Here is a 46,794-nt window from a genome sequence, read left to right on the forward strand (position 1 = left end):
TTCAGCGGGTGTAAACATGAACTTGCTATGGGGACAAAGTCGCGCCGGCCAGGAAAGCTGACCCGCAACACGCTAGTTACGTAATACCGAACTTAATCTATTGATTGGAAAACAGCAGGCGTTTGCGCGACTGCGGTTTCTGATTGAGACGGCATTCATTCGCCTGGATTTCAAGTGTGCGTTCTACCCCGGCGAATGAACGAAGCGAAGTAGGAGATAATAATGACAAGTCCGAATGCCTCAATTGAGGATATACCGCTCAATAACTTTCACCGATTGCTCACGGCCCGTTCGGGCGGTGGTTCATTCGTCGATGGTTATGTATTAAGCATTATCGGCATCGCGATGATGCAGGTGACCGGCGCCCTGGCGCTGACCGAGTTCTGGCAAGGACTGATTGCCGCGTCTGCCTTGATCGGCGTGTTCTTCGGCGGTTTTATCGGCGGCTGGTTGACCGATAAGTTGGGGCGCAAGAAAGTTTATTTCATTGGCCCTTCGTTATTTATTGTGTGTTCCCTGGCGCAGTTCTGGGTTGAATCGGCCTGGGCGTTGTTCTTGTTCCGTTTCATTATCGGTTTGGCCGTGGGCATTGAATACCCGGTGGCCACTTCCTTGTTGGTGGAGTTCCTGCCCAAGAAACAACGGGGCCCACGGCTCGCGGCGTTGACCATCCTGTGGTTTGCCGGTGCGGCGTTTGCCTATGTGGTCGGCAACGCCATCATCAACACCGGCGCCGATAACGCCTGGCGCTATGCGCTGGCCAGCGCTTCGGTGATCGGGCTGGTGCTGTTCGTGCTGCGCCTGGGCACTCCGGAATCCGCGCGCTGGCTGCTCAGCAAGGGGCGTGACGCCGAAGCCGAGCAGGTGATCAAGCGTATCTACGGGCTGCACTATTCGCTGCGTGACCTGCCCGAGCAACCTGACGAGTGCAAGATGACCTTCCGCGACCTGCTGCGTTCGGGTTACGGCAAGCGGCTGTTCTTTGTCTCGGTGTTCTGGTCCTGCTCGATCATCCCGGTGTTCGCCGTTTACGCCTTTGCCCCCAAGGTGTTGCAAGCCTTGAACCTGAAAGGGGAGTGGGCCTCCTACGGCTCGATGTTCATCACCCTGCTGTTCGTGGTGGGTTGCGTCCTCGCTACACGGCTGATCAACACCATCGGCCGACGCAGCATGCTGATCCACAGTTTCCTGTGGTCGGGCCTTGCCCTGCTGTTGCTGGCGGCATTCTCCAACAGCCATGAGCTGCTGGTGCTGTGCCTGTTCGGCGCCTACGCCGTGTTCATCGGCGGCGCGCAAGTGCTGCAGCTGGTTTACCCCAACGAATTGTTCCCCACCGAAATCCGCGCCTTTGCCGTCGGCATCGGCACCTCGCTGTCGCGGGTCGGCGCCGCCGTGGGCACCTACCTGGTGCCGCTGTCGCTGGCCTCGATCGGCATCGGCAACACCATGTACGTCGCCGCCGGCGTGACCTTCGTCGGCCTCGCGGCCGCCTGGGCCATGGCCCCGGAAACACGCGCGTTGAACTTGCGCGACGCAGCGGCTTTAAGCAGTTGAGCGAAAAAAAACCTCATATTCACAGTTGGAGAGACACCCATGAAATTTGAAGGCATCTACACCCCGGCAATCACCCCGTTGACCGCCACTGGCCAGATCGACAGCGCAGCCTTCGCAGACGTGCTGGAATACCTGATTGAGTCCAAGGTGCACGGCATCATTATCGGTGGCTCCACCGGCGAGTACTACGCGCACACCGCCCAGGAGCGCATCGATCTGGCGGCCCACGCCAAGGAAGTCATCGGCAACCGTGTCGCGCTGATCGTCGGCACCGGCGCCATCCGCACCGAAGACTCGGTGGAATACGCCAAGGCTGCCCGCGCCATCAAGGCCGATGCGATCCTCGTCGGTTCGCCGCCGTACGCGTTGCCCACCGAACAGGAAAACGCCATCCACGCCTTGGCCGTGGACCAGGCCGCGGGCTTGCCGATCATGCTCTACAACTACCCGGGCCGCATGAGCGTGAGCATGGGCGACGAGTACTTCAAGGCCGTGTCCGCCTCGAAAAACGTCGTGGCCATCAAGGAAAGCTCGGGCGACATGGGCCAGGTCCATCGCCTGGCCACCCAATACCCGAACATCGCGCTGTCCTGCGGCTGGGATGACCAGGCCCTGGAGTTCTTCGCCTGGGGCGCCCGCAGCTGGGTGTGTGCCGGCTCCAACTTCGTGCCCCGTGAACACATCGCGCTGTACGAGGCGTGTGTGGTCGAAAAAGACTTCGACAAAGGCCGCAGGATCATGAGCGCGTTCATGCCGCTGATGGACTTCCTCGAAGGCGGCAAATTCGTCCAGGCGATCAAGGCCGGGTGTGCGTTCAACGGCCTTCGCACCGGCAGCGTGCGTGCGCCGCTGCAACCGCTGTTCGAAAACGAGAGACACGCGCTGGAGACCGTCATTACCGACCTCAAGCGTAACGTCGCACACATCGTTGGAGGTGCATGATGACCCATCTGCTCAGCGCCGCCGAATACGCGGCCATTGCCCAGGACATCCGGTTCCCGACCACGTCCTTCATCAACGGTGCGGCCCATACCTCGGGTTCGGGCAAGACGTTCACCACCACCAACCCGGCAACCGGTGACGTGCTGGCTGAAATCACCGCGTGCAACAGCGACGACGTGGACTACGCCGTGGCCTCGGCCAAGCAGGCGTTTGACGATGGTCGCTGGCACACCCTCAGCCCGGGCACGCGCAAGAAAGTCCTGCTGCGTTTTGCCGACCTGCTGGAGCAGCATTCCCACGAACTGTCCGTGCTCGAAAGCCTGGACAGCGGCAAGCCGGTGCGAGAGTGCCAGCTGACCGACGTGCCGGAAACCATCCACATGATCCGTTGGCACGCCGAGCTGATCGACAAGATCTACGACAACACCGCCCCGGTGGGCAACGACGCGCTGACCCTGGTGGTGCGCGAAGCCATCGGCGTGGTCGGCCTGGTGCTGCCGTGGAACTTCCCACTGTTGATGCTGGCCTGGAAAATCGCGCCGTCCCTGGCAGCCGGTTGCTCCATCGTGGTCAAGCCGGCCAAGGAAACCACCCTGACGGCGCTGCGCGTGGCCGAGCTGGCGTCCCAGGCCGGCATCCCGGACGGCGTGTTCAACGTGGTTTCCGGTGGTGGCCGTGAAGTGGGCGAGCCACTGGGGCGTCACATGGACGTCACCATGGTCAGCTTCACCGGCTCCACCGACACTGGCCGTCTGTTCCTGCAATACGCGGCCGAATCCAACCTCAAGCGCATCGTGCTGGAGCTGGGGGGCAAGAACCCCGCCGTGGTCATGAACGACGTGGCCGACCTCGACCTGGTGGCGGGGCACATCGTCAACGGCTCGTTCTGGAACATGGGCGAGAACTGCTCGGCTTCGTCACGCCTGATCGTCCACGCCGATATCAAGGATGAGTTGCTCAAGCGTATTGGCGTGCAGTTGCAAGGCTGGAAGATGGGCAGCCCGCTGGACCCGGACAACCGCCTGGGCTCGATGGTCAGCCGGGCGCATTTCGACAAGGTCAGCTCGTACCTGGTGCAGGCCGGCAACGAGAACCTGCAGGTGGTCTTCGGCGGCAAGACTGAAGATGACATCTACGTGCAACCCACTGTGGTCGACGGGGTTGGCGCAGACAGCGTGCTGTTCAAGGAGGAGATCTTCGGCCCGGTGCTGACCGTCACCACCTTCACCACGCTGGAAGAGGCCATCGCCCTGGCCAACGACACCATCTACGGCCTGGCCGCATCGGTGTACACCGACAACCTGCGCAACGCGATCAAGCTGTCCCGCGCGATCCGTGCCGGCATCGTCACGGTCAACTGCTTTGGCGAAGGCGATGCCTCGACACCGTTTGGTGGCTACAAGCAGTCCGGGTTCGGCGGGCGTGACAAGTCCATCTGGGCCCACGACCAGTACACCGAACTCAAGACCATCTGGATCGATGTGTCCGAAGGTTAAAAAACAGGCGCCTCTCTACAAAGCTCCACGCAAGCGGCGAGAGGGGCGCCTTCCTTTCAACCGGGTCAACAATAAGAAGTCCACGGCCCTGCTCGTTTTCTCGAAGCCCTTTCATGACTGCCTATCGTACTGCCCTGACTTCTGCCCATGTCACTGCCATTCTGTTTGGCCTGACCGGTATTTTTGGCGCGCTGATCCATGCCAGCGCCAGCGTCATCACCTTTGGTCGCGCGGCCTTTGCCATGCTGGCTCTGGGGCTGTTTGCGCGCTTGCAAGGCCGTGCGCTGCTGCGCGGCCTGACCCTCAGGAAACTCTTGGTCTACGGCCTTTCGGGGCTGATGCTGGCCGCGCACTGGGTGACGTTTTTCATCGCGATCAAAGTGGGCGGCGTTGCCGTCGCCACCTTGAGTTTTGCCAGCTTCCCGGCGTTCATCGCCTTGCTCGACATGGCGGTATTTCGTGATCGACCGCACCTGGCCGAAGCGCTGTTGCTGCTGCTGGTGACCTTCGGCCTGGTGCTGGTGACTCCCTCGTTCGAGGTGGCCAACCAGGGCACCGTCGGGCTGTTGTGGGGCATCGCCTCCGGACTCTCGTTTGCCCTGCTGGCGATCACCAACCGGCGTGCCACTGATGGCCGCAACGGTGTCCAGGTGGTGTTCTGGCAAAACACGATCGTGGCCGTGGTCATGGCCCCGTTTGCCCTCGCCGACCTGCCGGGCATCGGCTCGCTCGACTGGCTCAACCTCGCCATCCTGGGCGTGCTGTGCACGGCGCTGTCCCAGGCGTTGTTCGTCAAGAGCCTCAAAGGCCTCAACGCACGCAGCGCCGGCATGATCATCTCGCTGGAGCCGGTCTACGCCATTGCCTGTGCCTGGTGGTTGTTCCATGAAGCGCCATCTTCGCGGATGCTGGCCGGCGCCGCGCTGATAGTGCTGGCAATAGTGCTATCCGCCCAGGCCGAAAAGCCCCACCCAACCCCCAACTTGTAGTGAGCGGGCTTGCCCCGCGCCGCGATGTACCTGACGCCCAAGGTTTACCTGACACACCGCCGCGCGGGGCAAGCCCGCTCACCACAAGCCTTCGGGGTTGGCATCCTGTTGCTGTAGCGCATCGGCCAGGAAGTCGAGGAACACCCGTACCCGTGGCGGCAGGTGGCGGCGGCTGGGGAATACGGCGTTGAGAAACAGGTAGTCGTTGGCATAAGGCTCCAGCAGGGCGATCAGGCGACCGTCGCGCAGGTCGTCCTGAATATCCCACAACGCCTTGAGCACAATACCGCTGCCGCCTACTGCCCAATCATGGATCACCTCAGCGTTGTTGCTGAGCAGCGTGCCCTTGATCTGCATCTCCAGCCCATGGCCGTTTTCCTGAAAGGTCCAGCGATCAAAGATGCGCCGGCCACGCACCAGCCGCAGGCAGTCGTGGTGCAGCAGGTCCTGGGGCGTCTGCGGCGTGCCGTGCTGCGCCAGATAGTCAGGTGACGCACACACCACGCGGCGGCTGGACAGCAAGCGGCGGCTGACCATGCCGGTGTCGCTGGGGTTGTCGGTCAGCAAACCCACGTCCAGGTCGTCACCTGCCACGTCGGCGGGCGAATCGGAGAGCAACAGTTCCACGGTGATGCGCGGGTAGCGCCTGGAAAACTCGGCAATCAGCGGTGCAATCCGCCGTCGGCCGATTTCCAGCGGCGCGCCTACGCGGATATGCCCGTGGGGCGTCTCCAGCCGTGTGCCCACTTCGGCGACCGCCGCGTCCAGCTCGTCGAGAATGAACAGCCCGCGCTCGTGCAGCAGCGCACCTTCCTCCGTCAGGCTGAAATGCCGCGACCCCCGGTTGATCAACCGTACCCCCAGGCGGCTTTCCAGCCCCGCCAGGCGCCGGCTCACCACGGGCAGCGAGCTGTGCAGGCGCCGCGCCGCCTCCGACAGGCTGCCCGCCGCCACGATGCGCACGAACAACCGCAGGTCACTGATCTCGTCCGCCATACCTTCCTTCCCGTTTTTGCAAGGATGCCTTGATTTTTTAACGGCTACTCAGCCGCTCGCGTGCTTATCAGACTGCCACTAACGCCGCTCCTGGCAAAGCCTTGAGCCCGAATCCGTCAAATTAGCGAGCATCACCGTGAGCCATCTCAATTCTCACCCTGAAGACGTCTCTGTTTCCACTGGGCGCAAACAATTGGTTCGACCAGCGCTGTTTCTGGTCGGCTTTGTGATCATCGCCCTGGTGCTGCTTCAAGGGTTTCATTACTGGCGCGATGGGCGCTTTATCGAAAGCACCGACGACGCCTACCTCAAAGCCGATTCCACCGTGATCGCGCCCAAGGTCGGCGGTTACATCAACGCGCTGCTGGTCAACGACAACCAGCCGGTCAAGGCTGGCCAATTGCTGGCGACCATTGACGACCGTGACCTGCGCAACGCCCTCGACGACGCCCGTGCCAACGTCGCGGCGGCAACGGCGGCCGTTGCGCAACTGGACGCCCAGGTCATCGCGCAGGCTTCGCTGATTCGCCAGGCCGATGCTCGCGTGGCTGCCGCCTCGGCGACGTTGAGCCTGTCGCGGCGCAACGACACGCGGCGCCAGGCAATGGCGCGGGTCGGCTTTGGGTCCAACGAGCAGGCCGATAACGCCACCACCGACGCCAAGGCGCAGAGCGCCAATCTGGAGGGGTTGCAAGCTGCTGCGCTGAGCGCCCGCCAGCACGTGGATGTTCTTGCCCGTCAGCGAGAACGTGCAGTGGCGCGCCGAGACGCTGCCCAAGCCCAGCGTAACCAGGCCGAACTAAACCTGAGCTACACCCGCGTGGTGGCGCCGGTGGACGGCACCGTCGCGGCACGCAGCGTGCGCAGCGGGCAGTTGGTGCAACCGGGCACACAGTTGATGGCGCTGGTGCCGCTGGCACAGGTGTATGTGGTCGCCAACTTCAAGGAAACCCAACTGCTCAATGTGCACCCCGGTGAGTCGGTGCGGGTCAGCGTCGACACCTTTCCCGACCACGACCTGAGCGCCACCGTCGACACCCTGGCCCCGGCCAGCGGCGCGGAATTCAGCTTGCTGCCACCGGACAACGCCACGGGTAATTTCACCAAGATCGTGCAGCGCATCCCGGTGAAGATCGTTTTCAGCGACGCGGGTGAACTGGCCGGGCGCCTGCGCCCGGGCATGTCCGTGACCGCCGCCATCGATACCCGGGCGCCACGCCATGAACCATGATCCTGTGAGCCTGCGCACCTGGGTGGCGGTGGTCGGCGCCGCGCTCGGCGCGTTCCTGGCGATCCTCAACATCCAGATCGTCAGCTCGTCCTTGAGCGATATCCAGGGCGCCATCGGTGCCGGCTCCGATGAAGGCGGCTGGATCACCACCGCCTACCTGGTCGCGGAAATCATCGTGATCCCCATGAGCGGCTGGCTGGCGCGGGTCTTCTCGACGCGCACGTACTTGCTGACCAACACCGTGCTGTTTTTGATCCTCACGGTGGCCTGCGCCTTTGCCAAGAACCTGGGGCAGATGATCGTGGTGCGCGCCATGCAGGGCTTCGCCGGCGGCGTGCTGATTCCCTTGGCGTTCTCCATCATCATGACGCGCCTGCCACCGTCCAAACATGCGATCGGCCTGTCGATCTATTCGGTCTCGGCGATCTTCGCCCCCTCCATCGGGCCGGTGATCGGCGGCTACTTCAACCAGACCTTCGGCTGGCAGTCGATCTTCTACGTCAACCTGCTGCCCGGCTCGATCATGCTCGGCCTGTTGTGGTTTGCCCTAGACGCCGAACCGCGCCAGTTGCATCTGCTGCGCACGGGTGATTGGTGGGGCATTCTCAGCATTGCGATTGGCCTGGGTTGCCTGGAAACGGTGCTGGAAGAAGGTGAGAAGGATGACTGGTTCGGCTCGCCCTTCATCGTGCGCCTCAGCCTGATCGCGGCGATGGCCCTGGGCGTGTTTGTGTGCGTGCAACTGCGCCGGCGCAATCCGCTGCTGCAATTGCGCCTACTGGCGCGGCGCAACTTCGGCCTGGGTACCTTGGCCAACTTCTTCTTTGGCCTGTCGATGTACACCTGGGTGTACATCATTCCCCTGTATTTGGCGCGTATCCATGGCTACAACTCCGAGCAGGTCGGCTATGTATTGATCTGGATCGGCATCCCGCAATTGCTCATGCTGCCGCTGGTGCCCGCGCTGATGCGGCGCTTCGACCCACGCAAGCTGGTGGCGGTGGGGTATTTGATCCTGATCGCGGGCAGCTTGCTGGCCACGAACCTGTCGATGAGTTTTGCCGGCCCGCAGTTCATCGCCTCCAGCCTGATCCGCGCCCTGGGCCAGGTGCTGGTGATGACGCCGCTGTCGGCCATCGCCGTGGCGGGGATCGAGCGCGAACACGCAGGCTCCGCCGCCGCACTGTTCAACATGACCCGCAACCTCGGCGGAGCCATCGGCATTGCGGTGTTGCAGACTTTCATGAGCAACAGCGGCAAGTACCACTCCGACGTGATCACCCCGCAGGTGTCGTTGCTCAATGACGCCACCCGACAACGGCTCGATGCGTTGACCCAGTGGTTTCTTGCGCGCGGCATCAGCGACCCGGAGCTGGCCCGCCATCAGGCCATCGTCGACGTCGGCCGGTTGATCCGCCGCGAGGCGTCGATCCTCGCGTTCAGCGACACCATCATTTTGCAGAGTGCATTGCTGGGGCTTGCCTTCCTCGCCGTGCTTTTGCTGAAAAAAACCAGAACCGGCAACACCGGTGAGGCGCACTGACATGAATACTTCCTTCACCCTGATGCTGATAAGCCTGGCGCTGGCCGGCTGCACGGTCGGCCCGGATTACTCGGCGCCCCAGCCACCCGAAGAGCAACGTTACCTCGCCGACTCGCGCCAGGAGGTGCAACTCAACAGCGGCCAGGTGCTGCGTGAAGACTGGTGGACCTTGCTGGGTTCCCCCGACCTCAACCGCACCGTCGACCGCGCCCTGGCGCAGAACGGCTCGCTGGTGATCGCCCGCGCCAACCTGGCCAAAGCCCGGGAAGGTGTGGCGATGGCCGACGGCGCGCGATTACCGCAGATCGATGCCGGCGCCAGCGCGGGCCGGACCAAGGTCGGCGCCACGGCGTTCGGGCCACAGGCCGAGGACTTTCCGTTGTTCTCCGCCTACGGCGGCGGGCTGAGCACCACCTATGACCTCGACCTGTTTGGCGGCGAGCGGCGCCAGGTAGAAATGGCCTCGGCCGATGTGCAGGTGGAGCAACAGGCACTGAATGCGGCACGCCTGGAAGTCGCCGGCAACAGCGTGGGCGCCGCGCTGCACATGGCCGTGCTGAATGGGCAGATCCAGGCCATCACCTCGGTGATCGAGGCCGATCGGCAAACCCTCGACCGCGTGCAGCAGGCGGCAAGGGCCGGCGTGGCTTCAACCCTGGATGTGAGTTTGGCGCAAAGCCAGCTCGACCGAGACCGCGCACGCCTGCCGGTGCTGGCCCAGGCGTTGGCGGTCAATCGCGGCATGTTGACCACACTGGTTGGCGCCACCGAAACGCGCTGGACCGCACCGGACTTCGAATTGGCCTCCCTCCAACTGCCCGAGCATGTCCCGGTGGCCGTCCCTTCCGAGCTGGTGCGCTTGCGCCCGGATATCCGTGCTGCCGAGGCTCGGTTGCGGGCGGCCAACGCCTGGGTCGGGGTGACCACGGCAGACCTGTACCCGCACCTGACCCTGAGCGCCAGCCTGAGTGACGACGCCTTGTTTTCCGGCCCCGCCAGCTCTGCCTGGAACCTGCTCGGCGGGCTGGCCGGCCCGGTGTTCCATGGCGGCACGTTATCGGCGCGCCAACGGGCGGCCGAAGATGCCTACCAGGGCGCATTCGCGGCCTATCAGCAGACGGTATTGCGCGCGTTCCAGCAGGTCGCCGTCAGCCTGCACGGCCTGCAAAACGCCGCCGATGAAGCGCGTGCCGAGCAACAGGCCCTCGACTCGGCCACTGCTGCGCTGCGCCTGACCCAACAGGCGTATCAAGTAGGCAGCGCTGGCCTGCTGCAAGTGGTGCAGGCCCAGCGCACCCAACAACTGGCGCAGGTGCAATGGGTGCAAGCCCGTGGCAAGCGGTACCAGGAGACCGTCAATCTGTTCCTGGCGATGGGCGGTGGGCAGGAAGCCACACCGTCACACACAACCCCCGCTGCGCCCCCTCATCGCTGAACCCCAACGTCACCCGCGCCCCGGTGCGGTCGGCGATAGCCTTGGCGATCGACAAACCCAGCCCCGAGCCCGCTTCGTCGGTACCCAGGCTGCGGTAGAACGGGTCGAACACGCGGGCCTGCTCCTCTTCGGAAATGCCGGGCCCCGAGTCCTTGACCTGCAGTTGCACGGCGCCCGAAACCTCGGCCACCGACAGGTCGATACAGCCGCCCGGCGGGGTGTAGCGAATGGCGTTATCCACCAGGTTCTTCACCAGCGTGAACAAATCCATGGGGTTGAACAGCACCTGCACGTCCTGAAGGCTGACCACGCCAATGTCGATCTGCTTGCGCTCGGCCAACGGCAGCAGGTCTTCCAGCACCTGGCGATAAACCTCATGCACCGACAGACGGGATTGAGGACGCTGCGCTGCCGACTGAGCGGTGGCCAGGCTGAGCAATTGGTCGATCAATGCACGGCTACGCTCAATGCCGCGGGACAGGGGTAAAAAGCGCTCGCGGGTGGCGGCAGACATGGCGGTGGCCGCCAACCGGTCGGCCTGCAGGGCCAGGGCGGTCATGGGTGAGCGCAGTTCGTGGGCGGCATCGGCGACAAAGCGGCGCTGGCTGTCCATGGACTGCTCGACGCGCGCCAGCAAGCGGTTGATCGCCACCACAAACGGGCGGACTTCGGTGGGCAGGTGGTGCTCATCAATCGGGTGCAGCGCCTGTTCGGCACGTCCGTCGATTTCCGCCGCCAGCACGCCGATCGGGCGGAACAGCTTGCGCACCAGGTCGCCGACCACCAGCAACAGCACCGGGAACAGGATCAGGAACGGCAACAAACTGCGCCACGCGCTTTCGCGGGCGTCCTTGTCTCGGGCGTCCTGCTCCTGGGCTACGGCAATCCGCTTGCCTTGCGTGGTGGTGTGCACCAACACGCGGAACGCTTCACCTGCGACGGTCACTGTGGACAGGCCATCGGCAAGCGTGGTCGGAAAGGGCAGGGGCAGCGCTTCATCGGTGGTGCCCGTGGCGTGTTGACCATCGCCCAGGTATTGAATGATCACCCGCGACTCTTCGTCGTCGCCCTTGATGGCGGTGCCGGGGTGGGGGTATTGCAGGCTCATCTGCTGGCGGTCAAACAGCAGGGCCACTTGGCGCAAGGTGTCGTCCTGCTGTTCATGGGTTTCTTCAAAGGCCGAGACAAACGCAAACACACTGGCCAGCAACGCCACCAACAGAATCGCCAGGGACAGCGTCACCGACAGCCGTAGTTGTACCGATTCACTCAAGCGTTTTTTGAAACCATCCATCCCATGCCCCTGACGTTCTTGATCACATGGCTGCCCAACTTGCGCCGCAAGGCGTGAATCAGGAACTCGATTGCATTGCTTTCCACTTCGTTGCCCCAGCCATACAGACGGTCTTCCAGTTCACTGCGCGAGAGGATCGCGCCGGGGCGTATCAGCAAGGCCTGCAGCAGGGCAAATTCCCGGCTCGACAGCGCCACGCCGCGCTGCTCTTCGGTGCTCGCCTGTTTGGTCAGCAGGTCCAGGGACACCACGCCATTGCCCAGCAACGACAACGCGCTGCCGCCTTTGCGCCGCAGCACCGCACGGATGCGCGCGAGCAGTTCCGCGATGTCGAAGGGCTTGAGCAGGAAGTCATCGGCACCGGCGTCGAGGCCGCGCAGGCGGTCATCGAGGCTGTCGCGGGCGGTGATGATCAGCAGCGGAACCGGGTTGTTGCGCGAGCGGATAGTGTCGAGTACTTCCAGGCCGTCCTTGCCGGGCAGGCCCAGGTCCAGCAGCACCAGGTCGTAGGGGTGGGTGTCGAGGGCGGCCAGGCCCGTGAGGCCGTTCTTGACCCAGTCGGCGGCGTAGCTCGCATCGCTGAGCGCGCGCTGGATCGCATCGCCAATCATCGGGTCGTCTTCGACCAGCAGTATCCGCATATCGCACTCCGCAGAAATTGCACACGCGGCGAGGTGATCGCCGCGTGTGTATTGAAGCACCTGTACCGGCAAGCGTCAGCCTTTCATCTGGTCGAAAGCCTTGAGCAAGTCATCCATTGCGGCCTTGCAGTCGGCCTGGATCGGGTTGCCGTCACGCAGCGCCGAGAGTGCGCGGTCGATGGCTTTGTCCAGCACATGCCAGTCGCTGGCGGCACGCGGCTTGATGCCGGCTTCGGCGGCGTCCCAGGTGGTTTCCAGGTCCTTGATACGGGTCTTGGCTTCTGCCAGGTCATTCCTGGCGACGAGGACCGAGACATCCACGGCGATGTTGCGGAACGCCGACAGGTCGCCCAGTTGGGATGCCTGGCTTTGGCTGGTGGTCGGGTCGGTGCCGGCCTTCGGTTTGTCGGCGGGTTTGGAGCAGCCGGTGGCGATGCCCAGCATCAGAATGGCGGAGGCGATGGCAACGCGGCGAATCAGGTTGTGAAAAGGGCGCATGAGAGTTTCCTTGGGGTGAGTATTCAGTGGGAAAGGGTTTTGCGGTTGCCGACGCTGACCTGTGCGACGGCCACCAACAGCACGATGACGCAGAGGAACAGCGCGCTGGTCCAGTTGGCGCCCATGCCCAGGCCGCCGTAGGTCTTGGCTTGGGTGAGCAGGTCGCCGAGGGACGCGCCCAGGGGCCGGGTGAGGATGTAAGCCACCCAGAAGGTCAGCACGCTGTTGACGCCCAGGCGCCAAGCCACCAGCGTGGCGGCGATCAAACCGGCGAAGATCACCGCGCCGAGGGTGAAACCCAGGCCCAGTGCTTCGGTGGCCAGGTCTCCGGCGGCGGTGCCCAGGGCAAAGGTGCAGAGCACCGTCGTCCAATAGAACCACTCGCGGCGCGGCGTGACGATGTCGCGGATCGACAGGCTGCGTTCGGTGCGGTACCAGACGCTGAAGTTGAGTGCGAGCAACACCGAGAATATCGCCGTGCTGGCGTACAGGCTGACGTCGAGTTTGTCGGTGAGGATGTCGGTGATCTGCGTGCCGACGATGCTCACCAACACCACAGTCAGCCAGTAGATCCACGGGGTGTAGGCCTTGGTGCGCAGTTGCCCGAACAACGCGATGGCGAGCAGTGCAGCCATTCCGAGGCTGGTGGGGCCGGCGCCGAAGCCGGCATCGACGGCGAGGTAATCCGCGCCGGTTTCGCCCACGGTGGTGGACAAAATCTTGATCACCCAGAAGGACAGCGTCACCTCGGGTACTTTGTTCAGCCAACGGGCTGCTGTGGCATTCATCGGGTTATCTCTCCTGGACGGCGCGGCGGTCGGCGCAGGAGAGAAGGTAAGCCCCGAAACTTAGCTGGGACTGAGGGCCGGCGTTTTTTTCAACACATGGGCCATGCCCACGGTGGTGATGTGCACCACGCTCCCCATGGGTGGCGCCTGCAGGCCGGAGCTGCGTACCAAAATCGCATGGTCATGCCCGTGCAGCTCGACGGTCAGCGTGCAGGTATTGCCGCCGAACTCACGTTCGGTCACCACGCCTCGGCAGCCAGCGCCATCGGTGGTGCTCAACAGCAGTTGTTCCGGGCGCAGCATGATCCGCGTGGTGGCGTGGTTGAGCTTGCTGTCCACGGCCACACGTCCCAGGTCGCAGTGAGCCCAGCCGTCTTCAACCCGGGCGGGCAGGATCACGGCGTCGCCAAGAAACAACGCGGTCTGCTCATCCACAGGGTATTGGTACAGGTCCATCGGATGCCCCGATTGCACCAGCCGGCCCTGGCGCATCACCGCCAACTGGTCGGCAAATGACAGTGCTTCACTTTGATCGTGGGTCACCAGAATCGTGGTGATGCCAGCCTCGCTCAGCAACCGCGCGACCATCTTGCGCATCGCCGAGCGCAGCCCGGTGTCCAGTGCGGAGAAGGGCTCATCCAGCAGCATCAGGCGCGGTTGCTGCGCGAGTGCCCGGGCCAGCGCCACACGCTGTTGCTGGCCACCGGAGAGTTCGTGGGGCCAGCGCCGCGCCATGGCGGCGTCGAGGGCCACGCTGTCCATCAGTTCGGCGATACGTTCGGTGCGTGATGAATGGTTGGCGGGCAGGCCGAAGCCGATATTGTCGGCCACGGTCATGTGCGGAAACAGCGCGCCATCCTGGGGTACATAGCCGATCTGGCGCTGGTGGGCCGGCACGGCGTGGGTGGCGTCCACCAGCACCTGGCCGTTAAGCGTGAGGCTGCCGCTGTCGGGAAATTCAAAGCCGGCAATCATCCGCAGCAAGGTGGTCTTGCCTGAACCGGAGGGCCCGACGATCACCGTGCGGCTGCCGGTGGGCACCGACAGGCTGACATCCGCCAGGGCGCGTTGAGTACCGAAGGATTTGCAGAGTGCGTTCAGTTCGAGGGCGTTCATCGGCCGGCCGTGCGTTTGGATTGGTGATAGAGAAGGCCGGTCAACGGCAGTGACAGCAGGATCATGATCAGCGCATAGGGCGCGGCCGCTGCGTAATCGATCTCGCTGGTCATTGCCCAGAAACCGGTGGCCAGGGTGCGCGTGCCGTTGGGGGCCAACAACAGGGTGGCCGTCAGTTCATTGGTGATGGCCAGGAAGACCAGCGCCGCGCCTGCAGCCGCAGACGGTGCGGCCAGGCGCATGGTGATCAGCCACAGCGCCCGGCCCGGCGAGCGGCCCAGGCTGCGCGCCATGTTCTCCAGCTCCACTGGCGCCTGGGCGATGCCGGCGCGCAGGCTCACCAGCGCCCGTGGCAGGAACATCAGCAGGTAGGCGAGCAACACGGTGATCGTGGTCTGGTAGATCGGCCGCGCAAAATGGATGGTCACCGTGACCAACGCCAGGGCCACCACGATGCCGGGCAACGAGCTGGTGATGTAGTTGCAGCCTTCCAGGATGCGCTGCAGGCGCCCCGGTGCGCGGATCGACAGCCAGGCAATCGGCACCGCCGCGCAGGTGGTCAACAGTGCGCCGGCCAGCCCCAACAGTACCGTTTGTTCCAGCGCCGGCAGCAATTCGCCGAGTTGCCAGACCTCGCGGCCACCGGCGATCAGCCATTGGCCCAGGGTGACCAGCGGCACGCCCAGGGCCAGCGCGCAGGTCGCCCCTTGCAGGGCAAGGGAGAGCAGGGTGGTGCGGGTATCCAGCCGCACAATGCGCTGTTCGCGGGCACTGCCGGAGCCCACCCGTGCATAGCGGGCATGGCCGCGTGCGGCGGACTCAACGGTGAGCATCGCCAGGCAACACAGCGCCAGCACCGCCGCCAGCATATTCGCTGCCGGCCCGTTAAACGTGGACTTGAACTGATCGAAGATCGCGGTGGTGAAGGTGTCAAAGCGGATCATCGCGTACAGGCCGTATTCGGCCAGCAGGTGAAGACCCACCAGCAGCGCACCGCCGCAAATCGCCAGGCGCAACTGGGGCAGCACCACGCGAAAAAACACCGCCCACGGTTTGAGGCCCAGGGACTCGGCCACGTCTTCAATCGCGGGATCAAGCCGGCGCAAAGTCGCCGCCACCGGCAAGTACAAAAACGGGAAATAGGCAATCACCGACACCAGCACGCCGGCAGGCAGACCGTGGATCGACGGCACCAGGCTGACCCAGGCGTAACTGTGCACGAACGCCGGCACCGCCAACGGCGCCACTGCCAGCAATGACCAGAAGCGCCGGCCTGGCAGGTCCGTGCGTTCGGTCAACCACGCCAGCGCGACGCCCAGCACAATGCACAACGGCAGGGTGAAGAGCACCAGCAGCACAGTATTCGCCAGCAGTTCGCCGACCCGAGGCCGCCACACCAGCGCTTCGATCTGCGCCCAGCCGATCTGCCACGACACGCCGATCACAAACGCGATCGGCAGCAACGCCAGCAGCGACACCAGCACCGACAAACCGGTAACCCACGTGCCCCCACGGCTTTTGAATAAACCGTGGGTACGTTTGCGTGGCGCTGCCTGTGCAACGCCGGGGAGGGACGATTCAGGCAGCAATCAGAGCAGTCCGGCCTGGGTCATCAATTCCACCGCTTTCTTGCTGTTGAGCTTGGACGCGTCGACCTTCGGCGCATCCAGCTGCGACAGCGGGGTCAGCTTGGGGTTGGACTGGGCGTTCTGGCCCACGGCGTATTCGAACGAGTTGCCGTCCTTGAGGATCGCCTGGCCGTCTTTGCCGGTGATCCACTTGACGAAGGCCTGGGCCTCTTCCTGGTGTTTGCTCGACGCCAGCACGCCGGCACCGGAGGTGCTCACGAAGGCGCCCGGGTCTTGGTGCTTGAAATAGTGCAGCTGGGTGTTCTTGCTGTTTTCGCCGGTCTTGGATTGGTCGACGAAGCTGTAGTAGTGGTAGATCACGCCGCTGTCGACCTGGCCGGCGTTGACCGCCTTGAGCACGGCACTGTTGCCGCGGTAGATGCTCGCGTTGGTCTTCATTGCCTTGAGCCAGTCAAGGGTGGCGGCTTCGCCTTTGAGTTCCAGCACGGCGGCGACAATCGCCTGGAAGTCAGCACCGGCCGGCGAGGCGGCCCAGCGGCCTTTCCAGCTGGGGGAGGCGAGGTCCAGCAGGGACTTGGGCAAGTCGGCTTCTTTAAGTTTGCTTGGGTTGTACACAAACACCGTGGAGCGCGCGGCGATGCCGACCCACTTGCCATGGGCCGGGCGGTAAGCCGCGTCCACCTGCTCCAGGGTGGTCGGCGCCAGCGGCGAGAACAGCCCGGCGTTGTCCACCAGCACCATGGCCGGGGAGTTTTCGGTGAGGAACACGTCGGCCGGGGACGCAGCGCCTTCCTGCACGATCTGGTTGCCCATCTCGGTGTCATCGCCATTGCGGATGGTCACCGGGATCCCGGTCTCCTGGGTAAATCCTTCGACCCACGCCTTGGTGAGGCTTTCGTGCTGGGCGTTGTACACCACGATGCCCGGCGTGTCGGCGGCATACACATGCCCGGCGCTGACCAACGCGGTGGCGAGCAGGGTTCTTTTGACGAAGGAAGAGAGACGGGTGGTCATGCGGTGGGCGCTCCGGTTTTTATGAATGCACGGGAAATCCGCGAGAGGTCGGTTGAGACTAGACCAATAGGAATCATTTGCATGTTGAGGCGGGGCGAATGTAGAGGCGCGAATGAGAAAAAAACGTCAAACCGATGTGATGAATTCAGCGAAAGCGACACCACAGGATCACTGTAGGAGCCGGCTTGCCGGCGATGGCACCCTTAAGACATGCGCTCATCTCAAAGGCCTCATCGCCGGCAAGCCGGCTCCTACACGGCGATGGCGTTAAGGCGAGGGTGGAGGGGTGGCAATTGTTCTTCGATCGGGGCAGGGCGCCGCCCGGGTATCGCGTCAATCAATTCACGGGTGTACGCGCTGGCGGCATGGCTGAAAATCTGCTCCACCGACCCCTGTTCAACCACCTGGCCCTGGCGCAGCACCAGCACCCGATGCGCAAAGTTGGCAACCACCGACAGGTCGTGGGACACCAGCACGTACGCCATGCCCATCTCACGCTGGAGTTCTTCCAGCAGCTCAAGAATGCGCGCCTGCACAGATACATCCAACGCGCTCACTGGTTCATCGAGCAGCAGCAGGTCGGGCTTGAGCGCCAGGGCGCGGGCGATGGCGACTCGTTGGCATTGGCCTCCGGACAACTCGCGGGGCAGGCGGTCGAGAAAGTTGACGGGCAGGTGCACCCGGTCGATCAATTCGCGCGCGGCCTGTTCCAGGGCTGCACCCTTTAGCCGTCCAAACGACACCAGCGGTTCCACAATGCTGTCGAACACCGTGAAGCGCGGGTCGAGGGCGGCAAACGGGTTTTGTTGCACCAGCTGGATACGCTGGCGCAGTGGGCGAAAGTCGCGCCAGCTCAGCTCGGTCACATCCTGCTGTTCGAACAGGACCCGGCCCCGGGTCGGTTTCTCCAGGCCCAGGGCGATGCGCAGCGCGGTGCTTTTGCCCGAGCCGGATTCGCCGACGATGGCCAGGGTCTGGCCGGGGTACACGTCCAGGCTGAGGTTCTCCAGGGCCTGGAAGGTCGCGGTTTCGCCCTTGACCTTCGGCAGGCTGAACGTTTTGGCCACGTTGCGCAGGCTCAGGATCGGTGCCTGGATATGAGGCAGGCTGGGCAGGGGCTCCCGACGTTTGGCGAAGGCCGGCGCAGCCGCGATCAGCGCGCGGGTGTAGTCGTGGCGGGGCGTTTGCAGGATCTGGCGCGGCGGCCCTTGCTCCACCAACTCGCCTTGCTGCATCACCAGTATCCGGTCGGCGCGATCAGTCGCCACGCCCAAATCATGGGTGATGATCAACAGTGAAATCCCGCGCTCACTCACCAGGCGTTGCAGGTGATCGAGGATCTTGCGTTGCACGGTGACGTCCAGCGCACTGGTGGGTTCGTCGGCGATGATCAGGCGCGGGTTGCCGGCCAGGGCGATGGCGATCAGCACCCGCTGGCGCATGCCGCCGGACAACTCGTGAGGGTATTGGCGGGCGCGCAGCACCGGCTTGTCGATACCCACCTGTTGCAGTAGCTCGACGACGTCGGCATCCACGCCGGGGTAACGCCGCCCCTTGGCCAGGATCACGGCCTCGGCAATCTGCTGGCCAATGCGCAAGGTTGGGTTGAGGCTGACCATCGGGTCCTGGGGCACCAGGCCAATGGTGCGCCCGCGTAGCTGGCGTTTCTGGCGGTCGCTGGCGCGGGTCAGGTCGTCGCCATTCACCCACAGCGCTCCGTCAGTGATGCGGGCGTTGTCCGGCAACAGGCCGAGGATCGCATTGGCCAGGGTCGACTTGCCCGAGCCGGACTCGCCGACAATCGCCACGGTCTCGCCCTGGTCCAGTGAGAACGACAGGTTGCGCACGGCCGGGTTGGCCTGACCGCCAGAGTGATAGCTCACCTCAAGCTGGTGTACATCGATCAGCGGGGGAAGGGGGCTCATCGGCGATGCTCCTCAAACGTGCGGGCAATGTGGTTAAGGCTGAAGACCACGGCCACCAGGAACAGGCCGGGCAGCAAGGACACCCAGGGTGCGGTGATCAGGAAGTGCCGGCCGTTGGCGATCAAGGTGCCCCATTCGGCCGCCGGAGGCGCTGCGCCGAAACCGAGAAAACTCAAGCCGGCCGTGGCGAGGATTGCGGCGCCGAAGTCCAGCGTCGCCAGCACCGCCACCGGCCCCCAGGCGTTGGGCAGGATGTGCCGCAGCAAGGTCCGCGCCCAACTGGCACCGCCCAACCGGGCCGCTTCCACGTAGGGCAGGGTCTTGACCCGCAACACTTCGGCGCGGGTGGTGCGCGCAAACCCTGGAATGATGCCGACGCCCACCGCGATGGCCAACGGCACGGTGCCAAAGCCGATGGCCGTGACAATGGCCAAGGCCAGCAACAAGCCGGGCAGGGCCAGCAGTACGTCGATAAACCGCATGATCACCGCGTCGATACGGCCCCCGGCAAAACCCGAGAAGATACCCAGCCCGAGCCCGCCCACCAGGGCGATACCCACCGCCAGGAACGCGGCCTGCACCGACAGGCTGGCGCCGTAGACCACCCGGGTGAACAGGTCGCGGCCCAGCTCATCGGTGCCGAACAGATGGGTCAGGTTCGGCGCGCGCAGCTTGTCGACCGGGGCGGTGGCGTAGGGGTCGAAGTGCGTCAGCCACTGCGGCACCACGGCCGCGACCAACGCGAATATCACGATCAGCAACGCCACGGTAAACCCCGGCCGGCGCAGCAGTGGCAGCACCACCGCGTTGGCGCGTTGCAGGCGGCTGCGGCGTTGCCAGAAGTCGGTGTGCCCCAGGTTTTGCTGAAGGATAGTCATGGTTTAGGACACCTTGGGTGTATGGGAAATGCGCGGGTCGAGCCAGGGGTACAGCAAGTCCACCAGCAGGTTCACCAGCACAAAGGCGGCGGCGGACACCGCGACGATTGCCAGCACCACCGGAATGTCCTGGCGCAACACCGCTTCCTGAGCCAGGCGGCCAATGCCCGAGCGGGCGAAGATGGTTTCCACCAGCACCGCGCCGGACACGGTGTTGCCCACCTGTAGGCCGATCAGCGTGAGGATCGGCAGCGCGGCATTCTTGAACCCGTGGCGCGCCTGCACCTGGCCTCGGCTGAGGCCCTTGGCGTAGGCGGTGGTGATGTAGGACTCCTGCCACACCCCCTGGAAACTGCGCTGCAACACCTGGGCGTACACTGCCGCACTGGGAATCGCCAGGGTGATCGCCGGCAGCACCAGGCTCTCGAACCCCCGGCTGCCAGTGGCCGGAAACCAGCCCAGGCCAAATGCAAACACCTGGATCAACAGCAAGCCCATCCAGAACACCGGCACCGAAAACCCCAGCGACGGCAACCGCGCCAACGCCACTTTCAGCGGCCGCCAGCGCACATACGCCGCCAGGTAAGCCAACCCGATGCCGCCGACCAACGACAACACAATCGCCAGGCCTGCCAGGGACAGCGTCTGCGGCAGGCGTTCGGCGAGCAGTTCGGCCACCGGGCGATTCAGCGACAGCGACTGGCCGAAGTCCCCGTGCAAGGCGCCCAGCAGCAGGTTGAAGTACTGCTCGAACACGCCCTTGTCCAGGCCGTAATAGGCGCGGGCCTTGGCCAGGTCTTCCACCGACAGCGCGTCGGCTTCCATGCCCGACGCGCTGAGCATGATGGACAGCGTGTCACCCGGCAGCAGGTAGAGGATGAAGTAGGTGATGCTATAAGCCCCCCACAACACCAGCATGGCCTGGCCTACGCGGCCGATCAGGTAGCGAGTCATGGTTGGCCGACCTCGATATCACCCAGCAACGCAAAGCCCTCGGCGGTCCACTGGAAGTTTTTCACCCGGGGCGATGTCGCCGCCTGCCACACGCGCTCGTACACCGGGAACGCAGCGCCTTCGTCGATCAGCAAATCCTGCAAGTCACCGTAGGCCGCAGCACGCTGCGAGCTTTGGGTGGCGGTGATGCCGGCATCGAACAAGCCCTTGGCCTTGTCGAGCACCTGGGGCTCGTAAATATTGGTGGCCAGGGTCGCGCTGTTGGCGGTGCGCGGGTCGAGGATGGTTTGCAGGATGATCGGGTCGGCACGGGTCATGTAATTGATCGACAGGTCATAGTTGCCCGACGAGTTGTTGGCGATCCACTCGGCACGCGTGACCACACTGAGCTTCAGGTCGATCCCGACCTTGCGCAGTTGATCCTGGATCAGCACATCGCCGGCGGTTTCGGCCGGGCTGATGTTGTAGCTCAGGCTCAGGCGCTTGCCGTTCTTCTGGCGGTAGCCGTCGGCGCCCTTGGCCCAGCCGGCCGCGTCAAGCAATTGTTCGGCACCTTGGGGGTCGTAGGCCAGTTTGGCGCCCTGGCTTTTGAAGTAGGGCGTGGTCACGTCAAAGATGCCGTCCACCACCGGGAATTCGGCGTTGTACACAGTGCTGGCGTAGCTCTTGCGGTCGATGGCTTTTTGCACGGCCAGGCGCACTTGCTTGTCGGCGAGCAGGCGTTCGCCCCGGGTGTTGGGGTACAGGTTGAGCGCCGGGCCCGGCAGCGAACGGCTCTGGATGGTCGCGCCCTTGGACTGGAACAACTTGAGGTCGACTTCGGAGAACGGGTTGCGCGGCCACAGGATATCGGCCTTGCCTTGCAGGAACAGGCCGTTGCGCACGCTTTCTTCGGGGATGTAGCTTACGTCCACCGCATCCAGGTGGGCTTCGCCCTGGTTCTTCATGTTGGCCGACGCCCAGGCGTAACCCTTGCGCTTGGTCAGGTGCGCGCCGACTTCGGGGGTGTAGCTGGCGAGCACGAAAGGCCCGGTGCCGATGATCTTGCCCAGGGAGCGCTCCTTGGCGCTGAGGGCATAGGAGGCGGGCGCCAGGATCGACAGGTTGGTGGTGGAAGTGGCTTGCAGGAACCCCGCGTTGGGCTTGGCCAGCACCAGCTTGACGGTGAAGTCGTCGACCACTTCGGCGTGGTCGTAGCCCGCCAGGTAGGTCGCGCCAAACGTCGCCGGCAGCTCGGTGGCCAGGGCCTTGTCGCTGTCGAAGGCGGTTTTTACCGCCTTGGCATCGAAGCGTTCGCCATTGCTGAAGGTCACGTCCGTGCGCAGGTGGAAGGTGTAGGTCAGGGCGTCGTCGCTCACCTCCCAGCTTTTGGCCAGCCAGGGAATGATCTTGCCGCTCTGCGGGTCTTGGTCGGTCAGGGACTCGGCGACATTGCGCAGCAGCACCCGGTGCTCCAGCCAGTAGACCTGGAACGGATCGACGCTGACCAACGTGGTGTTGTCGCCAAAAAACGCGATGCTCAGGGTTTTGCTGGCCTGGGCCTGGTCACCTGAAGGTGAGCAGCCCACCAGGCTCAGGGCCAGGGCGCAGGACGCCAGCAGGCGGCTCGGTACAGTGGATCTCGTCAAAGGGATGCCCTCACGTGGCGATTGCGCTTAGAAGTCGTAGGCCAGCTTGGTGTACCAATAGCCGCCGCCCGGATAGAACGGCGGGTTGCCATACGGCGCCAGGCCCAGGTTGCTGTAGACGGCATGCCGGTCGGGGCGCACGTCGAAGATATTGGTGCCGCCGACGCTCACGGTGAGGTGGTCGACGAAGGTGTAGCTGACGTCCAGGTCGGTGATCCATTTGGCGCCGAAGCTGCGGTCGCCCGTGGGGTTGACCGCCAGGGTCTTCACCGCGCCGTAGCGGCTGGTTTGCAGGTTGACCGCCAGGTCCTCGACCTTCCAATTAGCACCCAGAATCCACTTGGTCTTGGGGGTGGCATCAGTCAGGTCGCCCTCGCGATCGCGGCCCACCAAGGTGACGCCGGAGTTGGCGAGCGCGCCGGGAGTGTCGCGGGTGCCTTCGATGGTGGTCTTGTTCCAGTTGAAGCCCAGGCTCCAGCGCACTGACCCCCAGGCCTCCAGCGGCGTGGTGTGGTCGGCGACCACGTCCAGGCCCTTGGTGCGGGTGTCAAAAGCGTTGGTGTAGTAGTTGACCCAAGTGCCGCTGGGCACGCCCTGGGCGGTGAGGATGTTATTGATCACGCCGTTGCCACGGTCGTAGATATTGCTGGTCAGTGCGATGCGATCATCAATGTCGATGAGGTAGGCGTCGGCGGTGATGCTGGTACGCGGCGCCGGTTCCCAGGTCAGGCCCAGCCCCAGGTTGCGCGACTTCTCCGGCTTGAGGTCATCGCCGCCGAGGGCCTTGGCCAGGTTGCTGCCCGATGGCGTCAGGCGGGTAACGGCGGGCACCACGTTGCCGTTGGCGTCGATGGCCACCCGGTTGTCGGCGACGGTGTAGCCGATCTGCGTCAGCGACGGCGCACGAAACCCGGTGCCGACGGTGCCGCGTACGGCCACGGTGTCGGTCAGTTCATAACGCGAGTTCACTTTCAGGCCGAAGGTGTTGCCCGAGTCATCGTCGTAATGCTCGATGCGCCCGGCCACATCGAGGAACCAGTGCTCGGTCAGGTCAAAGCCCAGGTCGAGGTAACCCGCGTAGTTGTTGCGGACCAGGTTGACCTCATCTTCCGGGCGAATCGTCACCGCCGCCTGCGCGCCCGAGGCGGCGGGGTAGGTGCCGGTAATGTAGGCGTCGGGTTCGCCGGCAAAGGTGCTGAAGCGCTCCCAGCGATGTTCCAGGCCGGCCGACACCTGCACCGGTGGCGTCAGGTTGAACAGGCTGTCGTAGCGGCGGGTGAAATCGACGTTGTTCACCCACTGGTCAAAACGGAAGGTGGCCAGGTTGTCGAATTTGGTCGGCGATGCCGTGCCCAGTGACGGGTTGATGTTCAGGTCGCTGGAATGGTGCACAGTGTTGCGCCCGTAGGTGGTGCTCAGGTCCCAGTTCCAGTCGGCGAGTTCGCCCTTGCCGCCGAACAGGAATTGGTAATCCCGGTCCTTGATGTTGTTCAGCGGGAAATACCCGTTGGGGAACACCTCGGGCACCGCCGCCGTGCCGGTGGGCAGGCGGAAGTAGTTGGCGGCCTCGGCGTCGCGTTCGCCGTAGGTCGAGAACGAGTACAGCGTCACGTCCTCCAGCGGCAGTTCGGCGTTGTAGGCCAGGTTGAAGGCCTTGAGGTCGGGGTCGCCGTTCTTGATTGCCACGCGGTCCCAGGCCGCTTCCTTGGCCGGGTCGCTGAAGGCGCGCACGCTGTTGTCGGCCTTGTCGTTCCACGAGGCGGCACCGCGTTTGCGCGCGTCGACCGAGACATGGAAAAAGCCTCGGTCACCCAGTTTGAAACCCTGGTCGCCGGCCACCTTGATGGTTTCACCCTGGCCGGAATACAACTGGCCATAGCTGCTTTCCAGGTGCCCGCCGCTGGCCTCGGACTTGAGGATGATGTTGATCACCCCGGCCACGGCATCCGAACCGTACTGGGCGGCGGCGCTGTCCTTGAGCACTTCGATATGGTCCACCGCGCTGACCGGGATCAGGTCGATGTCCACGGCATTTGCGCCGCTGTTATCGATGGACCCACGCTGGCCGGTGGCCCCGTTGTGGCGGCGTTTGCCGTTGACCAGCACCAGGGTGTAGGCCGGGCCCAGGCTGCGGTTGCTCAGCGGGCGGGTCACCGAGTTATAGCCGGCGATGTTGGTGCCGAAGTTGAAGGACGGCAGCAGCTTGGCGATGGCTTCGGAGAGTTCGGCGCGGCCGGTCTTGAGCAGCTGCTCGCTGTTGATCACATCAATCGGCGCCGGGCTGTCAGCCACCGTGCGTTCCTGGCCACGCAGGCCGGTGGAGATCACGGTGACGGTGTCGAGCTTGGCGTCATCGGCGGCTGCCTCGGCAAACGGCAGCGGTGCCGCGAGCAACAGGGAGCTGGTCAGCAATGACAGGTGAAATTTACGGGCGGGAAGAGGGCGTGCGAGATCGGGCATGTCAGGAGTAATCCATCAGGATTGGCACTGGCCCTTGGTGCGGGTGCAGCTGGGAAACGGTGTGACATGAAAGTATTACTATAAGAAACCCGAGTGAAAGTCTTTTTTGGAATAAGCTAATTATTAATTAATGTGATTTTATTAATTTATAAAATCACATATTTTTATTATCGTTCGCTTGTAGTGAGCGGGCTTGCCCCGCGCGGCGGCGTATCAGGCACATCACATTTACCTGACACGCCGCGGCGTGGGCTGCGGTTTGCCTGGCGCCTTGTAGTGGGCTGACACACCGCCGCGCGGGGCAAGCCCGCTCACTACAATCAGAGGTCGATGCGGCGCAGTCTTCCGGTTAATGGCACAACGTTGCCATCCGGGGTTGGCAACGGCCGGCCCGTCAAACCCATGCCTTCACTCACCACCACTCCACCGGGCACCAGGCACAGGTTGGAGGGTGTATCCAGCCCGCGTGCCAGTACTTTCACGTCACCGTTGTGCAGGTCGCAGTCGAGCAGGCGCCCCGAAAACCGGGTAAAGCCACCGTGCAGGGTTTCGCCGTTCCAGTCAGGTGGCAACGGTTGTTGCAAATGGCTGCACAACTCCAGCACCAGCAGATGGCCGTTGGCACGCAATGCCAGCCCGGTGGGCAGTTGCAGGCCGCTGATCAGCACCTCGATCTGCCCGCTGGCCGGGTGTACCCGGATCACCTGGCCGGCGTGGTCGGCAAAGTCGATGCCTTTGCGGGCCGGGTCGCCGTGCAGCTCACCGGAGAACAGGCTGATCAACACGGCGTCGGTCTGCGGCTCATACACGAGGGTGACGGGTACCGCTTCCTGGCCCTTGTCCAAGTCGGGCAGTTGCACCAGCACACGCTCGTCTTCGCCGTTGCCGAATTCCACCAACTGGTTGGTATCGGGCTTGACCGCCAGCCAACTGCGCCGGGTCGGGTGGTAGCACAGCGCGTTCAGGTTGCCCCGGCTGTGGTACACCGGTTCGGGCGGGCTGTATTGCAGGTCGAGCAACTTGGAACCGCCGACGTAATCGGTCTGGCTGGCCAGGCAACGCCCGCCACCGCAGGCGATGTCCGACAGGCCCATGATTTCATCGCGCAGCATGCGCGCCTGCATGTTCATGGCGCGAAAGCCCTGGGCCAGGGGCTCGCCCGGCAGGTAGGCGCCGGGCCGCTTAGGATCGGGGTGCAACGGGCTGATGCGGCCACTGAAGGTCTGGTCCGGCAAGCCTGAACCGGCCTCGGCCAGCAACAGGCTGCCGTCGACTTGCAGGCACAGGCCACGGGGGTTGAGCAGGCCTTCGGCGATCAGCGTGCTGGGGCGCAGGGTTTCGCTGGGCTGCGCCGGTATACGTAGCGTCATGGCGGTGTCCTCCTACTGCGGCGGTTGCCAAGGGGTTTGGGTGAGGTAAGCGCTCAACAGAGCGCGCTGTGACGGCGACATCGAACGCACCACCGGCATGTACAGCGTGGTGCCTTTGTACACATCCGCGATGCGCGCGAGGATCGCGTTTTTCGCGCCCATGACCGCGTCCGGCTTGTTCAGTGCGACGTAGCGCGACATGGCCGGGAAGGCCAGGTAGTGAAAACGCAGGACGCTGGGGTAGACCATGTCCCAGGTGATGGTTGTGCCGGCGGGGATGCCAAAGTCAGTCTGGGCATATTTGCGAAAGCTGGTGAAGTAGCCACTGCTTTCGAGCCCGTTGGCGGTGCAATTCAACGCTACGAAACCCGCCTGGGCTTCGCTGCCCGGCTTGAGGGCCACTGGGACACTGATCGAGCGTTGGCCGGTTTCCATTGTCAGTGTGGCGGGGAAGTCGAGAAACTCGTAGTCCTGCGGGGCGGTGTACAGCGCCGGTGGCGATTGTTCAATACTGATAGCGGTGGCAGCGGGCACCGGACCGCCCAGGTAGCGAACCTGCAACGTGATCGACAGGCCGTCAGGGTAGTCTTCCAGGTAGACGTTACGCAGATCGCCGTACACCCGGTACTCCGATTCGAGGGCCTTGAGGGTCGAATCATCGACAGTACCCGGTGCATTGACCGCCAGGGCCGACGTCTGCGCAGCTTGCTGCTGGGTGGCACTCAGGGGCAGGTCGACGATGCCGCCATACACGTAGTAGTCAACCAATGGGCTGCTCGTGGGGTCGAGCGTTGTGAGCTGAGTGGTGCCCGCGGTAATGCTGACAGGGCCGTAATTCGCATTCGGCCCGATGGGGCTGGTGATGTCGGTGCGGTCAGCGCGGAAGGTTTGCTTGGGGATGAGGTTGACCATGTCGATGCTCAGCAGGCCATTGCTGGCCAGCTCCGCATAGGCGGCATTGTCCGTGTCCTGGTTGATCAATTGGCGACCCGGTTGACAGTTCAACGGCTCATCGGCAAACGCCGGTGCCAGTGTGCCGATGACCCGGCCGATGCTCGGGTTGGGGTCATTTTTGTTGGCCGCATAATCGGCGTTCAGCTCGGCCGTGGTCATCCTGGGGCACATCTCGAACATCACGAAGCGCAGCACGATCCCCGTTGCCCCCGGTGCCTCGATGATCGATTTGAGGCCCGCGCTGTTGCGGTTCCATTGGACAATGCTACTGAGCGGGAACGTCAGCTGGAACGTACCGCTGGCATGGAACGAGCCGGGTGCGTCCATGGTGTTTGGCTTCAGCACCCGGGTCTGCACATCGAAACTGCTGCACACGGTGTTGCATTGAATCAGTAACTGGAGGTCGTCATCCGTGCCTATCTGCAGGCCGCCGACGAAGATCTGGGTGGTGGTGGACGCTGTCGGGTCGAGGTCTACCATCATCGGGCCGGTGAAAGGCCCCTGGCCGGTAACCGGGTCCACCGATCCAAGCAGGCCGATCGGCTGGCCAACGAGGTCGCCAGTGGTACTGACGCTGCCCGGGTTGCCCTGGGAGCTGATCAGGGCGTTTTCCATGAAGACCTGATGGTCTCCGAAGTGGTTCCAGCCGCCGAGGGTATAGCGCACCGCACTCGGGGTATCGATCATGGCGTTCAGTTCGTCATCGCTGTAAGCCTCGGCCTGGGGGGCCACGATAGAACGCGCCAGGTCAAACACCGGCCAACCGTTGTCCGCGTTTTGGGGCAGGCACGGGGTGTTGTTCGACACACTGACATCGGTGGTGATACCGCCCCAGAAATTCAGGCGGGGTCCGTTGAGGATACTCATGATCTATTCCTTGATCGGGGAAGGGGTGGCACCCGGTGTCTGGGCGAATTTGAACAGGTAGGAGTAGTCGGACTTGATCGCGCTCTTGGGCGGCGTCGCCATCGAATGGCACGCCATGCAACTGCTGGTGGGCTGGATGTAGCTTTCCATGGTCACGTTGGCCGACAGCGTGGGGGTGGGTGTGCCCATGGGGTTGCCGATCATGTTGGGGTTGAGTGGCCGCTGGGTGGTGATCAGCTGGTAGTACTTCAACGGGCTGTTTTGCAGGCCAGGGTCGGCGCGGTAGGTGGCGTTGACCTTGTCGGTGGCGCTATCAATGGCAGTGACACGGGTTAGCGGGTCGGGTGTCTGGAACGTGGTGCCGCTCACCGGTACGCACACCGGATGCGCGCCTTGGGTGTTCCAGTTGCACGGCGACTGGTTGACGGTGGTGGCGGCAGGGTCGTAGTAGCTGCCACTGGTTGACGGGTCAGCCGGCACATTGTCGATTTGCTCGAAGGTCGACCACACCCACTGCGGGTAGCCAACAGGCTTGGTGATGATATGCAGCCCCACCAGCCCCAGGAGTTGCTGGGCGACCCCGTTGGGCTTGCCCTGGGCGTCGAACGTGGTCACTTGCGCGATCATGTTCAGGTAGCGGCTGGCATTGTCCTTGGACGTGAGGATGCGCCAGCTGGATTTGACCTCGATGACCCCGTTGGGGAACTTGATGCTACGGGCGTTGGACACCACGTTTGCGTTGTAGAAATTGTTGGCGACGATGTAGTTGTAAGAGGTCTCGTTGGCGGCAATATCGTAGTAGGTCGGGTTGCCCGCCTGGTCGATCAGCCAGCCGCCGATGGCCTGGTCGACGTGGTTCTGCAGGCTGGTGTTTTTCAGCGCGGCGATATTGATCAGGCCCAGGCTTCTGGCGGTCAGGACACTGTTCCAGGGGCCGGGGTTGGCTGCATTCGGCAGGAAAATTTCCTCCACGCTCTTGTAGGTTTGCCACACGGTATAGCCGCCGCCACCGGGTTGCTTGGAGCAGTCGGGGCTGCCGCGTTGCCCGTCCTGGGCGGGCCAGTTCAAGGCGACAAACAGCTGCCAGCTGTATTCATCAAACGGTGTCTGGCCGGCGCCGGCGGCCGGCGCGGCGGCGGGCAGTTGGCAACTCAGCGACGTGGCCAGGGCCGACGGCTGGGTCGCCTCCCTAGCCTGGGCCGGCAGGTTGGCCAGCCCCAATAACAGCATGGAAAAACACACGAGGGTTTTCATGGCGGATCCTTCCTTTGATGTCGGGTCAGGGTTGCATGAGCTGGTTCCACTGCGCCTTGTGGCCGTTACTTTTACCTGCCGGGGGCACGAACAGCTGGCAGGGCGGTGGGTTCGCCGGGCACATGGCGGCCACCTGGTCCCAGGTGTCTTCCGGGTTCGGGGTGGCGATGCGGAAGTTGGTGTAGTTCTGGCTCACGATGGGCGCGTTGGCGACACTGGTATCCCCCGAGAAAAAGAACGACTGCGGCTGCCGGTAGGGCGGGCTGCCGGTCGGTTGTTTATTGAAGGCATAGCCAAACAGGATCGGCCCTGCGGGTGATTTGAGGTCCATGGCATAGGCTTGCAGGCTGCCGCCCAGGTGTTTGCTGCGCTCGGCGCTGTAGGGCAGGTGCTCGATGAAGCTTTGCCGTGGCGGGTGGTTCATCGGCGAGAACATGCAGCAGGCCGGCATGTCTTTCGGGCGGTCTTGCGGGTAAGTGAGGAAGTACGCCTTGTTGCCCAGGGACACGAAGGTGCAGGTGTAGTTGTTGTTCTCTATCGGGAAGATCGGCAGGCAGTACTTCTCGTAGTGCTCCATCATCGCGCCGAACCCGTCGCCGTCCGCCGGGATATAGGTGGTGTCGTAGTAGCTGGTGCCCTTGGACACGGTGTAGTCGGCCGGGGTCAGGGTGGAGGGCGGGTCACTGTAGGGCGGCGGGTTTTTCTGGTAGTTGTGGATCACCCGGTACATCGTCCAGTCGCTGATCCATTGCGCGGGGAAGAAGGGATCGGACGGATCGCTGGGCGTACGTTTGGCGATGCAGTTGCCATTTTTTTTAGTGCAGCCTTCGCTGTTGTGTACCCCATTGGTGAAATACACCGCGCCGCTGTCATTGGCAGCAAACGCCGCGGGGCTGAGCAGCAGCAACAGCAGCAAGAATCGACGCAAGAAGTTGGCGTTCATATGACACTCCTGTGCAGTGCCGGGTGACGCAGGCGTCACCCGGTGGTCCTGGCGTTACAGCGTTATTGGTAGTCGCTCATGCTGAGCGGCACGGGTGGGTAATTGCGTTTCACCAAGGCCTGGGCCCACAGTTCCAGCACGGCGCGACGGCTTTGCGGCATGTCGCGGGTGATGGGCATCGCCAGGGTGCTTTCCTCTTGGTATTCCTTGCTGATCAGCACGATTAGCTGGTCGATAGCGCCTTCGATCCGGGTCAGGGAATTGAGCGGCATGAACTTGTTCATGATCGGGTAGAGGTAGTAATAGGGTTTGAGGATGAAGGGGAAGATAAAGGTCTCCCAGATCACCGTGCTCGCGTCCTCGCGCTGGTAAATGGCGTTCCAGGCCGTGACGAAAGCCTTCTGCAGTTCGGGTTCCAGCGGCAGCACCCGCAGCGGTGCGAGGAAGTCGACATAGGCTTCGGCGAGCGGGAAACTGAATGGAATACCCGGCGCCTGCTGACCTTCCTGCACGAAGAAGCGCAGGGTTGGAAAGCCCGGTGCTTGGCCCGTGACCGTCAACCGGGCAATCCCATTGGCATCGGTTTGCACAGAGGTCACGTTGTATTGCACGGCGCTGTTGAGCGGGTCGTCCAGGACGCCTTGGCGGCTGATCGGGTTGGAGAACGCCAAAGTAGGCTGCAGGGACACTGCGGCGGGTGTCTTCAAATAGGTCTGATAGGTCACCGGTTGCGTCGTGTCTGTGTTTTCGGCGGGCAGTATCGACATGAGCTGGCGGCCGGTGCCTTCGGTCAGCATCGTCGCCAGTGCGGACGTGCCCTTGAATTGGGGCAGGTTGGCAGTGTTGTTCGCGAAGTTGGAGGGATCATTGTTGAACAGCGTGAAGTCGGCCGCATTGCTGAACGTCAGGTAATAGTCGGTGGTGCACAGCATGTAGGCATTGCCGTATTCGGCGACCCATAAGGTGGTGCCGGCCGGTGCCGGCTGGCCATTGCGTTGCACCATGATCTGCAGTGTCTGGGTGGCACCGACGTCGATGAAACTGCCGCTCTCGATCACCTCGGCAGTCCATTCTTGTTGAGTGGCGGCGACTGCATTCGGGCTGCCCAGCAAGTGCAGTTCCAGCGTGCCGCTTTGCAGCAGGGTCTGCGCCGCCACGGTGAAGGGTAGGTCGAGCAGGCCCGAGCGTTGGTCGAACTGCGTCTGTTGGTAATCGGCATAGCTGAAGCGGGCCAATTCGTTGAACTGCGTGCCCTGGCGGATGCCAATCGCATAGTCGCCCGCCAGGTACTTGGCGGCAACGGGGATGGGGGCAGTTTTGTCGACCGGGTAGAACGGAAAGGTGTTGCCCAGATCCAGCGACAAGGTGTTGCCATGGATCTGCGCCGAGGTCACGCCGAGCTGTACCTGTTTCGGGGTGTCCCCGGGGGTGATGTGAATCGGCACTTTGGCAGCCGGCACCAGGCGCATGCCGGCAGGTGCGGTGGGGAACTCATCCTCGAACCACAAGCCCAGGGTGCCGACCGTACGGCTGTAAGCGGGGTTGAAGAAAATATCGCCGACGTTATCCAGCCCCTGCTGGTACATGGCCTGCACCTTGGCCAGGGCCTCGGGGCTTGAGGAATGAGTGTCGATGGGCGGGAAGTCATTGAGGATGCCGTTCTTGTCGTAGCACGTGAGGTACGTCGTGAAACGGAACATCAGGCCCTTGGCGTTTTGCTGCTGCATCTGTGCTTGCAGGTTTTTCAGCAGGGCCGAATCGCCCACTGCCCATGCCAGGTTTTCTTTCGGGAAACAGGTCTGCCAGGTCGTGGTGACGTAGCTCAGGCCGCCGAGGCCGGCCCATTTGAAGTTCAGCAGACGGTCGAGCATGCGATGCTCGCGGTTCAGGGTCAGGCCGCATTGCGGAGTGCCCAGCACCAGCTTGTCGAAGTACAGCGCGGTAAAGGTGTTCTGCCACGGGCTCACGTCGACAAAGCGCGCCGCTGTGGGGCCTGCGCCGCCAAAGGGATTGCCCACCAGTTGATAGGGCTGGTTGATCAAGGAATCGGTAGCGACATAGCCACCGTCGGGCAGTTCGCCGCCGCTGATCACCGATTGGGTCTGTTGGTAGCTCACCGTGCCGCAGGCGTTGTCGCCGAACAGGTTCCATTCGCCGGGGATCATCGGCGTGGTCACTTGTGGGGCATTGCCCGGTACTTGCAGCACATAGTCGGGGATCTGGTTGACCGGCAGCGGCGCAATCGTCCAGGGCAGCAGTGTGCTGGCCGCATTGAGCGTCGTAATGCCAAAAGACTCCAGGAACGGCCAGTTCATCTGCATCTTCACCGCGTCATACACCGGGAACATGTCGTTGTTATTGGCCGTTGGCGGGTTCCAGAACATGTGGCCTTTGACGTAGATCCGAGGAAAATTCAATACGCTCATGTCAGGCTCCTTAACGTTGCCACTGGGCGCGTTTGAGCGACCAGACAAAGTCCAGTTTGTGGTAACCGACGAAGTCGGCGGCCGGCAACTCGGCGGTGGGGTAGACGATGCCGCCCTGTTGCTTCAGGGCGAAATTGAAGTAGCCCTGCTTGGGCGAGTACGCCGCCGTGCCGTGGCAAGCAAAACACGACGACTCGCTCTGGAACGCCGACTCCAGTTGGGAGTTGGCCAGCAGGGTGGGGTTGGTTTCCGACTGCACACCGATCAACTCGTACTGCGCCAATGTCGGGTTGGCGGCCTGGAAGCTGGTGTTCACCGGTTGCGCCGCCGCAGTCGGGCCGGTGCTGTTGGTCATCGGCGTGGCCGGCGTCGCGTTGGTCACCGTGTATTTGCTGTTGTTGACATTTTCAAAGGTGGTCCAGACCCAGTTGGGGTTCAGCTTGTTGATCACGTGCAAGCCGCTCAATGCGGCGTAACCCACCTGGTAGGTGCTGCCTTGCTGGTAGTAGGCCTGGGCGATGTAATAACCGTCGTTGGCCAGTTGCTGTTGATAGGTGGCGTCGCTGCCGATCCACAGCCACGCGGCCTTGAGTTCCCAGGCGGTGGAGGGGAAGTTCAGGTCACTGGTGAGCGCCGCCTGGCCGTTCACGTTGTAGACCTTCTGCTGGACGATGTAGTTGAACGTGTCCTGGCCCATCAACAGCTGGAAGCGCACCGCCTGGCCTTTCTCGGCAGCCGGCACCTGGCCGCCCATTTGCAGGATCAGCCCGTCCACCTGCTGTATGGCATTGAGGTTGTGAAACAGGCGGCTGGTGTTCATGCCCAGCGTTTTGGCCTGCGTGAGCACGGCGGCGGGCACCGGCACGCGCTGGGCGTACGGCAGCGGTTGGGCGCCGTTGTTCAGGTAGACCTGGTCCGACGGTTTCAGGGTTTCCCACACGCGGTCCGGGCTTTGCGTGGACGCGGGTTGGTTGAGGCAAGCGAACCAGTTCCAGGCCAGGGTCTCGGGGCTTTGGGTGAAGAGGGTTCGGGTGGCATTGAGGTTGCCTCCAAACTGCAGGAAGTTGCTGCAATCGAAGGTGTTGGGGGCCTGGGCCTGGGCCAATCCGGCCAGTGCACTCAGGACAGTGATTGATAAGGCTCGCCGCATGGAAGCTCCTTGGCTGTGGCCAGTTCGGTGTGTGGGCGCCCCAGGAAGTGTTCCAGGAGCAGTTGCTTGACTGCCGTTGCTGCAAGCTGCTGCGGCAACGCCAGGTCGCAATTGGTGATCAACAGCGGCCCGTTCTGCACGCTGCTCGGCAGGCGGCCATGGCTGCCACGGACCAGGCGGGTGTCCAGCGGGATCAGGTCCATGTAGTAGCGAAAGCCGAGTTTTTTCTGCAGCAGACGGCGCGCCACTTTCAGACGGGGGAAGCGGATGGCCGGGTCGACAAACAGCTCCAGCGGGTCGTAGCCGGGCTTGCGGTGGATGTCCACGGTGCGCGCAAAGTCCGGGGCCTTGCGGTCATCCAGCCAGTAGTAGTAATCGAACCAAAACCCGGCAGCAGCCACCGCCACCAGCTCGCCGCTGCGCGGGTGGTCCAGTTGCCAGGCGCGCTGCTCGGTTTTATCCAGCACCTGCTCGATGCCTGGCTGGCGCTGCAACAGGGCTTTGACGCGGGGAATGTCCTGCGCCTGCTTCACATAGACGTGCGCGATTTGATGGTCGGCTACCGCGAACGCCGCACTGGCACCGGCGTCGAGCAGCTCCCAACTGAGCGACTGGCGCACCTGCAACAGGCCTTCGCTGCGCAGCACACGGTTGATCGAGATCGACTGCTCGACCGCTTCGATCCCGTACTCGGAAAGCACCATCACCGCCGCCCCTTGTGCCTCGGCGAACGACAGCAAGCGCCCGACTTCCAGGTCGATGGCGCGCACTTCATCGGCAATCGAGGGGTGGTCGGGGCCCACGCGTTGCAGGCTGTAGTCCAGGTGAGGCAGGTAGATCAATTGCAGGTGCGGCCGGTTGATCTGGAATTCGGCCATGGCGCAATCGACGATCCAGCGGCTGGAACGAATGCCCGCCGCTGGCCCCCAGAAACCGGGAAACGGAAACTCGCCGATCTGCTCCTCGATCTGGGCGTGCAACTCCGGCGGCGACGAATACAGGCCAAACTGTTTGCGCCCGTCGGCGGGGTAGTGGGGGCGCGGGGTGATGGCGGCGTCCACGTCTGCGTACATGTTGTACCACCAGAACAACTGGCTGCAGCGAAACCCCGGCAGCACGCGCTTGAGGGTGTGCCAGACCTTTTCACCCTGGATCAGCGCGTTGGGTTGCAGCCAGAACTTCACCTCGGCCTGGTCGCGAAAGTACCAGCCGTTACCGACGATACCGTGGGCCGACGGCGGTGTGCCGGTGAGGATCGAGGCTTGCACCGTCGATGTGACGGCCGGGAACACCGGTTGCAAGTGGGCCATCTGCGCGGTCTTGAGCAGCTTGTTGATATGCGGCGTGGCCTCGCCGAGCAAGGCGGGCGTCAGCCCCACCACATTGATCAGCAGCAACGGTTGATCAGAGTGCATGGGCGTACGCCTCCTGCACCGGGGAACGCAGCAGGTTGCGTTGACGCAGCTGCGTCTCGACCCAGGTCAGCTCGGCGGCGATGCCCGCCAACTGGGCCGGTTCGGAGGCGGGCCGCAGCTCGGCGGGCAGCACGCCCCAGCTGTAGGTCTCCACCTCCAGCACAGGGCGAAACTCTGGATGGGCCGCCAGGTAATCGAAGGTTTGTGCCAATGCCACCTGGCTGCCGCTGAGTTCGGGCAGCAACAAGTGTTCGCTGAACAGCGGCACGTGGAAGTGAATGCGCAGCTCGCGATAACTGTCACAACCCGCCAGGGCGGCGGGCAAGTCCGGCCAGGCGACCACTCGGCCCTGCGCATCCAGGGCTTTGACCTGATGCAGGTAGACTGCTTCGGCAAAGGTCGCCAGGGTGTCGAGTACCCGCTGGCGCCGCGCATCCCCTTGCGGCGGCAGGCGACAGATCATCGCGTTGGAGAGCTGGATCTTGCCCACCGGCACCCGGGCCTGGCGCAGGCGGTCCAGGGATTGATAGCAGTCCTCGAACATCACCGCCTGGTGGCACACGTCAAAACACAGCGCCAGGTAGGCATGGTTCGGATCCGTCACGCGCCGCTGCTGGAAGAAGGCGATGGCCTGTTCGGTGGTTTCCAGCACGCAGTCCGGCTCCATCTCCAGGCAGAACACGATCTTCTTGCCGGTTTCCCGGTGCAGGTCGGCGAGGGCGGCGGTGAGCCGGTTGAGGTGCTCGTCAGCCCGCCGTTGCAAGGCAGGCGTCCAGGTGGCGGCATAGCCCAGCGGCACGCTGGAAATCACGCCCTGGCGGCAGCCGGCCGGCAAGGCGTCGGCGAGGATACGCGCCAGGTCCAGGCTGTAGGCCAGCCGTTGCGGGTCGGCCCAGTCTGGCAGGTAGACCTCGGCTTTCACCGCGCCCTGATGGAACTCACCGTAGGGAAAGCCGTTCAACGAGGTCAGGCGCACGCCACTGGTGTGCAGCAGCTTAAGGAAGTGCGCCCGTGCCGAGGCGTCGCGCAATTGCTCGGCAGCGCGGGCGCAGATCCACAGGCCGCTGTCCTGTTCCAGCAACCCGCGCAGGCTGCGCACGCCCTGGAAATGCTGCGCGATGGACGCGCTGAGCCCGGCGAGGTCACGGGTGGGGTGCACGTTGCTGCAATAGCCGACCTGGGCGGCCGTCCAGCCGCTGGCGGCACTCATTTGACCACCGGATCCTGGCCGCGCAGGGCCGAGTTTTCCTGCCATTGCTTGCGCTGGTCGATGAGCAATGGGGTGCTGACCAGGGCCTTGTCCAGTTGGCCGCTCTGGGCGAAAAAGTCCACCGGGTTGTGGAACAGCACCTGCTCAACTTGGGCTTCGCTGAAGCCTGCGGCCAACATGGCCTGGCCGGTCTTGGGCACCTTGAGCGGGTCGCTGATGCCCCAGTCCGCCGCGCTGTTGACCACCATTTTTTCGGTGCCGTATTCCTTGAGCAGGGCCACCATGCGTTGCTCGGACATCTTGGTGTTGGGGTAGATCGAGTGGCCGCGCCAGCAGTCGCTGTCGAGTACCAGGGGCAGGGTGAGTTCGTTGAGGTGGTCGATGATCACCAGGTGCTCGGCAATCCCCACTTCGCGGACCACCGCCAGGGTGCGCTTGGTGCCGCCGATCTTGTCGCGGTGCGGTGTGTGCACCAGCACCGGCAGGTTGAATTGCTTGGCCAGCTCTAGTTGGGCAGCGAGAAACCGGTCTTCTTCGGGCGTGATGTCGTCATAGCCGATTTCGCCCACCGCCACCACGCCGTCCTTGACCAGGTAGCGCGGCAAAATCTCCAGCACTTCATTGGCAATCGACAGGTCGTTGGCCTCTTTGGGGTTGAGGCCGATGGTGCAGAAGTGATGGATGCCGAACATGCTCGCGCGAAAGCGCTCCCACCCCAGCAGCGTGTCGAAATAGTCGACGAAACTGCCGACGCTGGTACGCGCCTGGCCCTGCCAGAACGCAGGTTCGATCACCCCGGTGATGCCAGCGGCGGCCATGTTCTGGTAGTCATCGGTGGTGCGGCTGACCATGTGGATATGCGGATCGAAGTACTTGAGCATGGTGAATCCTCGTCAAGGGAAAAGGGCAGGCGGTGGGGCTCAATTCAGGTAGGCGTGCCATTCCGGGGGCAGGCGCAGGCCGCCCAGGCGCTGGCGTTGCGCGGGGCTGAGCAGGTGGAAGGCAATGGCGCGGGGCAGCCCGGGGGACACGGGGCGGTCGGCCGCCAGTTGCTCGTCCAGCAGGTCGAGGGCGAGTTGGTTGAGGGTGACGCCCTGGCGTTGTTCCAGGCCGATCAGGCGCTCAATGTCGAGGCCCATGCCAAGTGCTTTGAGCACAAGCTGGTGAAAGGCACGCTCGGGGTAATGTCGAGATGGGTAGGCGGTGTCCAGCGCCAGGGCGGCAAACACCTGGGGGTTGCTGGTGCGCCCGGCCTGGAGCGCCAGTTCCAGGCACACACCCTCGCTGTCGAGCCAGTCGAGCGCCTTGAGGGTGGCGACTTTTTCGTGGTCGTCGCCCCACAGGAACAACTGGCGCAGCAACGCCGGACGCTCGTCGATGGGGGCTTGTTCAAGTAGCTGGGCCAGCAACACAGCACGTACCGATTCGACGGCGGTGGCCGGCAGGTGGCGCTTGCATTGGCCACTCAACAGCGCCGCCGTGGTGGCGCTCGGCTGTTGGGCCAGTTGCACTTGTGCCTGCTGCCACCACTGCAATTGGGTGGCATCCAGTTGCTCGGCCAACGTGTGCTGCTGTTCGATGAGGCATTCGGGGCGCATGTTCATGTCGGTTTGATCCAGCGCTGAAAGTGGGGGAGCAGGAAAAGCACCAGCACACACAGCAGGCTGCCCAACGGCTGGTCGGCCACCGCCAGCACCAGGGCATCGAACAGCGGCAGCGCCGCCAGGCCCGCACCGATAAACGCCCGAACCTGGCGATGTTGAGGGTTGGCTAGGTGCTTGTAGTAGTGCCAACCCAGCCAGCCCAGCCACAGCGCCAGTACGGGCCAGAACCACAGGTTGTTGGAGTAGATGGCCAGGACGAGCGGGCTGAGCATCAGCAGCAACGGCAGGCGGCTGATCAGTCTGTTGCGGTGTTCCTGGCGGGCCAGGTAGGTCAGGCCGCTGATGTACACGCCCAGCAACATCGCGCAGAGCCAGATCGGCTCGGGTGGCACCGCCAGGCTGGCGGCGGCGGTGAGGTACAGCGCCGAGCGGCAGGCGCCCATCAACCACACGCTGTGGGCGTATTTCTTGTGCAGCAGGTTGTAGCCAAAGATGCAGCCCACTAGCAGCACCACACCGCCGAGCAGCCAATGGGGTTGGTCGATCAAGCGGCTCAGGCCCAGCACCGCCACGGCGGCCAGGGTCAGCAACAGTGCCGTGGCGCGCCCCACTTGTTGGCGGCTGGCCAGGCCCAGGGTGATCGGGCGCGGGTTGTGGTGTTGTGCGTCCCAGTCGGCGTCGAGCAGGTCGTTCAACAGCATGCCGGCCAGGTACAGCAGCGACAGCGTGAACAACAGCAGCAGCCACACCAGCGACGACGGTGGCGCCAGGGCCCCGGCGCTGCTGGCGAGCAGGGCGGCGGCCAGGGTGTTGGTCCACACCGTGGGCAGGTTGGACACGCGGCCCAGGGTCAGCCAGGTTTTTACGTCGGCTTGGCTCATTTTGCGAAACCCTCATGCAGGGGCAGTAGGGTTTCGCGGCGGGTCATCAGCCGTTGCAGTGCCCACTCCATTCGTGCGTCATCGATTTCGTGCAGGTCCACCGACTGGCCGATCCGGTTGAGCATGGGGATCGACAGCTGCCCGCCCAGGTGCTGGCGAAACTCCTCCAGGCCGAGCAACACATGCGAGCGACCTTGGGCGTCCTTGAGGCCCAGTTCCGCCGGGCACAGGTCGAAGCCCAACGTGCGCAGCAGGCTCATTACCCGTTCGCTGTCGGCATCGCTCAACAGGCCCAGGGCGTTGGCGTACAGCCCATCCAGGGCCATGCCCACGGCAACCGCTTCGCCATGGCGCAAGCGGTGGTGGCTGAGGTTTTCCAGCTTGTGCGCGGCCCAGTGCCCGTAGTCCAGCGGCCGGCCATTGCCGCGTTCGAACGGGTCACCGGCACCGGTGATGTGCCCCAGGTGCAATTCGGCACAGCGGCGGATCGCGTAGCGGCTGGCGCTGTGTTCGAAGCGGGCGAGGGCGTCGGCGTGCTGTTCCATCCACTCGAAGAATGCCTGATCCTTGATCAGCGCCACCTTGACCGCCTCGGCGAGGCCGGCGATCTGGTCGCGACGCGTGAGGCTGGTGAGTAACTGGAAGTCATTGATCACGGCGGTGGCGGGGTAGAAGGCGCCCAGCAGGTTCTTCTGGCCGAAGGCGTTGATGCCGTTTTTCACGCCGATACCAGCGTCATTCTGGGCGAGTACCGTGCTGGGCAGGCGGATCAGGCGGATGCCTCGGTGGAACGTGGCACAGGCGTAGCCCACGGCGTCCAGAACCGCGCCACCGCCCAGGGCCAGCACGTAGCAATGTCGATCGAGCCCGTGTTGCAACATGTCGCGGTAGAGCTGTTCGAGTACCTGCGAGGTCTTGCTCAATTCACCGGCCGGCACCGCGATAGGGGCAGTTTGCAGATGCAGGTCGTCATGGGCGGCGAAATACGCGTCGATCTGCTCACCCAACTGCGGGGCGCTTTGCAGCAACTGGGCGTCGGCAAACACCATCACCGTTACCGGGCCCGCGTGGTGGGCGGTGAGCTGGCCGTGCAGGCACGGATTGAGTGGGTCGAACAGGTGATCGGTGAACACCACCGGGTAGTCGTAGCTCACCTCGAAGCGCCCGTGCAGCGGTTGATCCCTGGCGGGTTTGCGCAGGGTCTTGAGCAGGCTGTAGCCGGCGACGAACAACAGCGGCAACACCATGCTGGCGAGCACCGTCACCAGCAGCGCGTTCTGTTCGATCAGGAAGGTGCCGATGGCCGTGTAGGCCAGCGCCAGCCCGGCGTTGGCCAGGGTGGTAATCAGCAGGAACGCCCGCAGCGGATAGCGTTGCATGCCGGCCGCGACCACCGAGGTTTCCGCCAGCACCGGCACGCCACGCAGGCAAATCAGCGACAGCGTGCCCAACCGGTACCCCAACTGCCCTGGCTGGCGCTGATGTAAGCCAAGGCGGCTGGACAATAAGCGAAAATACCCGGCCCCCAGCGCATACCCCAGCCCGGCGCCCAGGCACAGCCCGATAAAGATCACCAGGTAACCGCCGAGGCTGCCGAACAGCGCCACCGCCAGCAACGCCACTACGCTCGACGGCACCGGCAGCACCACATCCAGCGCGAGCAGGGCGACCAGCAACAAGGCGAGGTTGAGTGTTTGCGCGGGTGTCGACGGTTGGTACAGGTTCAGGTGCGTGAGGAAGTCTTGAATCTGCTGTTCAAACAACAGAAAGCTGGCGATAACCAGGCCGCAAAAACACAGCAACGACAGCCAGAAATGATCGGCTGGCCCCTTTTTCGAGAACGCACGGTACCACTGGCTGCGCTTCATCAAAGCATCCCTTCTGAGAGTTAAGACTTAAGTTCCGTGTCTTGAGTTACAGCAGCGTCTGGTCTGTTTTCAGTGCAATAAAGTCCCTCGCCCGGCAGTCGGGTTTGATCAATAGTGGCTGATGGCTTTTACGGTATTCATGAACGTAGACGGTTGTGGTTGTTTTGCAAGCGGGTGCAGTAAGGAGTTTGAAAAGTGGGTTAGGGGTGGCGTTTGGGAGCTGCAATAATTGAATATTTACAATTAGTTGTATGGCTTTTTGGGTGGTGTCAAAAAGCCGTTGGCGAGACGCTGGGATGTATCGATTTAATGATGAAGTTGTGATGTTTGTCGGGAGGTTTATTGCGGCTGGCTATAAGTATTTTATGAGCTGTTAGTTGTCGAGAATGGTTCCTTTTAATAGGAGTAAACCTGTCAGAGTTGACAGGTTTCATCACCCGAACGATCCGTTAGTCTCGATGGCATTGAAGATGGACACTCTAGGAGGGATGGAAGATGAAACCTTATGCGCTGTTTGCCGGGCTGGTATGCGCCACCGTCGTTTCATGGGCTTCGGCTGATTCGTTGGCGTGGAATGATCCTTCCATCAGTGATGGGGCCTGTACAAATCCTCCCCCCATAGCGTTCCCGACGCAAATCGTGAACACGTTAAAAGCATTGCCTCAGGGGTTTCGGGTTTTCCTGCCATTTGGAAACAAGGCCTATTACCGGTGGGTCTACCAGAAAGTTAATGGCGGTGCGCCCGCAACCGATCCGTCTGTACTGGTATTGACTAAACCACGGGTCACATTCCCGTATCTGCTGGCAATATTGTCGTTGGCTATTGGCAAAGTCGATGTTTATGGTCTGGGTCCTGAAGGTAAGTGGTATGAGGTACAAGCGATTCCGCGCAATCTGATTGCCACCGATTTGTGGGTCAATATTGTTGATGCCAGCGCAGGTGCCGCACCTTCTGATTTTGGCGGTACGAATATTCCATCCCGGTATGTTTGGGCGGACTCGACTGCAATGGTGGAGTGGCATTGTTTTGCCGGGGGCGTACAAGTCTTTAACGTCATTTCCTTGACCCCGGTACTGACAAGTGAGCAGGCCACGGCCATTTCAACTTTTCTGCAAGGTTACGGCTTTCAACCCCAAAATTTTATGACCATGCCGTATTAGTGCCTCATGGCTGAGTGTGTGTTGGTGGAAAAAATTTGAAACCACCTGCCAACGCGTCCCTCAGGTACCCCACCAACACACTCACCGACTTCGGCACATGGGGCGAGTACGGCCGAATCAAATAGATCTCATCGGCAAACACCCCCTTGAGTGTCCAGTCCTTGAGCACCTGCACCAGCTTGCCACTGGCCAGTGCGGCATGGGCGCTGAAATCCGGGAGCAGGGCGATGCCCAAGTGGTTGAGGGCCGAGTCGCGCAGGGCTTCGCTGTTGTTGGTGGCGAAGCTCCCGGCGATGGGCACGGTGAGGCGCTGCACGTTCTTGACGCCGCGCTCAAAAGTCCACGCCGGCTGGTCGGTGCCACGCGGGTAGAACAGGCAGTTATGCGCTGTAAGGTCGCCGGGTTCGCGCGGTTCGCCATGGCGCTGCAGGTATTCCCGGGTCGCCACCAGCACCGAGGCGGTGTCGCACAGTTTCCAGGCTACATGGGTTTCCGGTACCTGGAAGCCATGCCGCACGGCCAAGTCATAGCCCTCGGCTGCCAGTGAGCTAAGCGCATCGGATACGTCCAACTGGATACGCACCTGCGGGTACTGCTGCAAGAACGCAGACAGGTGCGGCACCAGTTGCTGGCGGGCGAACGCCACCGGCGCCGTCAGGCGCACCAGGCCGCGAATCTCTCCCACTGAGTCACGTACCGACGAGAAACTGCGGGCGATGTGCTCGTAGGCGCTGCGCACTTCGCGGGTCAACGACAGGCCGGCATCCGTCAACCGCACGCTGCGCGTGGTACGGGTGACCAGCCGGGTGCCGGTGGCTTTTTCCAGGTCGGAAATGCGCTGGCTCACTGCCGATTTGCTCACGCCCAGGCGCGCCGCTGCAGCGGTGTAGGTGCCTTGTTCTTCCAGTACCGACAGCCAGTGGATATGGGTCCACAGCCCTTCGATCTCAGCTTTTTCCATGAGGGTATTGTTCGCGTAGGTGGACAATCAGTTCTGGATTCTGCTCTGGTTCGGAACAAATCGAAAGCCTATCGTGTGTCCCATCGCTACCCACCTGGGAACCACTGCCATGACTACGACCATCGAGCACTACATCAACGACCAGCGCGTGTCCCGCGATGATCGTTATCAGGATGTCTTCAACCCGGCCACTGGCGAAAAGACCGGCCGCGTCGCCCTGGCCAGCCGCCAGACCGTGTCCGAAGCCGTCGCTGCCGCCCAGGCGGCCTTCGCCGGTTGGGCCGATACCCCGCCGATCCGCCGTGCCCGCGTGCTGTTCGAATACCTCCACCTGCTGCGTGAACGCAAGGACGACCTGGCGCGCATCATCGTCGCCGAACACGGCAAGGTCTTCACCGATGCCCAGGGTGAAGTGGACCGCGGCATCGACATCCTCGAATTTGCCTGTGGCATTCCCAACCTGCTCAAGGGGGAGTTTTCCGACCAGGTGTCTCGTGGCATGGACAACTGGACCTTGCGTCAGCCGCTGGGCGTTGTAGCGGGCGTGACGCCGTTCAACTTCCCCGTGATGGTGCCCATGTGGATGTACCCCATCGCCATTGCAGCGGGCAACACCTTCATCCTCAAGCCAAGCCCGACCGACCCGAGTGCCTCGCTGTTCATGGCCGAATTGCTGCGCGAAGCCGGCCTGCCCAAAGGCGTGTTCAACGTGGTGCAGGGCGACAAGGAGTCGGTGGATGCGCTGATCGAACACCCCGATGTCAAGGCTGTGAGCTTTGTCGGCTCCACGCCAATTGCCCAATACATCTACGAGACCGGCGCCCGCCACGGCAAACGCGTGCAAGGCCTGGGCGGTGCGAAAAACCACATGGTGGTGATGCCCGACGCCGATATCGAAAAAACCGTCGACGCCCTGATGGGCGCTGCCTACGGCAGTGCCGGTGAACGCTGCATGGCCATTTCGGTGGCAGTGCTGGTGGGGGATGTAGGTGACAAAGTCATCGCGGCCCTGACCGAACGGGCCAAGCAACTGCGCATCACTGACGGCCGCGACCTCAAAGCCGAGATGGGCCCGATCGTGTCTCGCGCCGCCCTGGAGCGCATCAGTGGCTACATCGAACAAGGCGTGCAAGCCGGCGCAAAATTGTTGCTCGATGGACGTGACTATGTGCCTGCCGAAGCCGGCCTGGAAAACGGCTTCTGGCTCGGCGCAACGTTGTTCGACCACGTCACTAAAGACATGAGCATCTACCGCGAAGAGATCTTCGGCCCGGTGCTGGCGTGCGTGCGTGCTGCTGACTTCTCCGAAGCGGTAAAGCTGGTCAACGATCACGAGTTCGGCAACGGCGTGAGTTGCTTCACCCGCGACGGCAACATCGCACGCGAGTTTGCACGGCGCATCGAAGTGGGCATGGTCGGCATCAACGTACCGATCCCGGTGCCGATGGCCTGGCATGGTTTTGGAGGCTGGAAGAAGAGCCTGTTTGGCGACATGCATGCCTACGGCACCGAGGGTGTGCGTTTTTACACCAAACAGAAATCGATCATGCAGCGCTGGTCGGAGAGCATCGAGCAAGGCGCTGAGTTCGCGATGCCCGTCTCCAAATAATTAGACCTCACAGCAGACCCCATGTGGGAGCGGGCTTGCCCGCGATAGCATCGTGTCAGTCAGCACATCTGGCACTGATACACCGCCATCGCAGCGATGCGGCGACCCGACAAGCCAGCTCCCACATTTTTATTGCGCTGCCAACCACTGTAGGAGCCGGCTTGCCGGCGATTGCGCCCTCAAGGCATGCACTCATCCCAAGGGCCTCATCGCCGGCAAGCCAGCTCCTACAGTAGAGGGGTGACGCGCTTGATTGCTTGGGGCGATTGCCCGAATGCCCGCAGAAACGACCTGCGCATGCGCTCCCGTTCGCCGAACCCGCACTCCCGGGCGATGATGTCCAGGGAGTAACGGCCTTCTTCCATCATGATTCGCGCCGCTTCAACCCGCAGGTGTTCGATGGCCTTGGCCGGCGATTGGCCGGTTTCTTCCTTGAAGATCCGGCTGAATTGGCGCGGGCTCAGGTGGGCGATGTCGGCCAGTTGTTCCACCGACAGGTCGGCCCCCAGGTGTTCCTTGGCATAGAGCAGCGTGCTCTGGATGCGGTCGGTTTTCGGGTCGAGGTCCAGCAGCGTCGAGAACTGCGATTGACCGCCCGAACGGCGATGGTGCACGACCATTTTCTTGGCAACACTGCGGGCGATCTCGGTGCCCAAATCCTTCTCGACAATCGCCAGCGCCAGGTCGATGCCGGCGGTCATGCCGGCCGAGGTCCACAGCGCGCCGTCGATCACGAAGATACGGTCTTCTTCCATCCGCACGCCGGGGTAGGCCTCGCGAAACGCCCGGGCGTGAGCCCAGTGGGTGGTTGCGCGACGGCCTTCCAGCAGGCCCGCCTGGGCGAGCACGAAGGCGCCGGTGCACACCGCGGTGATGCGCTGTGAAGTGGCGTTGCGCAGGTAGTCGAGCAGCCCCGGCGACACATCATCCAGGTGGTTATTGCCGATCACCACCAGCGTGTCGTAGTGCGCGCCCTTGAACGACTGCGACTCCATGCCGAACCCCAGGGAGGAGTGCACGATGCCGCCGTGCTCGGACACCACCGTCAGCGCATAAGGCATGCCGTGCAGGTCATTCGCGGTTTCGAAAACCGCTGAAACGGCGAGCCCCAGTACCTGGAAGCCTGGGTAAATCACAAGGCCGATGGTTTTCATGGCGTGTACCGCTCTCTGGAAAGGTGTGTCCTAAAAAGGTGTATATACGACATTTGTGCCGTGGAGGGGAAGCCGTACTCTCAATCACCGAAGTTTGTCGGCTCACTTTTCTGGAGACACCGCATGAGTACTGTAGCGTCCAAGGGCACAGCCCTTATCACGGGTTCATCCACGGGCATCGGCGCGGTGTATGCCGACCGTTTGGCCAAACGTGGTTATGACCTGATCCTGGTAGCCCGTAACGCCGAGCGCCTGGATACCCTGGCGGCCAGGCTGCGCGCCGACACCGGGCGGACCGTCACCACCCTGGTCGCCGACCTGAACGACAAGGCCGCCTTGGCCAAGGTCGAGGCGGTATTGCGTGAAGACGCCAGCATCACCGTGCTGGTCAACAACGCCGGGGTCGGCTCAGTGGCCTCGGTGCTCGACGGTGACGTGGAGACGATGGACGCGATGATCGGCCTGAACATCACCGCCCTCACACGCCTGACGTATGCGGTGGCGCCGGCCTTTGTGGCGCGGGGCACCGGCACCCTTATCAATATCGCGTCGGTAGTAGGTATTGCCGTGGAGATGCTCAACGGTGTCTACAGCGCCTCGAAGTCCTACGTGTTGAGCTTCGGCCACGCGTTGCAACGCGACCTCGGTGACAAGGGCGTGCGCATCCAGAGCGTGCTGCCTGGCGCAACCGCCACCGAGTTCTGGGACGTGGCGGGCTATGCGCCGCAGAAAGAGAGCCCGATCACCATGTCGGCCAGTGACCTGGTGGACGCCGCACTGGCGGGGCTGGACCTGGGTGAGCGCGTCACCATTCCGGGCCTGCATGAAGGCCAGGCGTGGGACGAGTGGGAAGCCGGGCGCCGCGCGATCTCGGGCAAGTTCGGCAACGCCAAGCCTGCGGCGCGCTACCTCAAATAACCCCATCCCCCCTGTAGGAGCGGGGGGGGGGGGGGGGGGGGGGGGGGGGGGGGGGGGGGGGGGGGGGGGGGGGGGGGG

General features: G+C 63.2%; 38 protein-coding genes (1 of these 38 running past the window's edge). 11 read left to right on the plus strand and 27 right to left on the minus strand.

Going from position 1 to position 46,794, the window contains the following annotated elements; all coding sequences use genetic code 11:
• The 5 genes from AC07SU_RS08340 to AC07SU_RS08360 form a co-directional block, all read left to right on the plus strand.
• Positions 1 to 61, plus strand: partial view of an NAD(P)/FAD-dependent oxidoreductase gene (locus AC07SU_RS08340; RefSeq protein ID WP_178925748.1) — the final stretch only. 1,259 nt of this gene lie to the left of the window's left edge; only the last 61 of its 1,320 coding nucleotides appear in the window; its start codon lies off the left edge, out of view; its stop codon occupies positions 59 to 61.
• Between the two features lie 161 nt (positions 62 to 222).
• Positions 223 to 1,554, plus strand: coding sequence for an MFS transporter (locus tag AC07SU_RS08345; protein WP_494996732.1), 1,332 nt, complete (start codon positions 223 to 225; stop codon positions 1,552 to 1,554).
• Positions 1,555 to 1,593: 39 nt separating this feature from the next.
• On the plus strand, positions 1,594 to 2,496 hold the full coding sequence (locus AC07SU_RS08350; protein WP_494996733.1) for a dihydrodipicolinate synthase family protein: 903 nt from the start codon (positions 1,594 to 1,596) through the stop codon (positions 2,494 to 2,496).
• Positions 2,496 to 3,992 carry an aldehyde dehydrogenase gene (locus AC07SU_RS08355; protein WP_494996734.1) on the plus strand — a complete coding sequence of 499 codons (1,497 nt, stop codon included), beginning with the start codon at positions 2,496 to 2,498 and terminating at the stop codon, positions 3,990 to 3,992. The genes AC07SU_RS08350 and AC07SU_RS08355 overlap by 1 nt, the downstream gene beginning before the upstream one ends.
• 113 nt (positions 3,993 to 4,105) lie before the next feature.
• On the plus strand, positions 4,106 to 4,981 hold the full coding sequence (locus AC07SU_RS08360; protein ID WP_494996735.1) for a DMT family transporter: 876 nt from the start codon (positions 4,106 to 4,108) through the stop codon (positions 4,979 to 4,981).
• Between the two features lie 78 nt (positions 4,982 to 5,059).
• Here AC07SU_RS08360 and AC07SU_RS08365 read toward each other — a convergent pair whose 3' ends face one another.
• Positions 5,060 to 5,977, minus strand: a complete 918-nt coding sequence (locus AC07SU_RS08365) for a LysR family transcriptional regulator (RefSeq protein ID WP_494996736.1) — start codon at positions 5,975 to 5,977, stop codon at positions 5,060 to 5,062.
• 136 nt (positions 5,978 to 6,113) lie between these two features.
• On the opposite strand from AC07SU_RS08365, the gene AC07SU_RS08370 reads away from it, so the two are divergent.
• From AC07SU_RS08370 to AC07SU_RS08380, 3 genes are read left to right on the plus strand one after another with little or no spacing between them, the layout of a single operon-like run.
• Complete coding sequence (locus AC07SU_RS08370) at positions 6,114 to 7,208, plus strand: HlyD family secretion protein (protein WP_494996737.1); 1,095 nt, start codon at positions 6,114 to 6,116, stop codon at positions 7,206 to 7,208.
• Positions 7,198 to 8,751 carry an MDR family MFS transporter gene (locus tag AC07SU_RS08375; protein WP_494996738.1) on the plus strand — a complete coding sequence of 518 codons (1,554 nt, stop codon included), beginning with the start codon at positions 7,198 to 7,200 and terminating at the stop codon, positions 8,749 to 8,751. The genes AC07SU_RS08370 and AC07SU_RS08375 overlap by 11 nt, the downstream gene beginning before the upstream one ends.
• Before the next feature lies 1 nt (position 8,752).
• Positions 8,753 to 10,186: an efflux transporter outer membrane subunit gene (locus AC07SU_RS08380; RefSeq protein WP_494996739.1), complete on the plus strand. Its 1,434-nt coding sequence runs from the start codon at positions 8,753 to 8,755 to the stop codon at positions 10,184 to 10,186.
• On the opposite strand, the gene AC07SU_RS08385 is transcribed toward AC07SU_RS08380, so the two are convergent.
• From AC07SU_RS08385 to AC07SU_RS08500, 24 genes are all read right to left on the minus strand, one after another.
• Positions 10,107 to 11,480: an ATP-binding protein gene (locus AC07SU_RS08385; protein ID WP_494996740.1), complete on the minus strand. Its 1,374-nt coding sequence runs from the start codon at positions 11,478 to 11,480 to the stop codon at positions 10,107 to 10,109. The genes AC07SU_RS08380 and AC07SU_RS08385 overlap by 80 nt on opposite strands.
• Positions 11,456 to 12,121, minus strand: coding sequence for a response regulator transcription factor (locus AC07SU_RS08390; protein WP_176997617.1), 666 nt, complete (start codon positions 12,119 to 12,121; stop codon positions 11,456 to 11,458). The genes AC07SU_RS08385 and AC07SU_RS08390 overlap by 25 nt, the downstream gene beginning before the upstream one ends.
• A 75-nt stretch (positions 12,122 to 12,196) precedes the next feature.
• Positions 12,197 to 12,619 (minus strand): hypothetical protein, encoded by a 423-nt coding sequence (locus AC07SU_RS08395; RefSeq protein WP_494996741.1) that lies wholly within the window; start codon positions 12,617 to 12,619, stop codon positions 12,197 to 12,199.
• A 23-nt stretch (positions 12,620 to 12,642) separates the two neighbouring features.
• The gene (locus tag AC07SU_RS08400) at positions 12,643 to 13,407 is read right to left on the minus strand and encodes a COG4705 family protein (protein ID WP_494996742.1); all 765 of its coding nucleotides are present in this window, start codon (positions 13,405 to 13,407) and stop codon (positions 12,643 to 12,645) included.
• 60 nt (positions 13,408 to 13,467) lie between these two features.
• Complete coding sequence (locus tag AC07SU_RS08405) at positions 13,468 to 14,523, minus strand: ABC transporter ATP-binding protein (RefSeq protein ID WP_494996743.1); 1,056 nt, start codon at positions 14,521 to 14,523, stop codon at positions 13,468 to 13,470.
• The gene (locus AC07SU_RS08410) at positions 14,520 to 16,112 is read right to left on the minus strand and encodes an ABC transporter permease (RefSeq protein ID WP_494996744.1); all 1,593 of its coding nucleotides are present in this window, start codon (positions 16,110 to 16,112) and stop codon (positions 14,520 to 14,522) included. The genes AC07SU_RS08405 and AC07SU_RS08410 overlap by 4 nt, the downstream gene beginning before the upstream one ends.
• Positions 16,113 to 17,126, minus strand: coding sequence for an iron ABC transporter substrate-binding protein (locus tag AC07SU_RS08415; RefSeq protein ID WP_494996745.1), 1,014 nt, complete (start codon positions 17,124 to 17,126; stop codon positions 16,113 to 16,115).
• A gap of 251 nt (positions 17,127 to 17,377) precedes the next feature.
• Positions 17,378 to 19,051 (minus strand): dipeptide ABC transporter ATP-binding protein, encoded by a 1,674-nt coding sequence (locus AC07SU_RS08420; protein ID WP_494996746.1) that lies wholly within the window; start codon positions 19,049 to 19,051, stop codon positions 17,378 to 17,380.
• A complete protein-coding gene (locus AC07SU_RS08425) occupies positions 19,048 to 19,929 on the minus strand; it encodes an ABC transporter permease (protein WP_494996747.1) in 882 nt (293 codons plus the stop codon). The genes AC07SU_RS08420 and AC07SU_RS08425 overlap by 4 nt, the downstream gene beginning before the upstream one ends.
• 3 nt (positions 19,930 to 19,932) lie before the next feature.
• Positions 19,933 to 20,883: an ABC transporter permease gene (locus AC07SU_RS08430; protein WP_176997624.1), complete on the minus strand. Its 951-nt coding sequence runs from the start codon at positions 20,881 to 20,883 to the stop codon at positions 19,933 to 19,935.
• Positions 20,880 to 22,511, minus strand: coding sequence for an ABC transporter substrate-binding protein (locus AC07SU_RS08435; RefSeq protein ID WP_178920819.1), 1,632 nt, complete (start codon positions 22,509 to 22,511; stop codon positions 20,880 to 20,882). Before AC07SU_RS08435 ends, AC07SU_RS08430 begins: the two co-directional genes overlap by 4 nt.
• A gap of 27 nt (positions 22,512 to 22,538) precedes the next feature.
• Positions 22,539 to 24,971 (minus strand): TonB-dependent receptor plug domain-containing protein, encoded by a 2,433-nt coding sequence (locus tag AC07SU_RS08440; RefSeq protein ID WP_494996748.1) that lies wholly within the window; start codon positions 24,969 to 24,971, stop codon positions 22,539 to 22,541.
• A 320-nt stretch (positions 24,972 to 25,291) separates the two neighbouring features.
• Positions 25,292 to 26,341, minus strand: a complete 1,050-nt coding sequence (locus tag AC07SU_RS08445) for a hypothetical protein (protein WP_494996749.1) — start codon at positions 26,339 to 26,341, stop codon at positions 25,292 to 25,294.
• Positions 26,342 to 26,353: 12 nt separating this feature from the next.
• Positions 26,354 to 28,162 (minus strand): hypothetical protein, encoded by a 1,809-nt coding sequence (locus AC07SU_RS08450; protein ID WP_494996750.1) that lies wholly within the window; start codon positions 28,160 to 28,162, stop codon positions 26,354 to 26,356.
• Positions 28,163 to 28,165: 3 nt separating this feature from the next.
• A complete protein-coding gene (locus AC07SU_RS08455) occupies positions 28,166 to 29,416 on the minus strand; it encodes a hypothetical protein (protein WP_494996751.1) in 1,251 nt (416 codons plus the stop codon).
• Between the two features lie 25 nt (positions 29,417 to 29,441).
• Positions 29,442 to 30,359, minus strand: a complete 918-nt coding sequence (locus AC07SU_RS08460; RefSeq protein ID WP_494996752.1) for a hypothetical protein — start codon at positions 30,357 to 30,359, stop codon at positions 29,442 to 29,444.
• 62 nt (positions 30,360 to 30,421) lie between these two features.
• Positions 30,422 to 32,785 carry a hypothetical protein gene (locus tag AC07SU_RS08465; protein WP_494996753.1) on the minus strand — a complete coding sequence of 788 codons (2,364 nt, stop codon included), beginning with the start codon at positions 32,783 to 32,785 and terminating at the stop codon, positions 30,422 to 30,424.
• 10 nt (positions 32,786 to 32,795) lie between these two features.
• Complete coding sequence (locus AC07SU_RS08470; RefSeq protein WP_494996754.1) at positions 32,796 to 33,935, minus strand: hypothetical protein; 1,140 nt, start codon at positions 33,933 to 33,935, stop codon at positions 32,796 to 32,798.
• Positions 33,905 to 35,350, minus strand: coding sequence for an alkaline phosphatase family protein (locus tag AC07SU_RS08475; RefSeq protein ID WP_494996755.1), 1,446 nt, complete (start codon positions 35,348 to 35,350; stop codon positions 33,905 to 33,907). Before AC07SU_RS08475 ends, AC07SU_RS08470 begins: the two co-directional genes overlap by 31 nt.
• A complete protein-coding gene (gene eboE, locus AC07SU_RS08480; RefSeq protein ID WP_176997634.1) occupies positions 35,340 to 36,560 on the minus strand; it encodes a metabolite traffic protein EboE in 1,221 nt (406 codons plus the stop codon). Before eboE ends, AC07SU_RS08475 begins: the two co-directional genes overlap by 11 nt.
• Complete coding sequence (locus AC07SU_RS08485; protein ID WP_494996756.1) at positions 36,557 to 37,441, minus strand: TatD family hydrolase; 885 nt, start codon at positions 37,439 to 37,441, stop codon at positions 36,557 to 36,559. Before AC07SU_RS08485 ends, eboE begins: the two co-directional genes overlap by 4 nt.
• 39 nt (positions 37,442 to 37,480) lie before the next feature.
• Entirely contained in the window at positions 37,481 to 38,164 is a 684-nt protein-coding gene (locus AC07SU_RS08490) for an EboA domain-containing protein (RefSeq protein ID WP_494996757.1), read from the minus strand.
• Positions 38,161 to 39,045 (minus strand): UbiA family prenyltransferase, encoded by an 885-nt coding sequence (locus AC07SU_RS08495; protein ID WP_494996758.1) that lies wholly within the window; start codon positions 39,043 to 39,045, stop codon positions 38,161 to 38,163. The genes AC07SU_RS08490 and AC07SU_RS08495 overlap by 4 nt, the downstream gene beginning before the upstream one ends.
• Positions 39,042 to 40,913, minus strand: a complete 1,872-nt coding sequence (locus tag AC07SU_RS08500) for a 3-dehydroquinate synthase (RefSeq protein WP_494996759.1) — start codon at positions 40,911 to 40,913, stop codon at positions 39,042 to 39,044. The genes AC07SU_RS08495 and AC07SU_RS08500 overlap by 4 nt, the downstream gene beginning before the upstream one ends.
• 495 nt (positions 40,914 to 41,408) lie before the next feature.
• Here AC07SU_RS08500 and AC07SU_RS08505 point away from each other — a divergent pair, with 495 nt between their 5' ends.
• Positions 41,409 to 42,074 (plus strand): hypothetical protein, encoded by a 666-nt coding sequence (locus AC07SU_RS08505; RefSeq protein ID WP_494996760.1) that lies wholly within the window; start codon positions 41,409 to 41,411, stop codon positions 42,072 to 42,074.
• Between the two features lie 4 nt (positions 42,075 to 42,078).
• On the opposite strand, the gene AC07SU_RS08510 is transcribed toward AC07SU_RS08505, so the two are convergent.
• Positions 42,079 to 43,035, minus strand: coding sequence for a LysR family transcriptional regulator (locus tag AC07SU_RS08510; protein ID WP_494996761.1), 957 nt, complete (start codon positions 43,033 to 43,035; stop codon positions 42,079 to 42,081).
• A gap of 109 nt (positions 43,036 to 43,144) precedes the next feature.
• Here AC07SU_RS08510 and AC07SU_RS08515 point away from each other — a divergent pair, with 109 nt between their 5' ends.
• Positions 43,145 to 44,644, plus strand: a complete 1,500-nt coding sequence (locus AC07SU_RS08515) for a CoA-acylating methylmalonate-semialdehyde dehydrogenase (RefSeq protein WP_494996762.1) — start codon at positions 43,145 to 43,147, stop codon at positions 44,642 to 44,644.
• A gap of 227 nt (positions 44,645 to 44,871) precedes the next feature.
• Here AC07SU_RS08515 and AC07SU_RS08520 read toward each other — a convergent pair whose 3' ends face one another.
• Positions 44,872 to 45,798: a GlxA family transcriptional regulator gene (locus AC07SU_RS08520; RefSeq protein WP_494996763.1), complete on the minus strand. Its 927-nt coding sequence runs from the start codon at positions 45,796 to 45,798 to the stop codon at positions 44,872 to 44,874.
• Positions 45,799 to 45,921: 123 nt separating this feature from the next.
• On the opposite strand from AC07SU_RS08520, the gene AC07SU_RS08525 reads away from it, so the two are divergent.
• Positions 45,922 to 46,716 carry an SDR family NAD(P)-dependent oxidoreductase gene (locus AC07SU_RS08525; protein WP_494996764.1) on the plus strand — a complete coding sequence of 265 codons (795 nt, stop codon included), beginning with the start codon at positions 45,922 to 45,924 and terminating at the stop codon, positions 46,714 to 46,716.
• The last annotated feature ends 78 nt before the right edge of the window (positions 46,717 to 46,794 follow it).

This window comes from Pseudomonas sp. GW821-FHT05H12 (genome assembly GCF_059419385.1).

What these genes read in the sequence shown, in the direction of transcription:
- AC07SU_RS08415 (WP_494996745.1), bottom strand. Translation starts at nt 17,126, where the DNA reads ATGACCACCCGTCTCTCTTCCTTCGTCAAAAGAACCCTGCTCGCCACC.
- AC07SU_RS08505 (WP_494996760.1), top strand. Translation starts at nt 41,409, where the DNA reads ATGAAACCTTATGCGCTGTTTGCCGGGCTGGTATGCGCCACCGTCGTT.
- AC07SU_RS08380 (WP_494996739.1), top strand. Translation starts at nt 8,753, where the DNA reads ATGAATACTTCCTTCACCCTGATGCTGATAAGCCTGGCGCTGGCCGGC.
- AC07SU_RS08500 (WP_494996759.1), bottom strand. Translation starts at nt 40,913, where the DNA reads ATGAAGCGCAGCCAGTGGTACCGTGCGTTCTCGAAAAAGGGGCCAGCC.
- AC07SU_RS08345 (WP_494996732.1), top strand. Translation starts at nt 223, where the DNA reads ATGACAAGTCCGAATGCCTCAATTGAGGATATACCGCTCAATAACTTT.
- AC07SU_RS08485 (WP_494996756.1), bottom strand. Translation starts at nt 37,441, where the DNA reads ATGCTCAAGTACTTCGATCCGCATATCCACATGGTCAGCCGCACCACC.
- AC07SU_RS08460 (WP_494996752.1), bottom strand. Translation starts at nt 30,359, where the DNA reads ATGAACGCCAACTTCTTGCGTCGATTCTTGCTGCTGTTGCTGCTGCTC.
- eboE (WP_176997634.1), bottom strand. Translation starts at nt 36,560, where the DNA reads ATGAGTGCCGCCAGCGGCTGGACGGCCGCCCAGGTCGGCTATTGCAGC.
- AC07SU_RS08520 (WP_494996763.1), bottom strand. Translation starts at nt 45,798, where the DNA reads ATGAAAACCATCGGCCTTGTGATTTACCCAGGCTTCCAGGTACTGGGG.
- AC07SU_RS08400 (WP_494996742.1), bottom strand. Translation starts at nt 13,407, where the DNA reads ATGAATGCCACAGCAGCCCGTTGGCTGAACAAAGTACCCGAGGTGACG.
- AC07SU_RS08420 (WP_494996746.1), bottom strand. Translation starts at nt 19,051, where the DNA reads ATGAGCCCCCTTCCCCCGCTGATCGATGTACACCAGCTTGAGGTGAGC.
- AC07SU_RS08515 (WP_494996762.1), top strand. Translation starts at nt 43,145, where the DNA reads ATGACTACGACCATCGAGCACTACATCAACGACCAGCGCGTGTCCCGC.
- AC07SU_RS08475 (WP_494996755.1), bottom strand. Translation starts at nt 35,350, where the DNA reads ATGCACTCTGATCAACCGTTGCTGCTGATCAATGTGGTGGGGCTGACG.
- AC07SU_RS08355 (WP_494996734.1), top strand. Translation starts at nt 2,496, where the DNA reads ATGACCCATCTGCTCAGCGCCGCCGAATACGCGGCCATTGCCCAGGAC.
- AC07SU_RS08395 (WP_494996741.1), bottom strand. Translation starts at nt 12,619, where the DNA reads ATGCGCCCTTTTCACAACCTGATTCGCCGCGTTGCCATCGCCTCCGCC.
- AC07SU_RS08510 (WP_494996761.1), bottom strand. Translation starts at nt 43,035, where the DNA reads ATGGAAAAAGCTGAGATCGAAGGGCTGTGGACCCATATCCACTGGCTG.
- AC07SU_RS08425 (WP_494996747.1), bottom strand. Translation starts at nt 19,929, where the DNA reads ATGACTATCCTTCAGCAAAACCTGGGGCACACCGACTTCTGGCAACGC.
- AC07SU_RS08365 (WP_494996736.1), bottom strand. Translation starts at nt 5,977, where the DNA reads ATGGCGGACGAGATCAGTGACCTGCGGTTGTTCGTGCGCATCGTGGCG.
- AC07SU_RS08405 (WP_494996743.1), bottom strand. Translation starts at nt 14,523, where the DNA reads ATGAACGCCCTCGAACTGAACGCACTCTGCAAATCCTTCGGTACTCAA.
- AC07SU_RS08470 (WP_494996754.1), bottom strand. Translation starts at nt 33,935, where the DNA reads ATGCGGCGAGCCTTATCAATCACTGTCCTGAGTGCACTGGCCGGATTG.
- AC07SU_RS08440 (WP_494996748.1), bottom strand. Translation starts at nt 24,971, where the DNA reads ATGCCCGATCTCGCACGCCCTCTTCCCGCCCGTAAATTTCACCTGTCA.
- AC07SU_RS08430 (WP_176997624.1), bottom strand. Translation starts at nt 20,883, where the DNA reads ATGACTCGCTACCTGATCGGCCGCGTAGGCCAGGCCATGCTGGTGTTG.
- AC07SU_RS08490 (WP_494996757.1), bottom strand. Translation starts at nt 38,164, where the DNA reads ATGAACATGCGCCCCGAATGCCTCATCGAACAGCAGCACACGTTGGCC.
- AC07SU_RS08390 (WP_176997617.1), bottom strand. Translation starts at nt 12,121, where the DNA reads ATGCGGATACTGCTGGTCGAAGACGACCCGATGATTGGCGATGCGATC.
- AC07SU_RS08360 (WP_494996735.1), top strand. Translation starts at nt 4,106, where the DNA reads ATGACTGCCTATCGTACTGCCCTGACTTCTGCCCATGTCACTGCCATT.
- AC07SU_RS08495 (WP_494996758.1), bottom strand. Translation starts at nt 39,045, where the DNA reads ATGAGCCAAGCCGACGTAAAAACCTGGCTGACCCTGGGCCGCGTGTCC.
- AC07SU_RS08465 (WP_494996753.1), bottom strand. Translation starts at nt 32,785, where the DNA reads ATGAGCGTATTGAATTTTCCTCGGATCTACGTCAAAGGCCACATGTTC.
- AC07SU_RS08445 (WP_494996749.1), bottom strand. Translation starts at nt 26,341, where the DNA reads ATGACGCTACGTATACCGGCGCAGCCCAGCGAAACCCTGCGCCCCAGC.
- AC07SU_RS08525 (WP_494996764.1), top strand. Translation starts at nt 45,922, where the DNA reads ATGAGTACTGTAGCGTCCAAGGGCACAGCCCTTATCACGGGTTCATCC.
- AC07SU_RS08350 (WP_494996733.1), top strand. Translation starts at nt 1,594, where the DNA reads ATGAAATTTGAAGGCATCTACACCCCGGCAATCACCCCGTTGACCGCC.
- AC07SU_RS08450 (WP_494996750.1), bottom strand. Translation starts at nt 28,162, where the DNA reads ATGAGTATCCTCAACGGACCCCGCCTGAATTTCTGGGGCGGTATCACC.
- AC07SU_RS08385 (WP_494996740.1), bottom strand. Translation starts at nt 11,480, where the DNA reads ATGGATGGTTTCAAAAAACGCTTGAGTGAATCGGTACAACTACGGCTG.
- AC07SU_RS08455 (WP_494996751.1), bottom strand. Translation starts at nt 29,416, where the DNA reads ATGAAAACCCTCGTGTGTTTTTCCATGCTGTTATTGGGGCTGGCCAAC.
- AC07SU_RS08375 (WP_494996738.1), top strand. Translation starts at nt 7,198, where the DNA reads ATGAACCATGATCCTGTGAGCCTGCGCACCTGGGTGGCGGTGGTCGGC.